The organism is Streptomyces sp. NPDC006643 (assembly GCF_042870175.1).
GTDB lineage: Bacteria > Actinomycetota > Actinomycetes > Streptomycetales > Streptomycetaceae > Streptomyces.
Map to the genome: position 1 here is coordinate 57672 of NZ_JBIAHA010000033.1, position 43471 is coordinate 101142.

A 43471-nucleotide genomic window follows, 5' to 3' on the forward strand; every position below is an offset into this window, starting at 1 on the left:
TGCTCGTCACACTGGGGATACCGCGATGAGATGGATCCGTACGATCTCCGCCGAGACCGGGGAAGGGGCCGACACGATCGGCGGCAAGGCGCGTGGCCTCGTCCTCCTGCACCGTCTCGGGCTACGGGTGCCGGCCGCCTTCGTCGTCACCACCGACGCGTGCCGCGCCTTCCTGAGCGAGGGACGCCTTCCCGACGGACTCCGGGCCGAGTTGGCGACCGCCGTCGCCGGCCTCGAACGCTCCACCGGGCGCGCTTTCGGCGGCTCACGGAAACCGCTGGCCGTGTCCGTACGCTCCGGGGCCAGGGTGTCGATGCCCGGCATGATGAACACGATCCTCAATCTCGGGCTCACGACGGGTGCCACCGCGGGCCTGGCTGTCGAGACGGGCGACGGGGCGTTCGCACGGAATTCGCGGCTGCGTTTCCTGTCGAGCTTCGCCGCAGCGGTCCCGGACGTCGACATGGACACGGACGTGGACGTGGACGTCGACATGGACACGGCCGCGTATGTGAACCCGGCCGTGGGTCTCGTACGGGAACACGGCGGCCGGCCCGTACCGGACGACGCGGCCCGCCAGTTGGAGTGGGCGGTCGAGGCGGTGTTCTCCTCCTGGGACACACCCCGCGCACGCACCTATCGCGCGCTCAACGACATCCCGCACGACCTCGGCACAGCGGTGATCGTCCAGGCGATGGTCTTCGGCAACCGGGACGGGCACAGCGGCACCGGAGTCGCCTTCAGCCGCGATCCGAACACCGGTGAGAAAGTCCCGTACGGCGAAGTCCTCTTCGGGCACCAGGGAGAGGACCTCGTCGCCGGCAGAACGACCTCCCGGCCGCTGCGCGAACTGGCCGAGCGGGAGCCCGCCGTGTGGAGGGAACTGTTCGACGCGCTGGGCCGGATCGAAGGACACCACCGTGACGCCTGCTACGTCGAGTTCACGTTCGACTCCGGCGTGCTGTGGCTCTTGCAGGTCAGGCCCGGCCGGTTCGTCGGCGGGGCCGCCGTCCGCGTAGCCACCGAACTCGTCGACGAACAGGTCATCGGACGTGACGAGGCACTGCTCAGGATCTCGCCGCAGCATCTGCCGCACGTCCGTACGCCGCGCATCGCCGCCTCCGGCGAGGTGGACATCCTCGCCCGGGGGATCGGTGCCTGTCCGGGCGCCGCGGTCGGCAGGGTGGCGACCACGCCGGACGGAGCTGTACGCATGGCCCGGGACTCCCCGGTCATCCTCGTACGCCCGGAGACCTCCCCCGACGACATGCACGGCCTTGCCGCCGCCGCCGGAATCGTCACCGCGCGCGGCGGGCCCGCCAGCCATGCCGCGGTCGTCGCGCGAGCCATGTCGAAGCCGGCGGTCGTGGGCGTCACCGGCCTCACCGTCGACACCGACACCGACACCGACACCGGCACCGGCACCGGCTCGGTGACGGTCGGCGGTCGTACGGTCGGCGAAGGCACCCTCGTCACCATCGACGGAACCAGCGGCGAAGTCGCCCTCGGCAGCCCCCGCGTCGTCACGGACGCGGCCGACGAGCATCTGCGCCGACTGCTCGGCTGGGCCGACGACATCTCGGGCGACCACTCCGAACGCGAGGAGTCCCGGCGGCTCGAAGCGGCCCGTGCCGCTCTGCTCCGCCGCTGATCGACCACCAACCAGTCCCGCGAGGAGACCTCTGATGGCAACACGGCACGTGTACCTGGTACGGCACGGGGCCGCCGACCCGTTCGGCGAACTGACCGACGTCGGGCGGCGGCAGTCGGAACTGGTCGGGCGGCGGCTGGCCGGTCTTCCTGTCGACGTGGTGTGGCACTCGCCGCTCCCGAGGGCGGTGCGGTGCGCGCGCATCGTCGGCGAGCACCTGCCGAAGGCCGCTGTACGGGAGGCGCCCGAGCTGATCGATCACGTACCGCACGTACCGGACGAAGCGCCGCCGGGCTGGGCGCCGTTCTTCGACGGGTACGGCGCCGAGGAGGCCGCCGAGGCGCGACACCGGTCCGACGCGCTGACCGCCAGGTTCGCGCGCCCCGCCGGGACCGAGACCCATGAGGTACTGATCACCCACGCCTATCCGGTGGCCTGGCTGGTCCGCCACGCCCTCGACGCGCCACCGGCGCGCTGGCTGGGTCTCAACTGCGGCAACACGGCGCTCACGGCGATCGAATACCGCGACGGCACGGCGCCGACGGTGCTGCTGTACAACGACATGGGTCACCTGCCGGCCGAACTGCGCTGGACAGGCTTCGCGGCGGGCACCAGACCATGAGATGGCGCCGTCCTGATGTCGACCGTTGATCAGGCGTCAAACCCGCTGCTCTGCCGGGCAGTTGAGGCACCGAACCCTCGTGCGCCGTTTTCCGGACTCCGAGTTCGACACCCGGTTCATGCGGGTAATCTCCTTCATTCATCGCCCATCGGCCACAGAAAACGCCGGGCAGTCCTTGAGGAAATTCCAGCTGAATAAGGATGGCTATGGAGCAAATCTACGATTACGTCATCGTCGGCGGCGGAACGGCCGGCGCGGTGCTGGCGGCCCGGCTGTCGGAGAACTCTGAAGCCCGCGTGGTCCTTCTGGAGGCGGGAGCCGGAGAGGGCCCCGCGATCATGTCGGATGCGAACCCCGAGGCATCGGTCGGCCTCTGGGGATCATCCGTGGACTGGAATTACACGACAACACCTCAGTCAGGCACCGAGAACGCTGTTCATACCTGGCCCAGAGGGCGGGTACTGGGCGGCTCCAGCAGTATCAACGGCATGACTCATCTGCGCGGCCACGCGTCAAGCTTCGACGCCTGGGAGAAGCAGGGTGCCATTGGCTGGAACTATGCGGAATTACTGCCGTTCCTCATGCGCAGCGAGCAGGCCGGAGGCAGGGATCCGCGCTTTCGGGGACAAGCGGGTCCCATGATCATCGAGGAGCCGCCCGCCGCCACTCCTCTCGCGCAGGACCTTCATGACGCGGCGGTCGACGCGGGATTTCCCCGCTGCGAGGACGGCAGTGCCCCCGAGGCGGAAGGGGTGTTCTGGGCCGAGAGGAACGTCGCCGGAGGCCGCAGGCAGAGCGCCGCGGACGCCTATCTGCTTCCGGTGCTCTCACGGCCCAATCTCACCGTCGTCACCGACGCACAGGTGCGGCGCCTCCTCATCGACAACGGCCGGTGCCGGGGTGCCGAGTACGTCCGCAACGGCGAGCCGGGCACCGTCCACGTCGAGCGGGAGGTCGTGCTGAGCGCGGGAAGCATCGGATCCCCGCAGATCCTGATGCTCTCCGGCATCGGCCCCGCCGACCATCTGCGCCGGCTGGGCATCCCGGTTCACACCGCTCTCCCCGGTGTCGGTGCCAACCTGCACGACCATCCCCTCGCCTGGATCACCTACGGAGTGAAGAAGTCCCCCGTACTCGGCCCCTCGCGGCAGGCGATGCTCTTCGCGCGCACCGGTCAGGGCGGGGACCCCGACATCCTGATGAGCTTCACACCCGTGGCGCTGGAACCACGGTGGGCCGGTGCCCAGGAGGGCTTCTCGATCCTCTTCGGCCTCGCGACACCCACCAGTCGGGGCAGTCTGCGCCTGCGCAGCGCGGACCCCGCCGCCTTCCCTCTCATCGACCCGGCCTATCTGACCGAGAGCGAAGACCTGGCCCGTATGGTCGCCGGCCTGCGCATGGCACGGCGGATCGCGCGGGCCGACGCCCTCTCGGCCTGGCGTGACGAGGAGATCCTGCCCGGCCGGGACGTGGTCACCGACGAGGAGTGCGGTGCGTTCGTCCGCCGTACCGCCGGCACCTACTTCCACCCGGTGGGCACCTGCCGTATCGGCACGGACGACGAGGCTGTGGTCGACACAGCCCTGCGCGTCCACGGTGTCGACGGACTGCGGGTCGCCGACGCCTCCGTGATGCCCTCGATCGTCTCGGGCAACACCAACGCGGCTGTGCTGGGCATCGCCGAGCGCGCGGCGCACCTGATCGCAGCCCCCGCCGGCGAATAGTCGGGGCGGCGCGACCGGGCGGGTTCCAGGGGTCATCACCACACACAGATCCCCGGAGCCCGCCCGGCCCCGGCGTCATCGCAGATCGCGACGGAGTTCGTGGGGGAGGGCGAAGGTGATGGTCTCGTCGGCGGTGGTCACCGTGTCGATGTCGTCGTAGCCGCGCTCGGCCAGCCATCGCAGTACGCCGTCGACCAGGACGTCGGGGGCCGAGGCGCCGGAGGTCAGACCCACCGTGGTGACGCCTTCGAGCCAGGCGTCGTCGATCTCGTGGGCGAAGTCGACCAGATGGGCGGCGGGCGCGCCGGCGTCGAGGGCGACCTCGACCATGCGGACGGAGTTGGAGGAGTTCCGCGACCCGACGACGATGACGAGTTCGGCCTCCTCGGCGAGTTTCTTCACCGCGGTCTGGCGGTTCTGCGTGGCGTAGCAGATGTCGTCGCTGGGTGGGGAAGTCAGGCCCGGGAAGCGTGTCTTGAGGGCGTTGACGGTCTCCATGGTCTCGTCGACGGAGAGGGTGGTCTGGGAGAGCCAGACGACTTTGGACTCGTCGCGTACCGAGAGGTTCTCGACGTCGTCGGGGCCGTCGACCACGGTGATGTGGTCGGGGGCCTCCCCGGTGGTGCCGATGACCTCCTCGTGTCCTTCGTGGCCGATCAGGAGGATGTCGTACTCCTCCCGTGCGTACCGGACGGCTTCCTTGTGGACCTTGGTGACCAGCGGGCACGTCGCGTCGATGGTCGCGAGATTGCGCGCGGCGGCTTCGGCGTGGACGGTCGGGGCGACGCCGTGGGCGGACAGGAGGACGATGGCGCCCTCGGGTACCTCGTCGGTGCGCTCGACGAAGACGGCGCCCTTCTCCTGGAGGGTCTGCACGACATGCTTGTTGTGCACGATCTCGTGGCGTACGTAGATGGGTGGCCCGTACTTCTCCAGGGCCTTCTCGACGGCGAGCACGGCGCGGTCCACGCCCGCGCACCAGCCGCGGGGAGAGGCGAGCAGGACGCGGCGGGGGCGCGCGGGCGGTTCGGATGTCGCGGGCGAATTCGTCATGTGGTCCTCGACGTTGGGGTGAAGGACAGGGAGCGCGGTACGGCCCTGAGGCGGACGGGAAGGACGGCGGTGTACGTCACCGATGCGGTCGCGCGGGGTGCGGAGTGGGGCGGGGTCGTCACCTGGGTGCGCTCATGCCTGGCTCTCCTCCGTGGCTTCCGGAGCCAGTTGTTCGCCCAGCCGCATCGCTTCCTCCACGAGGGCGTCGACGATCTTCGACTCCGGGACGGTCTTGACGACCTCGCCCTTGACGAAGATCTGGCCCTTGCCGTTGCCGGAGGCGACACCGAGGTCGGCCTCGCGTGCCTCGCCGGGCCCGTTGACCACGCAGCCCATGACGGCGACGCGCAGCGGGTAGGGGAAACCGTCCAGGGCGGCGGTCACGCGTTCGGTCAGGGCGTAGACGTCGACCTGGGCCCGGCCGCAGGAGGGGCAGGAGACGATCTCCAGCTGGCGGGCGCGCAGTCCCAGCGACTGGAGGATCTGTAGGCCCGTCTTGACCTCTTCGACGGGGGGAGCGGTGAGGGAGACTCGGATCGTGTCGCCGATGCCCTCGTTGAGGAGGATCGCGAAGGCCGTCGCCGACTTGATCGTGCCCTGAGGTGGCGGACCGGCTTCGGTGACCCCGAGGTGCAGCGGATAGTCGCAGGCCGCGGCCAGGTGGCGGTAGGCGGCGACCATGGTCATCGGGTCGTGATGTTTGACCGAGATCTTCAGGTCGGTGAAGCCGTGCTCCTCGAACAGGGAGCACTCCCACAGTGCGGACTCCGTCAGCGCCTCGGGGGTGGCTTTGCCGTACTTGGCCAGAAGCCGCCGGTCGAGACTGCCGGCGTTGACGCCGATACGGATCGGCACCCCGGCCGCGGTGGCGGCCTTCGCGATGTCCGCGACCCTGTCGTCGAAGGCCTTGATGTTGCCGGGGTTGACCCGCACCGCGGCGCAGCCGGCGTCCAGGGCGGCGAAGACGTAGCGGGGCTGGAAATGGATGTCGGCGATGACGGGGATCTTCGACTTCGCGGCGATCGCGGGCAGGGCGTCCGCGTCGTCCTGGGAGGGCACCGCGACGCGCACGATCTCACAGCCGGCCGCGGTCAGTTCGGCGATCTGCTGGAGCGTCGCGTCCACATTCGCGGTGGGGGTGGTGGTCATGGACTGGACGGAGACCGGTGCGCCGCCGCCCACGGGGACGTCGGCGACATGGATCTGCCGACTGTGGCGGCGTGTTGGCGCGGGGGGAACGGTGGGCAGCGTCGGATGGGGCAGGTCGACGGCGGTCATGGGGGTGGGCTCCCGTCAGTGGTGACAGTGTGCCTGAGAGGTAGTCGGACGCGGGGCGCGCGGGATCGCGTACGGGCCCAAGTGGGCGTTGTGGCAGGACAGTTGAGGTGGCTGAAACGGGGTGAGGCGTCTTCAGGCGCCCTCGTTCGGGATGCGTCAGCACCGCATCCGCGGGCGCACCGCGTGCGATCGAGCCAGGTCCGCGCGTCCTTCGCGTGCCGTGTGCCACACCGGCCGGGATCCCGGTGCGGGCATCGCACACCAAGGGCCGCGGCCGAAGCGGCACCAGTCACGGTAGCGGACGGTCCGTACGAGTGAACAGGCGCCGATCGCAACCCTCGTCAAATACCGGATATGCGGCTTCGACGATGCGTCAGCAGTTACGGACGGCATCGGATCCGAGGCCCTGATCAGGCATGTCAAGAACCCTATATCTCGCCACTTTATAGGAGCAATCAGCTACGTCTGACCTAATGGCGACCAAGGGTGACTGTGGGCCGGGAATGTCCGAGCCACCGGGCCATGGTCACGATGCAACTTCTCGTTCACCGGGCCGAGTTGGCGCCGGCGTGACGATGTCCCGGGCCCGTACGGCATGGCTTGTCAAGGGGCCCGAAACGGGCGTCAATCGGTCTTGGAAATGGCGGAAATGGGCGGCGTCCCGCCCGTTCCCGGCGTGCTGGAGTATGCCAACCTATTCAATGCCGCAGCTCCGGCCGCTCTTTTCTGATCACGATCGGCAGAGGGAACGCCCGTTTGTGGGTGGCGATACGGGCCGTCACTCGGCCGCAGAGGCGCATAAGACGCCCTTGTGCCGCGCCGGGGCGTGTCCTAAGGTTTTTTTACCGACGCCTTCGCCCATCCCTTTACCGAGTTGCCCGGAAAATAGGGAAGTGATTCTTTTGGCTGGTGTTGTACATTCTGCGGCCAGGCTCCTCCACGAAGGGGATCGCGAAGAAATGACCGAAATGATAGGCAGGTCGCTATCTCCGGTCGAGGCGCTCCGCTCGACGCCGGACGACGAGGACAGGGTCGCCGACTTCAGAGCCAAGGTGCGGGCCGCGGGGCAGGAGTGGACCGGTGACGAGCCGCACGAGCTGGTCGAGCTGCTGACCAAGGCGGCGGCGGGGGATCCGAGACTGGCCGCCATCGCGCGCGCCGGGGGTCACCTGCTCCAGGACTTCCTCGACGGATACCAGGAGAAAGCCACCGCGGATGTCTCACGTGATCTGGCGAGCGATCTCGCCGACGGTCATCCGCTGCCCCCCGACGTGCTCGAAGGGCTCACTCCTCGATATCTGATCGCCGTGGTGAGGTTCGCCGAGGCCGGCCGCCAGGTGGAAGCCTTACGCGCCGTGGCGGGAGAGGACACGCTGCTCACGCACCGGGACGGGAACATCGTTCTCTTCATCCCGGCAGGCGGTCTCGGCGACGGCGAACCCTCGGTGACGAGACTGACCCAGTGCCTCGGCGGCAGGGGCTGGCTCGCGACGGCGGAACGGGACAGGGGTCGCCTCGTCGACGGGTTCAACGAGGCGTCCTACGTGCTGAGGCTGGTGGTGGCGGGACTGCGCCCGAGCGGTGCCTACACCATCTCGGACGTGCTGGTCGAGTACGCGGTCACGCTGCACGAGAAGGTGCGGACCGACCTGGCGGCGGTGGTCAGACCGCTTCGGGCGCACAAGGTCCTGTGGGAGACGCTGACCGTATTCGTCGACTCCGACTACAGCAGGAACAAGGCGGCCCGCAGCCTGTTCATCCACCGCAGCACACTGGACTACCGGCTGCGGCGGATCGGGGACGTCACCGGCTGCGACCCGACCAGTGGCAGGGGCGCGCAGACGCTCACGGCGGCGATGATCGCCGACGCTCTGCACGGATGACCGGAATCGGCCAACCGATTCGGTCGCGCACCAGCTCTCTCCGTAGCGGAATTCGCATGGAAAGAGCCGACCCGTCCCGTCGACTTCGAGGAGCCGGACGGGTCCGCCGCCCGGTGGCCGGTTTTCATGAGTCCTCGGAGGGTTCTCCGCGAATTGCGGAAAATCGGGGCCGAGCCACGGTGAACCCTGCGCGGGCACCTAGCATTCGTTCTCCCGCACGGAGCAACTCAAGGGCTGAATGGACTGGTTCGAGTGAGTGGATCTAACAGATGGGTTGTGCTCATCGGCTCGTTCGTGGCCTACATGTTCGACGCGCTGGAAATCCTGCTGCTGTCGTACACGTTGCCCGTGATCCGCGCCGATCTTGGACTCACGACGACCGAGGGCGGCCTGCTCGCCACGGCGACGCTGCTCGGGATCGGGGTGAGCAGCGTAACGGTCGGCTGGCTCGCCGATAACTACGGCCGCAAACGGGCGTTGATGGCTTCGCTCGCGGTGTTCGGCGTCTTCACCGCGGCGATCCTGGTGGTCGACAGTTTCACGGTATTCCTGGTGCTGCGTTTCCTGGCGGGTCTGGGACTCGGCGGAGTCTGGGGAGCGGTGTCGACCTATGTGATCGAGACATGGCCGGCGGCGCAACGGGGCCGCGCGGTCGCGTTCGTACTCAGCGCGTTCCCCATCGGCGGAGTGATCGCCGCGTCGCTGTCGGGCGCGTTGCTGCCGGACTGGCGCCTGTTGTTCTTCATCGGCGGAGTCGGCGTGGTGATCCCGCTGGTCATCGTCGGACTGTTCTTCCGCGAGTCGGCCGAGTGGGTGGCGCAGAAGACCACACCGGTGAAGGTCACGGAGATCTTCGCTCCGAAACTGCGCAGGAACACTCTGCTCGCCGCGATCGTGGCAACGCTCGCGATGTTCGGGGCGTGGGGCGCGTCCACCTGGCTGCCGACCTACTTGCAGAGCGACAAGGACATCCCGGCCGCGACGGTCGCGTTGTTCATGACGGTGCTCAACCTCGGTATGTTCATCGGCTACAACGTCTTCGGGCTGATCGCCGACCGGATCGGGCGCAAGAACGCGCTGGTGCTGTCACTGGCCGGTGTGGCGCTGACCCTGCCGCTGTACGTGGTCGCCGCCGACCGTACGACATTGCTGTGGCTGGGGCCGATGTTCGCCTTCTTCGCCGCCTACGCGGGCGTCTTCGGTGTGTACATGGGCGAGTTGTTCCCGACCAGGGTGCGGATGACGGGCGCCGGATTCTGCTACAACATCGGGCGTGGCGTATCGGCGTTCGCTCCGCTCACCCTGGGTGTGCTGGCCGTCAACGCCGGATTCGGCGCCGGACTGCTGGTGTGCGCGGGCTTCATGGCCTGCGCGGCGATCGTCATGACCTTCCTGCCCGACCTGCGCGGCGCGACCCAACTGCCCGCCCCGGCCCCGGCCCCGGCGGCACGCGGCTGACAGCCGGGCCGTCGGCCAGGCCGGAAACCGGTGACGAAGCCGGCGTTCGTCGATCCGTCGAACGCCGGCTTCGCCGTGCGACTCACTTCCGGTCCACCGGATCGTGCTCACCGGTCCGCCACAGATAGCTGCGCATCGAGAGCGACGCGGCGCGCATGGCCGCGCGGATGTCGTCGAGTTCTTCGTCTGCCAGTTCGCCACGCGCCGAGGTGAGCGTGGGCAGCATCAGTCTGGCCGCCTCCAGCAGGCACAGCATCGCGTCCAGCTGTGCGCTGGCCGGCAGTCTGCTCAGGTCGTCGTACAGGATCTCGATCAGGGCGTCCGGTTCCGCCGGCGCCGCGGTACCGGTATCGCGCGCGAGGTTCGCTACGGCCGTTCCTCGGAACTGCTCCACTGCGGACACAAGGCTGAGTCTCCTCCCCGGGTCGGACACGCCGGAACCCGGCGATCTTCATGTCGTGGCTCGTCGGCCCACGCTATTCCCCGGCGCACACCGATACGAACAGGACCGCCAAGATTCCGCATAATTTGGAGGGAATTCCTGGGTGGGCGGAAACTGCCGGACCGGGACGGTGCGACAGTGACAAGTATTGCGGGGTCCACCTAGGATCGCATTCAAGTGCTTCTCGCTCTGTATTTCTCCGGTAACGGTCCCGGTCTGGCCGGCTGTACGGAATGGATGGGTGCCATGGGCATTGATCAGCATGGCTGCGAAGAGTCCCGGTCGGGCGGCGGTCTGGTCCTCAGCTCGGTCCAGGTCAGGATCCTGGAGGGGGTCGCGGCCGGCTCCTCCAGCGGGCGGCTTTCGAGAGAGTTGCACCTCAGCTCGAAGACCATCGACTATCACGTCCGTGTCATGTCCGACAAGCTCCAGGCGCCGAATCGCGTCTCATTAGTTTCGAGGGCGTTCGTCCTTCAGATCCTGCGAACGGATTCATGGCCCCCGCGTATTTCCGATGAGACATTGGATTAATTTTTCACGTCGTCCTCTTTGGGGTTTCTCCTAAAGTCGAGGCGTGCTCCCGCCGTTTCGTTGACACGGTCAGGGTTGTCCTCCAGGATGAAATCCAGTAGCTGCCGCTCAATTTCATGGCGACTCAAGATCCCGGGTCATGAGGGCGACTCTGTATTTCGGACGAGGCGCTGCCAGGCCATTCACCAATGTCGTCGGCATCCGAGCTCTGGAGGAGTGACCGTGTCAAACCTGGATGAACTTTCAAGTTCACCTCAAGCAGCGCTGGAGTCTCAGGATGAGGTAAGAATAGTCGGCCAGTACTACGACGACAAAACGGCTCGGCTTGTCCGCAAATACGGGCCCGGACCCCGGATTCACTATCACGTGGGTCACTACCCTTCCTCCGTGGCGCCGGCGAACACCCACGAGGCGACGCCGGATGCCATTCGGGGCAGCATACGGCTGCATCAGGAGGGTCTGCTGCGGTACGGGGCCAAGATCTGGGGCGCCGAACACCGGCTGTCGGGGAGAATCCTGGACGTCGGCTGCGGTCTCGGCGGCGGCTCGCTCTTCTGGGCACAGGAGTACGGCGCCGACGTCACGGCGGTCACCAACGCGCCGGAACACGCGCCGGTCGTCGAGGGTTTCGCGCGCGAAGGCGGCGTGGGCGGGAAGATCCGGACTCTGGTCTGTGACGCGATGCATCTCCCCGCGGACGGCGGCCCCTACGACGCGGCCGTGGCAATCGAGAGCAGCGGATACTTCAACCGTCCGCAGTGGTTCGAGCGCCTGGCACGCGTACTGCGTCCGGGCGGCAGCGTGTGCATCGAAGAGGTATTCATCACCCGCCCTCACGGGGCCGATGTGTGGGCCGAGTACTTCTACACAAAGCCGGCGACGGTGCTCGACTACGCGAATGCCGCGAAGTCCGCGGGCTTCGAACTGGTCGACGACGTCGACGCCACGGCGGAGACCGCGCCGTTCTGGGAGGAGAGTGCCGCCTGGACGAAGGCGGTACTGGACAGTGACAGCAGCCTCTCACCGGTTGAGCGCAGGCAGCTGAGGATATCCCTGATGGCGAACCAAGCGGTCGGTAACGAATGGAAAGCAGGGGGCCTGCGACTGGGCTTCCTGCGCTTCGAGCTGAAGTGAGCGACGGGCACCGTGGCGGATTCCCGGGGTCCTCGCGACATCTGACGGCTCGTCCGGCCGCCGGTGATCGCCGGTAGACCACGCAGGCGCTCGGCTGGGGTTGCCCAGCCGGGCGCAGCGGGTTTCCGGGCCGCCGCGACGCCCCGTACGGCCGAACCGCCGCCGACTTCCCGCCGACTTCCCGCCACTTTCACAACGACATGGAGTCCCTCATGACGCTCAAGCAGTTTCCCGCTCCCAGCGACGTCGCCGGCATGTACGACGGGATCGGTCAGATCTACGGCTCCGCCTGGGGCCTCAACAAGCACTACGGGTACTGGGAGAACGACGCCGACGAAAGCTCCATCGAGGAAGCCACCGACCGCCTGACCGACATGATGATCTCAGGTATCGCCCCGCAGGCCGGCCAGCGGGTCCTGGACATCGGCTGCGGCATCGGCCATCCCGCGCTGCGGCTCGTCCGCGCCAGTGACGTGGACGTTCTCGGTATCTCCGTCAGCCATGTCCAGGTGGCCGGGGCCAACGAGCTCGCGGAGGCGGCCGGGCTCGCCGACCGGGCCACGTTCCAGTTCACGGACGCGATGGACATGCCCTTCGCCGACGGCTCGTTCGACGCGGCCTGGGCGTTCGAGTCGATGTGGCACATGCCCGACCGGGGCCAGGTGCTCTCCGAGACCGCCCGCGTCCTGCGCCCCGGCGGCCGGCTCGCCATCGCCGATGTCATCGAGCGCGGCCCGGTCAGCCCTGAGGGGCGCGTGGTCCTGGACCACATCTGCGAGAACTACGCGGTGCGCTCCCTGGGCACGGTGGACGAGTACCGGACGGCGCTGGCCGCCAACGGTTTCGTCGACGTGGATATCCAGGACATCAGCGACAACGTCTCCCGTACCCTCTCGGTCATGGCCGACGCCGTGGAGACCGTCTACGACAAACTGGCCGGCCTGGTCGGCGAGGAACAGGCCACCTCGCTCATCGACTTCATGCGGCTGTCCGCGGTCACGCCGGAGAGCGGCTACCTTTTCGCGACCGCGGTGCGCGGCTGACCGAGGGCGTAGTCCCCGGTTCTCGGCCCGGCCCGTCACCGGTCCGGAAACCGGGAACGGCCCGTCAGTCGGACTGACGGGCCGTTCCCGGTTCTCCGGACTGATGGGTCAGTTGAGTTCCGCGGGGGTCAACGTGTCGTCCAGATCCCCCGGCGACCGCCCGGCTCCCGGCCGCCGCACCCGCAGTTCGGTCAACGCCCGGAGCGGGAACACCGGCCGGTGATGCGGCTGCTGCCCCGGTGCCAGCGTCAGATCCGGCATCCTGGTGGCGATGGCCTGTACCGCGATCTCCAGTTCCGCGCGGGCGAATCCGGCTCCGAGGCAGAAGTGGATGCCGTGCCCGAACGCGAGATGGGTGGCGGACCGGTCGCCCGGACTGAACGCGGCCGGACACGCGTGAGCGCGGCTGTCCCGGCCGGCCGCTCCGTACAGCAGAAGCAGCCTGCTCCCGGTGGCCAGGTGGACGTCGCCGACCACCACGTCGCGGACCGCCGTCCGGTACATGCCGGCCAGCGGACTGTCGAACCGCAGCCCCTCCTCGACGAGTTCGCGGGTGCCGATCGTCCCGTCGACGACCTCGGCCCAGCCGCCGGGTGACCGAAGCTGCTGGAAGAGAAGCGTGCCCAGCGCCTCTGCGCAGGTCATGTGCCCCGCGAAGATCAGTGTGGGGACCTGGCCGGACACATCCTCGGCGGTGAGCGTCTGGCCCGCCTTGCCGTCGTGGAGCAGCTCGCTGATCAGGTCGTCCCGCGGTGACGCGAGCCGCTCCTGTACGAGTGAACGGGCGAACGCTCCGAAGTCCATCAGCCCGCGGGCGCATTCACGCAGCCGGTCGGGGTCGGCGTCGCGCTGGAGCATCATCAGTTCGATGCGCTGCTCGGACCAGGTGCGACAGCGGTCGAGGTACTCGTCCGGGACCCCGAGGCGCCGGCAGATCACCTCCAGGGAGTACGGCACGGCGAACGCCGAGATGAAGTCGAACTCCTCGGTGTCCGCGACCCGTTCGACGAGGTCGGCGGCGATCGCGCGGATGGTGGGCTCGAACTCCCTGACCCTGGCCGGCGTGAACCCGATGTTGAGCACTTCCCTGATCCTGGCGTGCTCGGGAGGGTCGAGTGAGCCGACGCCCAGCGTGTCGGCGCCGCGCCAGGTGCGGAACATCCGGCTCACGTCGTCGGGCAGCGCGACCGCGGGACGGGGGTTGTGGTCGCGCGCCGAGAAACTCCGGTCGTCCCGCAGCACGGAGACCATGTCCTCGCGCCGGGTGACGCACCACGCGTCGAGCAAAGGGGCGTAGAACACCGGACCCGTCCCCCCGGTGTCGGCGAGAAATGAATACGGGTCGTCGCGGTGTGCGCCGTACGGGTCGAACGACCTGCCTTCATGCAATTGCCCGGAATCAACTGACATAGCCATTCCGCCTCTCAAGCTCGGGAAGCCTGGTCCGCCGATGGGTGCCCGGCTTTATGGCCGGACTCGAATACGGCCTCGGTGGAGCCCGGCGGCTATCATTCCGCAGGGTAGTCCAATCCAGTCCCCACGCCGTCTTCTTTGGGGTTTTTCCTAAAGTCGACGGATGCCCACCTCCTGTCGTTGACACGACAGGAGAAGGTCGTTCAGGATGGCGATCAGAACGGTCATGGAAATTCTGGTGCGGCGGCCGGGAAGAAATCTACGCGGCACAGTCGGCACAATCATTATCAGTGGTGCAATTCGCGAACCCCATGCGCGTAGGTGCTGACCAGGAATTGGGAAGGCTTGCGACCGGAGGAGAATCTCGATGAGCGCACTCGACACCTCGTCGACCGGGCTCCAAGCATTCCTGTCCCCGAAGTCGGCGCAGTCCACCGCGCAGTCCACGGTATTGCCCGTCATGCGGCAGCAGGTTTCCGCGCTGGAGCCGACCCTGGCCCGGATCTGCTCCTACCACCTCGGTTTCGTCGACGAACACGGTGAACCCGGCGCGGGAGGCGGCAAGCTGACCCGCGCCGCCCTCATGACGGCGGCGGCCGAGGGAGTCGGCCTGCGGCCGGAGGACGTCCGGTACCAGGCGGCGGCACTGGAGTTGCTGCACAACTCCACTCTGATCCACGACGACATCATCGACGCGGACGAGCTGCGCCGCGGCCGTCCCGCCGCGTGGAAGGTGTTCGGCGCCAGTCTGGCCATCCTGGCCGGGGACGCGTTGCAGGCCCTCGCGCTACAGCTGGTCGTCGACGACCCCGGCCCCGGCCGGGCGGAGATCTCCAGCGCGTTCGCCGAAGCCCTCCGGCTGGTTCTCGCGGGCCAGTCCCGCGAGTTCACCGTCCGGCTGGGCGCGGGCGCCGGCCTCGCGGAGTACGACCGCATCGTGGCGGAGAAGACGTCCGCGCTGCTGGAGTGCGCACTGGTGACGCCCGCGCTGCGGGCGGGCAGACCGGAGTCCGTCCTGGCCGACCTGCGCGGCGCGGGCAGACATCTGGGCCTCGCCTTCCAGATCCTCAACGACGTCGAGGACATCTGGGGCGATCCCGCGGTGACCGGCAAACCCGTCCGGGGCGACATCAAGCGCCGCAACCCCTCTCTTCCGGTGCTGGCGGCACTGTCCGTCGAGGGCCCGGCCGGTGAGCGACTGCTCGAGCTGTGGCACGCCGACGGCGTCACGGCGACGCACTTGCAGGAGCTGGCCGACCTCACCGAGGAGGCCGGCGGCCGGCACACCGCCGAGCAGCTGTCCCGCGGCCATCTCGAATCGGCCCTGGAGCACCTCGGACGGGCCGAGTTGTCCCCGGCCGCGTCCGCCGAACTGACCGCCTTGTTCGACCGCATCGTCAATCGCACGGCACCGAACCTCGATTCCGGCGGAGGCCGTCAGTGAGTACCCCAGCTCAACTGCCTTTCGAGCAGACGAATGTGCTGCGACTCGCGCCAGGGCTGCGCGCGCTCCAGTCCGAGGGCGCGATCCACCGGGTCCGTACCGCCGAGGGCGACGAGGCGTGGCTGGTCACCGGTCACGCCTGGGTGAGGCAATTGCTCGACGACGACCGGCTCGGCCGCTCCCATCCCGATCCGGAGGCCGCCGCGAAGGACAGCGGGTCGGCGCTTCTCGCCGGGCTGCTGGGCAGCTTCGCCACCGACCACGCCCGGTTGCGCGCGCTGCTGGAGCCGCACTTCTCACCCGAGCGGATGCTGGCGCTGCGCCCCTACGTCGAGAAGGTGACCGGGCAGCTCCTGGACGGACTGGCCGGGCAGCGGCCACCCGTGGACCTGCGCGAGGCGTTGGCGCTGTCGCTGCCGATCCAGGTGATGTGCGAGTGGTTGGGCGTGCCCCAGGAGGACAAGGACCGCTTCGGCGGCTGGACCCAGGACGCCGCCAACGTCGGGGATCCGGTCAGGTCCAAGCAGGGGCTGGGCGAGTTGTTCGGCTATTGCAGACAACTCGTCGCCGACAAACGGCAGAACCCGGGCGACGACGTGATCTCCAGGATCTGCGCGACCGAGGGGATCACCGACAACGAGGTCATCGGGCTGACGGCGTTGCTGCTGTTCGGTGGTTACGAGACCACGGTGGCCCGCATCGGCACCTGTGTGCTGCTGTTGCTGGCCAACCCCGAGCAGTGGCAGGCGTTGCGGCGCGACCCGAGCCTCGTCCCCGGCGCGGTCGAGGAAACCCTGCGGATGTCGATGCCGAACCCGCACAACGGCGGCATGCCCCGCTACGCGCTCACGGACTTCGAGATCGACGGGGTCACCGTCCGGACCGGCGACTTCGTGCTGCTGAACATCATCGCGGCCAACCACGACGAGACGACCTTCGCCGACGCCGGCCGGGTCGACATCACGCGCGACACCACCGGCAGTCTCATGTTCGGGCACGGCGCGTACTACTGCGTCGGCGCGATGCTCGCCCGGACGCAGTTGCAGGTGGTGCTCACCCAGCTCGTCGCACGATTCCCGTCCCTGCGACTGGCCGTCGGTGTGGAGGAGCTGGGACTGCGCCACCACACGCTCGTCGGCGGGTTGATCCAACTTCCGGTGACCTGGTGATTGGATCCTGATGCTGTACAAGATATCCACAGACGTCGTCACGAAGAGCCCGGACTCGGTCCGCGCCTACCTCCTGTTGATGCGACTGGACAGGCCCACGGGGTACGTGCTCTACCTGCTTCCGGGGCTGTGGGCCGTCGTCCTCGCCTCCGGACAACGACCGGACCTGTTGGCGGTGGTCGTCGTCGCCGTCGCCGCGGTGCTGGTGCGCGGCGCGGCCTGCGCCGTCAACGACGTGGTCGACAAGGACATCGACGCCCGGGTCGCCCGCACCGTGTCGCGCCCTGTCGCGGCGGGCACGATCAGCGTCAGGAACGCCCTGCTGTTCGCCGCGGCCCAGGGCGCGGTCGCACTGCTGGTCCTGGCGGTGGCGAACGTGGAGACGGCGCTGGTCGCCGCCGCCTCGTACCCGCTGATCGTCGCGTACCCGTACATGAAGCGCGTCTTCTTCTGGCCCTCGGCGTTCCTGGCGCTGGTCATGAGCGTCTATGTGCCGATCGGCTGGACGGCGGCGACCGGGAGCGTCGACTACCCGCTCGCGGTGTACGGGCTGTACGCGGGCGGGGCCTTCTGGACCCTGATTCACGACGCGATCTACTCCCATCAGGACAAGGAGTACGACCGGAAGATCGGCGTCAAGTCCTCCGCCCTGCTGTTCGGCAAGGCCACCAAGGCGTGGCTTGCGGTCTTCATCCTGCTCAGCGTCGGCGGTGTGCTGTGGGCCGGTTCCCAGATGTCGATGGGGTGGGCGTTCTACCCGGTCGTCGTCCTCGCGGGAGCCTTCCTCTCCACCCTGCTCGTACGTGTGGACCTGGACGATCCGAAAGCGTGCTGGGACGCCTTCGTCGCCAACCCCTACTTCGGCTGGATCACTCTCGCGGCCGTGGTCGCCGGGAAGTTCACATGAGGGATGAGCTACGCGTGACAGATTCGATGTGGCAGGGGAGCGGCGTCGACCTGGACGCCTATCTGACCCGGGTGGGCCACCAGGGCGACGTGGCGCCGGACCTCGCCACGCTGCGGAGCCTGCACACCGCCCACGTCGACGCGATCGCCTTCGACAACCTCGACGCGCTGCTCGGCCGCACGTCGGTGCCGCTGGACCTGGACAGCGTCCAGGAGAAGATCGTGCGGCAGGGCCGCGGCGGCTGGTGCCTGGAGCAGGTCGTACTGATGGCGGCCGTGCTGGACCGCATCGGGTTCACGTTCACGGCGTTCGCCGGCCGGACACGGATCCGCACCGGGAACAAGTTCGGACCGGCCCTGCACGTGGCCCTGTGCGTGGAACTCGACGGCCAACGCTGGCTCCACGACGTGAGTTTCGGTGCCTACGGGCTGCACGAGCCGATACGACTCGCGGAGAACGCGCGCCTCGACGGCGACTGGCCGTTCGATCTCGTGCGGGAGCCGACCGGCGAACACGTACTGCGGTTCCTGCGGCCGGAGGGACCGGCGGAGCTGTACGGCTTCACCACGGACGTGCGCCTTCCCTCGGACTTCGAGCTCCTCAACCACTTCTGCCTCACGCATCCGCGCTCGCCGTTCAACCACCGGATCGTCCTCCAGCGCACACAGCCCGACGTGAGGCACATCCTCGTCGGCTCCACGCTCACGGAGATACGGCCCGCGGAGCCGCCGACCGTCCGGGAACTCGATGTGGACGAAGTGCTCTCCGCCTCCCGGCAGATCTTCGGGATCACCTTGGAACCGGGCGACGTCCAGGCGCTCCGGAAAACCCTGGACGGTCCATGATGCGTACCTTGCTGCTGGACAACTACGACTCGTACACCTTCAACCTGTACCAGTTGATCGCCGGCATCAACGGCCGGCAGCCCGTCGTCATGGTCAACGACGATCCGACGCTGTCCGGCCTGCGGCTGGAGGACTTCGACAACATCGTGGTCTCACCCGGCCCCGGCCGGCCGCAGAACCCCCGCGACGTCGGCCTCCTCGGCGACCTGCTGCGCCGCACCACACTGCCCGTGCTGGGCGTCTGCTTCGGCCATCAGATGATCGCGCACCTGGCCGGGGCGTCGGTGGTGGCCGCGCCCGAGCCGAAACACGGGCACCTCGCCAAGGTCTCCCACGACGGCGATCCGCTGTTCGCCGGAGTTCCACGCGAGTTCGTCGCGGTTCGCTACCACTCGCTGTGCGTACGGGAGCCCCTGCCCGAGCAACTCGTCGGCACCGCGTGGGCGGACGACGGTGTGCTCATGGCGCTGCGTCACCGCGAACTGCCGCAGTGGGGCGTGCAGTTCCACCCCGAGTCGGTCGCTTCCCAGTACGGGCACGAGATCCTGCGGAACTTCGCCGAACTGACCCAGCCGGCGCGGCACCGGCAACGGCCCTCCGTCACCCTCACCCCGTCGTCCGACACCACGCCGGACCCGGTCGAGGAACTGGGGGTCATCAGCACGGTCGTGCCGACCGCCGCCGACTCCGAGGCCATCTTCCTCGAACTCTTCGACAACGTCCCGTACTGCTTCTGGCTGGACAGCAGCCGGGTGGAGGAAGGACTGTCCCGGTTCTCCTTCCTCGGCGACACATCAGGTCCGCTGAGCGAGATCCTGACCTACCGCACCGGCGGCGGGACGGTCGAGGTGCGCGACGCCAACGGGGTCCACACCGTCACCGGCAGCGTGCTCGACGTACTCGACCAGCGGCTGCGCGAACGGCGCGTCCCCGACTCGGACCTGCCCTTCGATCTGACCGGCGGCTACGTCGGCTACTTCGGCTACGAACTCAAGGCCGAATGCGGCGCCACGGCCAACCACACCGCCGAAACACCGGACGCCGTCTGGATGTTCGCCGATCGCGTCATCGCGGTCGACCACCAGGAAGGACGGATTCACCTGGTGGCCGTCCACGACGGCAAGACCCGGCGCGACGCGCGCGAGTGGGTGGAACGGACGTCCGCACTCCTGAAGGGACTGAGCCCCGCCGAGGCCGAGCCGACGCGCGAAGCCGCCGGTCCGCCCCCGAACGCCGAGGAGTTCCTCGGCCGCGGCCGGAGCCAGTATCTGGCGGACATCGAGGAGTGCGGACGGCAGCTGAACCAGGGCGAGAGCTACGAGATCTGTCTGACCAACAACCTGCACATGCCGTTCCACGACGACGACACGTCCTTCTACCTCAGGCTGCGCCGGGCGAACCCGGCACCGTACGCCGCGCTCCTGCGCCTCGGCGACGTCACGGTCTTCAGCTCATCGCCGGAGCGGTTCCTGCGTATCGAGAGAGACCGGGGCGTCACCAGCAAGCCGATCAAGGGCACGGCCCCTCGCGACGCCGACCCGGTACGCGACGCCGAACTGGCCGCCACCCTCGCATCGAGCGCCAAGACCCAGGCCGAGAACCTGATGATCGTCGACCTGCTGCGCAACGACCTGGGCCGGGTGTGCGAGGTGGGCAGCATCGACGTCGACCCGTACCTGGCCGTCGAGAGCTACGAGACCGTGCACCAACTGGTCTCCACCGTCCATGGGCGCCTCGGCGACGGGGTCAGCGCGGTGGACTGCGTCCGCCAGTGCTTCCCGGGCGGGTCGATGACCGGGGCGCCGAAGCTGCGCACCATGGAGATCATCGACCGCCTGGAGACGGAGGCCCGGGGTGTCTACTCCGGCACCCTCGGCTACTTCGGCCTGTCCGGCGGCACGGACCTCAACATCGTGATCCGCACCGCGGTCCGTGTCGGCGACCGGTTGACCATCGGAGCCGGCGGGGCGATCGTGCTCGACTCCGACCCGCAGGAGGAGTACGAGGAGATGCTGCTCAAGGCGGCGGCGTCGCTCCGCGCCTGGCGTGCGCCGGCGGTGTCGGACCTGGGCGGCTCCCGACAATGGAGGTTTCCCGATGACCGCGGCACGTGAAGTGCCCGAGTACGAGCGCGACTTGCTGGTGCAGTTGACGCTCCGCTGGGGAAAACGAGTGGCCGTCAAGAAGGACGAGCTGGACCTCGACGGTCACTTCGACGCGGGCCTGCCGGACTTCCCCGAACACCTCGTCCCGGTGCTGGGCCTGCCGGGTGCCGACCGGCTCGACCGGGACGCCCGCGAGCGCGTCCTGTCCGCGTCGTGGATCGCGTACAACGCCAAGACCGCGGCCATCGAGGACGAGATCATCCTGCCGGCCTGCCGGTTGATGCTCCAGGACCGGATCCCCGTCCGCCGCGACGACGTCGCCGTCGACGCGCTGCACCAGACGATCATCGACGAGCACTATCACATCCTGATGTGCCACAACGCCGTCGGTGTCACCCGCAGGCGGCGCGATCTGGCGGACCTGCGGTTCGCGCCGGACGTCTGGTCGGTCGTCCGGGGACGGGACGCGGTACGCGCCGGGCTGTCCGGGTTCGACCGCGACATCGTCGACATCGCGTTCTCCCTGGCGGCCGAGACCACGATCAGCGGATTCCTCTCCGCACTCGCCACCGCCCAGGAGATCCAGCCGATGAACCGGATCACCACCGATCTGCACCGGCGGGACGAGAGCGGACACGCGGTGGTGTTCCGTGAGTTGTGCGGCTCGCTCTACCGGAATCTGGACGGCGCACAGCAGTCGGCGTTCCGCGAGGCACTCGTCACCGGGCTGACCGCGTTCCGCTCCGCGGACCTGGACTCCTGGGTGACCGTGGCGGCCCAGGGCGGCTTCGAGATCGACACCGGTCAGCTGAGCGAGTGGGCCGCGTCCCGTCCCGTGCCCGCACGGGACACCGGACCGCTGCAACTGCTGCTCGACGATCTGGGCATCAGACACGACCTGGTCGAGATGGTCCGTCGCTGATGGCCACGCGCGGTTGAGCCATGAGAAGCGGACGGAGATCATGTTGAGCCTCACCGGCGAAGCCGCCGCGCGCTGGCGGACGCTCGTCGCCCACCAGCGGCCGGAGTGGCCGAGCCCGGCCGGGCTGGGCGACGTGGTGGATCAGCTGACGGCCCTGCCTCCGTTGGTCACGCCGCAGGAGTGCGACACGCTCACCGCACGGATCGCCGAGGCGGCACAGGGCGAGGCGTTCCTGTTGCAGGGCGGCGACTGCGCCGAGCGTTTCGACCGTCTCTCGACACCGGCGATTCACGGCAAACTCCGCCTGCTGCGGCAGATGGCCGTGATCCTCGGCCACGCGTCGGCGGTGCCGGTGGTCACGGTGGGCCGGATGGCCGGGCAGTACGCGAAGCCCCGGTCCCGGCCGACCGAGACCGTCGACGGGCGCACGCTCCCGGTCTACCGGGGCGACGCGGTGAACGGCATGGGCTTCAGCCAGGCCGAACGACGGCCGGACCCGGCGCGGCTGCTCCGGATGTACGACGCTTCGCGCTACACCCTGGACGTCATGCGCGCCAGCGCCCGTGGCGGCACCGACCCGCGCCAACTGCACAAGGAGAACCAGGACTTCGTCTCCCGCTCGCCCGCCGGCGCACGCTACGGCGAACTCGCCGGTCGGATCGGCCGGGCACTGTCGAACCAGGACGCGCGCGGCGGCGATCCGTCACGCACCGCGGAGTTGTTCGCCGGCCACGAGGGGCTGCTGCTCGACTACGAGGCCGCGCTGACCCGCCGCGACCCGCGTTCCGGCCGCGGGTACGCGGGCAGCGGCCATCTGCTGTGGATCGGCGACCGCACCAGACAGCTCGACGGCGCCCATGTCGCCTATTTCGCGACCATCGACAACCCGATCGCGGTGAAGCTGGGCCCCGCCACCACGCCCGAGCAGGCGCTGGCCCTGATCGACCGCCTCGACCCCGACCGGCGGCCGGGCCGGCTGACGTTCATCGTGCGCATGGGGGCGCGACTCGTACGGCACCTGCTGCCGGAGCTGGTGGAGAAGGTCACCGCTTCCGGCGCACCGGTGGTGTGGGTGTGCGATCCCATGCACGGCAACACCTTCGAGGCGCCCGGCGGGCACAAGACCAGACGGTTCGACGACATCCTCGCCGAGGTCGCCGGGTTCTTCGAGGTGCACCGGGCGCTCGGCACCCATGCCGGCGGACTGCATGTGGAGCTGACCGGCGAGGACGTGACCGAGTGCGTCGGCGGCGGCGCCGAACTGGGCTTCGACGACCTGCACCGCAGATACGAGTCGGCGTGCGACCCGCGCCTCAACGGAGGCCAGGCGCTCGACCTGGCCTTCCTGGTCGCCGAGATGTTCCACCCAGGAGACCCAGGAGCCCCAGGAGACCCCGGCGATCCCGGAGACCCAGAAGTTTCAGCAGAGGCCGGCGTCGTGGCGCCGGACACAGCGGTGAACGCCGCCGCCCCGGGCGCCGGCCACGGCAACTCTCCCGCCTCGTCCGGCGCGTGAACCGACAACATTTCGAGGATGTGCCCATGCACCAGGACTCCACCCCGCTGGAACTCGACGACGCGTTCGTGCAGGACCCCTACTCGGTGTACGCGAAGCTCAGCGCCGAGGGCTCGGTGCACCGGGTGAGGATGCCTCCCGGAGTCCCCGTGTGCGGCGGACTGCCGGTCTGGCTCATCATCGGATACGACGCGGTGCGCTCCGCCCTGGCGGATCCCCGGCTGAGCACCGACCTGAACAGGATGGACGGGCTGTTCGCGCAGAACGAGCCGGACAGCAACCGGCGTGCCGGTTTCTCCGCGGCCATATCCAGCCACATGCTCAACGCCGACCCGCCGGACCACACCAGGATGCGCAAGCTCGTGAGCAAGGCGTTCACCAGCCGCGCCGTCGAAGTGCTGCGGCCGGAGATCGTGCGGATCACCGGCGGGCTGATCGACGGCCTCTCGGACGACGACACCGTGGACCTGCTGGACGCCTTCGCGTTTCCGCTGCCGATCCGGGTGATCTGTCTGCTGCTCGGTGTGCCGATCGAGGAGCAGGAGAACTTCAAGTCCTGGTCCAAGGCCCTTGTCTCCGGCGACTCACCCGAAGCAGCCGCCACCGCCACGACCGAGGTGGTCGAATACCTCGGCGAACTCATCGAGCGCAAACGCCGCGTGCCCACCGACGACGTGCTCTCCGCCCTGGTCTCGGCACACGACGTCGACCACCAGCTGACCGGGATCGAACTGGTCTCGACGGCCTATCTGCTGTTCATCGCCGGTTTCGAGACCACGCTCAACGCCCTGGGCAACGGCACGCTCCATCTGCTGCGGAATCCGGACCAGTGGGAGGCGCTGCGCGACGACCGTTCCCTCCTCCCCGGCGCGGTCGAGGAGTTCCTGCGGCTGGAGAGTCCGCTGAAGCACGCCTCCTTCCGGTGCGCGACGGAGTCCCTGACCGTGGACGGGGTCGAGATTCCGGCCGGCGACTTCGTGCTGCTGTCGATCGCCTCCGCCAATCGCGATCCGAAGCGCTTCGACGACCCCCATGCGCTGGACGTCCGCAGGCCCGCCGAAGGCGGCCATCTGGCCTTCGGACACGGCATCCACCACTGCCTCGGGGCGCCGCTGGCCAGGGTGGAGTTGCCGGTGGCGTTCGGCGCGCTGCTCGACGCGTTCCCCACCATGAGGCTCGCGGCCGACCCGGAGGACCTTCGGTGGCGTACCAGCACGATCATCCGCGGGCTCCACTCACTGCCGGTACGGCTGAATCACTCCTATGGGGTGTCTGACGTCTCCTGACCGCCTGCGCATGACACGTGCTCGATTCCAGGCCGCCACGCGGCCAGAAAGGTGTGGCTGACCACATGCTCATATGCGGGATCAAGGCATCGCACGACGGCGGGGTCGCCGTCATCGAAGACGGCCGTCTCCTCTTCAGCTACGAGATCGAGAAGCTGAACAACGGCGAACGCTACAGCTCCCTCGGAGACCTGGAACGCGTGACCGAGATCCTCGCCGCCGAGGGTCTGTCACCCGCCGACATCGACCAGTTCGTGGTCGACGGCTGGTACACGAAGGACACCGCGGGCGAGCCCGCCGTCAAGGTGAACGCCGGCGGCCTGCCGGTCCAGTTCCGGGTCGCTCCCTATCTGGAGAGCCCCGGCGACGAGGGGCCACTGCAACGCCGTACCTTCAGCGGCCACGGTTTCGACGACTACGCCAGCTACACCCACGTCGCGAACCATCTCATCGGCACATACTGCTCAAGCCCGTTCGCCGCCAGGGGCGAGGACGCGTTCGTCGTCGTCTGGGACGGACTCATCACGCCGCGCCTCTACCAGGTGCGCGCCGCGACCCGTGAAGTGACCTTCGTCGAGGCCCTGTTGCCCGTCCTCGGTGGCAGCTTCGCGGCCTTCTGCTCGCGGTTCGAGCCGTACCTGCTCAAGACCGACGACGTCACGTCGGACGTGTACATCCGCCAGCACCTCTCCGTTGCGGGGAAGGCCATGGCGTACGCGGCCAAAGGCCGGGTCGACACCGGTGCCTTCGCCGTCTTCGACGACCTCATGGCCGAGTTCCGCGACATTCCCGTCGACAAGGTGGGCGTGCTGGGCGACAAGGTCGCGGCGAACAGGGACGAGTTGATGCCGGGGCTGTCCAACGCGGACCTCATCGCCACCTATCAGGCCTATATCGGCCACCATCTGCTGGAGCGGCTCACCACGGCGGTGCGGAGCCGCTTCCCGGACGGCGGACACAACCTGGTGCTCGGCGGCGGCTGCGCGCTCAACATCAAGTGGAACACCGCGATTCGGGCCAGCGGGGTCTTCGAGGAGGTCTTCGTCCCGCCCTTCCCCAACGACGCGGGGGCCGCGATCGGAACAGCGGCCTGCGAGATGTTCCGGCGCGGCCGGACGGCGCTGGAGTGGGACGTCTACAGCGGACCGCGGATCTCCACGGGCACCCTTCCCGACGGGTGGCGGGCGGAGCCCTGCGACGAGAGGCAGTTGGCCGCTCTCCTGCACACCGAGGGCGAACCGGTGGTCGTCCTCTCCGGCCGGGCCGAGCTGGGTCCGCGCGCCCTGGGCAACCGGAGCATCCTGGCGCCGGCGACCGACACCCGGATGAAGGACCGGCTCAACGACATGAAGAACCGGGCCCCGTACCGGCCCGTCGCGCCGATCTGTCTGGAGGACCGCGCGCCGGAGGTCTTCACCCCCGGCACGCCCGACCCCTACATGATCTTCGAACACCGTATGCGTCCCGGCTGGGCCGAACGCGTCCCGGCGGTCGTGCATCTGGACGGCACCGCTCGGCTCCAGACCATCGCGTCGACCCAGGACACCGACACCGCTCGTATCCTCGCCGCCTACGCGGAGATCAGCGGAGTGCCCGTGCTGTGCAACACGAGCGCGAATCTGGGCGGACGGGGTTTCTTCCCCGACGTCGAGTCGGCGGCCCGCTGGGGGGAGACTCGTTACATCTGGTCCGAGGGGACGCTTTACACGAACCCCCGTGTGGGGTGATGTTCCTCTCCGGACAAGTCCGCCAACTATGAGACGCGGAGATCACCGTGCGGCTCGCGCAAGTAATGGCACAGGCCTTTGAGCGCTATCAGGACCGGCCCGCCGTCGGTGAGCGCGCCAGGGAGTTCGTGCGGGACGCCCGGACCGGGCGCGTGTCGGCCCGTCTGCTGCCGCGCTACGAGATGACCACGTACGGGGAGCTGTGGGGCCGTATCCGCGCGGTGGCGAGCGAATGGCACCATCACCCGCGGCGGCCTGTCGTCGCGGGCGACCGTGTCGCGCTCCTCGGCTTCACGAGCCGGGACTACGCGACACTGGCTCTGGCGTGCGGTCATCTCGGTGTCGTCAACGTTCCGTTGCAGATCAGCGCGGCGACCGGGAATCTGGCGTCCATCACGGCGGAGACCGAGCCGGTGCTCGTCGCCGCGAGCGTCGAGCGACTGGGCACCGCGACCGAGCTGTGCCTGCGTACGCCCTCGGTCGAGCGGCTGGTCGTGTTCGACTTCTCCCCGCGCGCCGATGACCAGGTGGAGCGGTTCGCCGCCGCCCGCGACAGCCTGGCCGCGGCCGGCCGGGACGTGGAGGTCGTCGCCCTGCCGGACGTTCTCGACCGCGGCACCGGCCTGCCCGACGCGCCGCTGTACATACCCGGCGACGACGAGGACCCCCTCTCGATGCTCGTCTACACCTCGGGGAGTACGGGAACGCCGAAGGGCGCGATATACACCGAGCGGCTCGCCCGGGTGATGTGGGAGGACCGGGCGAAGCGGACCGGCTCGGACGTCGTCGCCATCAACTACATGCCGCTGAGCCACGCGGCCGGCCACTTCCTGCTGGTGAACGCGCTGGCCCGCGGCGGCTCCAGCTGTTTCACCGCCGGCAGCGACCTGTCGACGTTCTTCGAGGACCTCGCGCTCGTACGGCCCACCGAGCTGTTCCTCGTGCCCCGTGTGTGCGAGATGCTCCACCAGCTCTACCGCGGCGAGCTGGACCGGCGGACCACCGCCGGCGCCGCCCCGGAGCAGGTCGCGACGGAGGTGCTTAAGCAGCTCCGCGAGGAGGTCCTCGGCGGGCGCGTCGGCGCGGCCGGCACCGGCTCCGCGCCACTGTCCGCCGCGCTGACCGAGTTCACCGAGGCCGTCCTCGGCGTTCCCCTGCACAACGGGTACGGCTCCACGGAGGTCATGGGCATCGCCGCCGACGGCATGCTCCAGAGCCCGCCGGTGATCGACTACAAGCTCGTGGACGTGCCCGAACTCGGCTACTTCCGCACCGACGCGCCGCACCCGCGCGGCGAACTCCTGCTGAAGGCCGACGGCATCCCCGGCTACTACAAGCGGCCCGAGCTGACGGCGGAACTCTTCGACGAGGACGGCTACTACCGCACCGGTGACATCGTCGCGGAGCTGGGTCCGCGCCGTATCGCCGTGGTGGACCGGCGCAAGAGCGTCCTGAAGCTGTCCCAGGGCGAGTTCGTGTCGATCGCCCGGCTGGAATCGGTGTTCGCCGCCTGCCCGTTGGTACGGCAGATCTTCCTCTACGGCAACAGCGAGCGCTCCTATCTGCTCGCTGTCGTCGTGCCCACCCCGGACGCCCTGCGGCGGTACGGGGACGACCGGGTACGTCTCGAACAACTGCTGAGCGAATCGCTCCGGCGCATCGCCAAGGACACCGGGCTGGGCTCGTACGAGATCCCCCGGGGTCTGCTCGTTGAGACCGAGCCGTTCAGCCAGGCGGGCGGCCTGCTGTCGGACCAGGGAAAGCTGTTGTGGCCCCAGCTCGTGGAGCGTTACGGCGAGCGGCTGGAGCGTCTGTACGCCGAGATATCGGCCCACGAGACCCAGGAGTTGCTCGACCTGCGCCGCACGGGTGGCGACCGGCCGGTGCTGGAGACCGTCCAACTGGCCGCGCGGGCACTGCTGGTGGGCTCCACGGCGGAGGTGAGCCCCACCGCGCACTTCCGGGACCTCGGCGGCGACTCGCTGTCCGCGGTGTCACTGTCGAACCTGCTGTATGACACCTTCGGTGTCCGGGTGCCGGTCGATGTCGTCATCAGCCCCGCGCACGACCTGCGGCGACTGGCCGCGTACGTCGAGTCCAAGCGCACGGCCACCACGACGCGACCCACCTTCGCGTCGGTGCACGGCGAGGACCCCACCGAGACACACGCCAAGGACCTCGTCCTGGGCCGGTTCATCGACGCGGCGACCCTCGACGGCGCCCGCCACCTCCCGCGCCCCGCCGGGGAGCCCCGTCATGTTCTGCTGACCGGTGCGAGCGGATACCTGGGGCGCTTCCTGACCCTTGAGTGGCTTCGCCGGCTGGCCCCGGCCGACGGCAGGCTGACAGTCGTGGTCCGCGGCGAGGACCCGGACGCCGCCCGACGGCGACTGGCCGACGCCTTCGGCGACGACGACCCCGAACTGACCCGCACCTACCAGGAGTTGGCGGCAGGACGCCTGGAAGTACTGGCGGGAGACATCGCCGAGCCGAGGCTGGGCCTGGACGAGGCGACCTGGGAACGGCTGGCCGGTGAGGTGGACCTGATCGTCCACGCGGGCGCCCTGGTGAACCATGTGCTGCCCTACCGCCATCTGTTCGACGCCAACGTCCTCGGGACCGCGGAGCTGATCCGGCTGTCCCTGACCGGACGGCTCAAGCCGTTCACGTACATCTCCAGCGTGGCCGTGTCCAGGTCCCGGAGCGGACAGCCGCTCGACGAGGACACCGACGTGCGCGCCGCGCTGCCGGTCCAGCCCGTCGACGACGGGTACGCCGGCGGGTACACGACGAGCAAGTGGGCGGGGGAGGTGCTGCTGCGGGAGGCGCACGACCTGTGCGGTCTGCCGGTGACGGTGTTCCGCTCCAACATGATCCTCGCGCACAGCCGGTACAGCGGGCAGCTGAACGTCCACGACATGTTCAGCCGACTGCTGTTCAGTCTCCTCGCGACGGGCGTGGCCCCGGACTCCTTCTACCGGACCGGCAGCGGCGAGGGGCCGCGGGCCCATTACGACGGCCTGCCCGTCGACTTCACCACGGCATCGGTCGTCACGCTGGGAGGGAGCGCCTCCGGGTACCGGACCTTCAACCTGGTGAACCCGCACGACGACGGCATCTCACTCGACACGTTCGTGGAGTGGCTCATCGAGGACGGCCACGGGATCGAGCGGATCGCGGGCTACGGCGACTGGCTCGTCCGCGTCGAAGCCGCCCTGCGCGGCCTGCCCGAGGCGCAGCGCCAGTACTCCGTCCTTCCCCTGCTGCGAGGCCTCCGGGAGCCGGGAGAGGCGGTGCCCGGTTCGGACGTACCGTCGGCCCGCTTCCGCGCGGCCGTCCAGGAGGCCGGCATCGGACCGGACCGGGATGTGCCGCACCTCTCCCCGGCCCTCATCCGTAAATACGTGACCGACCTGCGGCGCCTGATGACCGACTGACCCCGAGCCCGGCGCGCCGGGCTCAGGCGTGGAAGCCGTTGCAGACGATCGTGCTGAACTTCGTGGGTCCTCCCTTGACGTGGTAGAGCACCACGGTCCAGTCGCCCGGGTCCTCGTTCACCGGGATGGCGTCGACGGTTCCTTCCTCGAAGTGGGCCCGGAAGTCGTCGGGATACTGGAGCTTGACGGTCCCTCCCGAGGACCACCGGGAGTAGAGGTCGACGGGCTTGCTGGTGAAGCCGATGCCCTTGCTCTGCTCCTTGAGGGGGCGCCCGGTGGCGCGGTCGGTCTCGTGCGGAGGGCGAATCCCGACGGAGATGTAGTACGGCGCGGGACGCTTTCCGCTCCCGGCGTCCTGGGGACGGACGGACACCGAGGCGGTGCCCGAACCGGTGGTGTGCGAGACGGAGGACCGGAGGCCCGACGGCGGCGAGTCGCCGCCGATGCCGGCCAGGTCGTCGCAGTCGCCGATGCCCTGGCCGGCCTGTTCCGGATCCTCCGACAGGGTCCAACGGTCCTGGGACTCACGGTTGTTGAGAATGTGGTCCGGTGGGCCGTCGGGCTGATCGTCCTCGGCGGCCGGACGGTCCGTGCCGGTGCCCGAGGTCGCCTCCGAGGTGGTCTCGTCGGTGGGCGCGGCGTCGGCGCCTCCCTTGTCGTCGTCGGCCCGTTCGACGAGCTGCCAGAGCGTCAGTGAGACGACGAGAGCCATCGCGCCTGCCACGAGCTTGCCCTTGCGCCGTCCGCGCGGGCCGGCGGGCGACGGCCGGCGCTCCGGATCCGGCTCCGGCACGGCGTACGAGGTGGTCCCGGGGTCTCCCCAGCGCCAGGGCTCGGCGGGCCGCGCGGCGCTCACCGCGTCCGGCTCGTCCTCGCCCGCCGCCCCGGAGGACGCCGGAGCGTCCTTCGCGTATCCGGGGACGGCTTCGGTGTCGCGGGCCACCGACCGGTAGTGCGCGTCCGAGGTCAGCGCCGAGTCCACCGCGCATCCGGCGATCACCGCGCCCAACTCGGGCCGTTCCCCCGGGTCCTTGGCGACACAACGCCGGATCAGCGCGGCCAGGTCGTCCCGTACGCCCGTCAGGTCGATGTCCTCGTGCACGGTCCGGAAGCTCACCGCCGAGGCGTCCCCGTCGCCGTACGGGGGCCGTCCCGTCGCCGTGTACGCGATCGTCGCTCCCAGGGCGAAGATGTCCGCCGCGGGGCTGACCTCGTTACGGAGGAGCACCTCGGGGGCGGCGTAGCCGGGTGTGCCGGGCGCCGTTCCGATCTGGGTGAGGGCCGTCCAGTCCAGCCCTCGCGCGATGCCGAAGTCGATCAGCTGCGGTCCCTGCGGCGCGAGGATGACGTTCTGCGGCTTCAGATCCCGGTGCGTGACCCCGTGCCGGTGGACCGTCTCCAGGCCTTCGGCGAGCGCGGCGAACAGCCGCAGCGCGCTCTCGGCCGGGAACGGGCCGCTCGCGCGTACGGCCTCGCGCAGTGTGGGTCCCGGCACGTACTCGGTGGCCAGCCAGTAGGGGGACGCGTCGAGCGACGCCTCGATCAACTGGGCGGTGTAGGGGCTGCGTACGGTCTCCATCGTCGCGGCTTCCCGCCGGAACCTGGCCATCGACTCCGGATGGTCGCTGATCTCGTCCCGGATCACCTTCACGGCCACCAGCCGGCCGCCGGGGGAGCGGCCGAGGAACACCTGTCCCATGCCGCCGGCGCCGAGCCGGGCGAGAATCTGCCATACGCCTATTCGCGCGGGGTCCTGGGGTCGCAGCTCATCCACCCGGAGGACTTTGCCACAGCCGGGCATCCGGCGGGGCGCGAGGGACGCACCGGGGTTGGGCGGACATCGACACGGCGGCCGGCGCAGCCGCACCCGCGGCCGTCCCCGTGGCGGCTCCCGATCGCGTCGCGGAGCCAACTCCTGCCCTCCGCTTGCGAGTTCGGTTTCCAGCCGCCCGCGCTGGTCGTGGCCGGAGGCGGTTGGGCCCGGAAAGCTCCCACTTTGCGAAAGTGATCAATCGATTCCGGACAGTAGGCGGGATCTGGGTCCCGGCCGTCTCGGTGATCCTCCCCGCCGAGTGGCGGCGGACCCCCTTCGGCGGCGTGGGGCGGCGGGCCGGAAGGTGGCTGTGGCCTCGGCGTTCATGTGGTTGGGCTCGATTAAACGTACGGCCCGGTGAATTATCCGAGACGCGCCTGCACCGTTCCGCTTTTTAGTTCAGAACTCAAAAACTTCGCTTTGCTAGAAGGGCTGAATTTCTCACTGAGGCTGGCCGGATTCGGGTCCCTATATGATTGTGACGCACACCACATTATCGATCGATCGAATGTGTCTCAAGTGGGGCATCGGGGACAGTGATTGGGCGGAATGAATCATTCAGCTGGCTAGATTTCGATGCCCTCGCATTGCCTCGCTATTACCCCTACTTGACCGTCATCTGTCGATTTTCATAGCCTCCGGGTCGTGCTCCTGCCGCTTACCGCGGTGCGTCAGTTCCTTCAAACCAAATTTGATGGGGGATCGTATGTACGACGTCATCGTTGTGGGTGGACGCTGCGCCGGGTCGCCGGTTGCGATGCTGCTGGCGAAGGAGGGGCACCGGGTTCTCGTGGTCGACCGCGCCTCGTTCCCCAGCGACGCGGTGTCCACCCACTACATCCACCAGGCGGGACTGCTGCGGCTCCAGGAGTGGGGTCTGCTCGACGAGATCATCGGGGCCAAGACCCCGGCGCTGCGTCACATGAACTACTCCTACCGGGGCATAGAACTCAACGGGTTCGCCGACCCGGTGGACGGCGTCGACGCCGTCTACTGCCCCCGCCGCACCGTGCTGGACGAGATCCTCGTCAACGCCGCCCGCCGCGCCGGCGCCGAGGTGATCGAAGGGTTCACCGTCTCCGACCTCGTCTTCACCGACGGCCGCGTGACGGGCATCCGGGGCCGCGAAGGGGACGGGCCGGAGCGGGAGTTCCGCGCCACCGTCGTCATCGGCGCCGACGGCTTCCACTCCACCGTCGCCAAGAAGGTCGGCGCGGAGCTGTACAACGTGCGCCCCGCGGCCGGTTTCATCTACTACTCGTACTACACCGGTCTCGACTGGGGCCTGCACCACAAGACCGGCTTCAACGAGAAGTGGTTCGGCACCTGGCCGACGAACGACGACGTGAGCATGCTCGCCGTCATCTGCACCAAGCGCCACCTCAAGGAGTTCCGCCAGGACGTCGAGACCAACTTCCAGGCCGTGTTCGACGACGTCGCGCCGGAGATGGGCGTGCAACTGCGCGAGCAGGGCAGGCGTGAGGAGCCCTTCAAGCCCATGCGCTACCCGGACAACTACTACCGCCGCGCCCACGGCCCCGGTTGGGCCCTGGTCGGCGACGCCGGGTATCACAAGGACCCGTACACCGGATGGGGCATCACCGACGCCTTCACGCACGGTGAACTCCTCGCCGAGCGCATCCACCAGGGCCTGGCCGGCGAGCGGCCGATGGAAGAGGCGCTGGCCGAGTACAACAAGGTGCGCGACGAGGAGAGCGCGGGCGTCTACGACTTCACGACGACCCTCGGCGAACTCACCGAACTCCCGCCGTTCTTCGAGGCGACGATGTCCGCGATGAGCGCGACCCAGGAGTGGACCGACAAGATGCTCGGCCTGATCGGCGGAGTCGTCCCGGACTACGAGGTCTACGCGCCGGACGCCCTTGAGCGTCTCTACGACGCCGCGGGCACGCCCGAGGAGAAGCGGATCTACGACCCGGCCGGATGACGGCCGGCGGTCCGCCGCACCCGGCGCGGGAATCCGCGGCGCGTATGCCGACGGCCCGCCCGGGGCCGCCCGTCGTACGCCACACCCGCCTCACCAGGGGCACATCGAGCCACGCGCCGTAATCCGAGCGTGTCGTCGTCACCGGCTCCCGCGCACATCTCCCACCGAGAGACGTGCGCGGGCCGGTGGATCCCCGACCCTTCGACCCTTCGCCTTAGACCGTCGGCGACCTTAGCTACGCGCGTCGCCCGGCCCAAGTCCGGTGGCACTTCCCCGTAGTCGTTCGGCACGCAGCCCCACCATCGCCGGGGTCCGGCGCGGCCTTCCCGCGTACCGGCCCCCACGGTGTTCCCGCACCGCATCCCATGCGCTTGACCCTCTGAGGGAGACCAGCAGATGACGCGCGCGTCCAGCATGTTCGATCTCATCAGTGACCAGGGCGAGGACAGGCCGTACTTCGAGACGGGCGGTATCGGCAGGTCACACGGCTTCTACACCGGCGAGGAGCAGTACCGCCGGGAGATGTCCCGAATCTACGGCCGACGCTGGCTCCCGGTGGACCATGTGTCCCGGCTGAAGGACAAGGGCGCCTATACCACCCTGAACATCGGCACCGGATCCGTACTGATCATCCACGGGGACGACGGGATCCAGGCGTACCACAACTACTGCCGGCACCGGGGCTACAAGCTCGTGGAGGAGGCCACCGGCAAGCGGCAGAGCCTCGTCTGCCTCTACCACTGCTGGGTGTACGACAAGAACGGCAAGCTCAAGAGCCTCAACGGGACCTACTTCGACAACTTCTTCGAGAAGGAGAAGAACGGTCTGCTGCCGGTACGGACCGAGATCCGGTTCGGTGTCGTCTTCATCGCCCTGTCCGACGACGCCCCCGATCTCGACGCCTCACTCGGCGAGTTCGGCGAGTTCGCGCGCGTCTACGAACTGGCCGACCTGGAGTGCGCCGAGGCGAAGGACTACCCGGTCGCCTCGAACTGGAAGCTCGTCGCGCACAACGTCAACGAGAGCCTGCACTTCCCGACGGCCCACAAGGACCTGCACCGCATCACCGACTTCGACGACGCCGGCACCTACGACCTCAAGGGCGACATCGTCGGGGCGTGGCAGGGAATCCGGAACGCCTACAACTCCGTCTCCATGACGGGACGCAGCGGCCGGACGCCGATGGAGCTGGTCCCCGAGGCGGACCGGCAGAAGATCAACTGGATCACGATCCTGCCCAATCTGCTGTTCGGGTTCACGGCCGACTACGTGATGATGCAGTGGGTCTGGCCCGAGAGTCCCGGCACCTGTTTCGTCCGGCACTTCTGGCTCTTCCACCCCTCCGAGACCGCCAAGAGCGACTTCTCCCACGAAGCGGTGTTCGCGCTGTGGGACAAGGCGAACTACGAGGACTGGGAGATGTGCGAGCGGACGCACCGCGGCCTGTCGAACCCGCTCTGGACGCCCGGTCAGCTCTCGCTCGACGAGGAGGTCGTCTCGCAGATCGACGCCTGGGTCGCCGCCGAGACGGCCGAGACGGCCGAGCCGGCGGACGTCGAGGGCTCCGGCATCCCCGCGAGCACCGCCGCCGCCACGACCGGTGCGAACGGCGCGAGCGGCGCGAACGGCGCGAGCGGCGCGAATGGCGCGAACGGCGCGACCCGTGCGAACGGCGTGCACAGCGCCGCCGTCTCCGAGTCAGGAAAGGCCGCGGAGTGAGCATGCCGACGAACTGCTTCATCATCGGCGGCACCCGGGTCCTCACCCAGTGCGCCGCACAACTCCTCGACGCGGGCGTACGGATCGAGGGAGTCTTCAGCGACGACCCCGCCGTCACGGCCTGGGCGGAAACGAACGCCGTCCCCGTGCTCGACCCGCGCGGCGATCTCACGGCCACGCTCTCGGCCCAGCCGTTCGACTACCTGTTCAGCATGGTCAACTTCCGGATCCTGCCCGCCGAGATCCTCGACCTGCCGACAACGGCCGCCATCAACTTCCACGACGGGCCGCTGCCCCGCTACTCCGGCAGCCACGTGCCCGCCTGGGCGCTGTACGAAGGCGCCCGCCGGCACGCCGCGACCTGGCACCGGATGACGGAGGCCGTTGACGCCGGCGGTGTACTGCTGGAGCGCTGGTTCCCGATACGGGACCACTCCACCGCCCTGTCGCTGACGTACGAGACGGCCGAGGTGGGCATCGACCTCTTCGCCGATCTCGTACCGCACGTGGTGGCGCGCACCCTGCCCGAGCCGGTCGACACGAGCGACCGCGAGCGACGGTTCTACCGCCGGTCCGCCCGGATGGCCTCCGGCGGTGTCATCCACGCCGGCACCTCCGCCGGCGAGGCCGTCCGCCTCTCCAAGGCCCTGGACTACGGCTCCTTCCCGAACCCGCTCGGGGTGCCGACCCTCGTCACCGAGCGGGGCGCGGTCTTCACCCGGCAGGTCAGACTCATCCCCCGCGAGGACCCCCGCACCGAGACCACGGTGCTGTCGGTGACCACGTCGGCCATCACCCTGTCCGCCCCGGACGCCGACCTCGTACTGAGCGACTGCACCGCCGTCGACGGGAGCGCGCTGAGCGGCCAGGCCGCCGCGCAGCGGCTCGGCATCGCCGCGGGCTCGCCGCTGCCGGCCGTCTCGGCCCGGCGGCTGGCGGACATCGCCGCCGCCCAGAAGCCGCTCCGGGCACATGAACCCTGGTGGCGCGCACGGCTGGAGTCGCTGCGCCCCGCCCCGCTCACCGTCGACGACTTCTCCGCCGCCGGGGCCCACTACGGCCGCTACGAACTGGCCTTCACCCCCCGCTCGCGGGAGGACGCCGTCGCGGTCGTCCGCGCCTTCCTCGCGGTGGTGGCCGAGCGCACCGGCGAGCAGACCTTCGACTTCGCCTGGTCACCGGCCGCCGCGCGGGTCCTCGCGGAGCAGACCCACGGCATCGCCGCCGCGCGGTTCCCCGTACGGTTCGACGGCGACAACTCCCGGTCCCTGGGGGACAAGCTGGCGGAGGCGACCGCCCACGAGGGCTACGCCGCCGACCTCGAACTCCGGCTCGGTCTGGCCGGTCGCCCGCTCGGCTCCGACGAGCCGAGCTTCACCCGTGTGATGGTCCTGGACCGGGTCGCGGGGGAGGAGGCGTCCGCCGAACCGCACACCGAGATCGCGCTGCTGTGCCTGGAGGACGGTCCGCCCACCGTCTTCGTACGCGAGACGGCGATGGGGGAGGACGAGGCGCTGGACTTCACCGAGCGGGTCGAGGACCTGGTCCTGACGGCCCTGCTCCACGGCGAGGAGCCCCGGCCCGTTGCCGATTCACAGGCCGTTGCCGCCGATCCGCGGCCCGTCGCCGACTCGGGGGCCGAGACAGAGGTCGAGATCCACGCCCCGGAGCCGATCGCGGCGCAGCCAACGGGGGCCGGGGCCGGCACCGTACTGGACCTGTTCGCGGCCACGGTGGCCGACCGGCCGAGTGCCACCGCCGTCCGCAGCGGCACCCGCACCCTGGACTACGCCGGCCTGGACGCCTGGGCCGACGCCGTCGCCGCCGACCTGCACGACCAGGGCATCGAGTCCGGTTCGGTCGTCGGCGTACTGATGGAGCGGGACCTCCCGCTGCTCCCGGCCATGCTCGGAATCCTGCGGTCCGGAGCCGCCTTCCTGCCCCTGGACCCTGGCTACCCCGTGGAGCGGCTGCGGCGGTACGTGGAGGTCTCGGGCTGCGACCTGATCCTCACCGACAGCCGTACGCACGACCTCGGCATGTCGCTCGGTGACGCGCGTAGCGTGCCCGCGTCCAACGGCTCGGCGCAGGCGGTACCGCCCCAGGTCACCCCCTCCGACCTGGCGTATCTCCTCTTCACCAGCGGATCGACCGGTGATCCGAAGGGCGTGGAGGTCGAGCACGGGGCGCTGGCCAACTTCCTCGCCGGGATCGGGGACCGCCTCGGCGTCTCGCCCGACGACACCCTGCTCGCGCACACCACCGTGGCCTTCGACATCTCCCTGCTGGAGCTGTTCCTCGGGCTGACGGCCGGCGCGACGGTCGTCCTGGCGTCCCGTGAGACCGCGGGCGATCCGACCCGACTCGCCGAACTCACCGGCGATGTGACGGTGGCTCAGGCGACACCGAGTCTGTGGCGCCTGCTGCTGGGCACCGGCTGGACTCCGCACCCGGAGCTGACCGTGCTCTCCGGCGGCGAGGCCCTGCCGCCGGCCACGGCGGAGCGTCTGCACGAACCGGCCCGTGCCCTGTGGAACCTGTACGGCCCGACCGAGGCGACGATCTGGGCCTCGGCCCACGAGGTCACCTCGGTGGGCTCCTTCCTGCCGCTGGGCGAACCCCTGCCGAACATGGAACTCCACGTCCTGGACGGCGAGTTGGAGCCGTGCGAGGCCGGAGCCACCGGTGCGCTGTACCTCTCCGGCGCCGGACTCGCGCGCGGCTACGCCGGCCGGCCGGATCTGACGGACGAGGTCTTCGTCGTCCATCCGGTGACCGGTGTGCGTCTCTACCGGACCGGTGACGAGGTACGGCTGCACGCGGACGGCTCGATCGAGTGGCTCGGGCGCGCCGACGCGCAGGTGAAGGTGCGCGGCAACCGCATCGAACCCGCCGAGATCGAGCGGGTACTGGAGAGATTCGACGGCGTCACCGCCGCCGTGGTCGTCGCGGCCCGGTTCGAGGGACGCGGCGAACCGAGGCTCACCGCCTATCTGGTGGGCGACGGTACGCCGGCCAAGTCCCGGCTCGACGCGTTCGTCGGCGACGCCCTGCCCCGGTACATGGTGCCCGACGCCTATGTCGCCCTCGACGCACTGCCGTTGACCGACAACGGCAAGGTCGCGCGCGCCAAGCTGCCGCTGCCGACGCGGGACAACGTCATCCGCTCGTCCTCGGCGCCCGCCGGGACGCCCGAGCGGTCCGGGGCGCTCGCGGCGTCGGCGGCGAGCATGACGCCGGAGGCGCTTGCCGAGTCGATCGCGGCGGTGTTCGCGGCCACGCTGGACCACCCCGGCTTCGACGTCGACGCCAACTTCTTCGACCTGGGCGGCGATTCGGCCAACGTCACGTTCGCGGCCGTACAACTCGGCCGTGAACTGGGCGCGACCGTCACCCCTCCGTCGATCTTCGCCACCGGCACGCCGGTGAAGCTGGCCCGGCTGCTGGGCGCGGAGGGCGTCGTACGGCTGCTCGAACCGGAGACCGAGGAAGCCGTCACCGTAAGCGAGTCGGCCGGTCCCGAGCCCGTGGCGACCGCCGACGTCCCCGTACCGACACCCGCCCAGGCCGCCCCCGTAACGGCCCCCGCCCCCGCCGAGACCGCCCCCGTCGCGACGGTCGCGACCGTCGCGACCGTCGCGACCGTCGCCGAGGCCGCGCCCGCCGTGCCCGCCGCGCCCGTTCGGCCGGCCGACGACGGCGCCCTCGCCGTCATCGGCATGGCGTGCAGATTCCCCGGCGCCACCACACCGGACGAGTTCTGGCAGAACCTGGTCGGCGGGGTGTCCAGCGTCCGGCCCGCCCCGGACGGCAGACGCGGCTGGGCCCACCTGTGGTCCGACGCGGACGCAGGCGAGGCACCCATGGCCTGGGTGGACGGAGTCGAGTACTTCGACGCCGCCCGCTTCGGACTGACCGACCGCGAGGCACGCCGCATGGACCCCCTCCAGCGGACCCTGCTCAGCGTCACGGCCGAGGCCCTGGAGAGCTGCGGCCACGACCACACGTCGCTCGGCACCGCCACCGGTGTTTTCGTGGGCGCCATCGCGAGCGACTTCCCCGAGATCGTGGCGGGAAGCGTCGGATACCACGACCCGCACGTGGCGACCGGCACGGCCGCCTCCATGATCGCCAACCGGCTGTCGCACGTCTTCGACTGGTCGGGGCCGAGCCTCACCGTCGACACGGCCTGCTCGTCCTCCCTCGTCGCCCTGCACGAAGCGGCCATGCATCTGCGGGCGGGCGACGTCGACGCGGCCGTGGTCGGCGCCGCGAACCTGGTCCTCACACCGACCAAGTCACGCTCCTTCGCCCGTAACGGAATGCTGTCCCCGCAAGGCATGTGCCGCACCTTCGACGACGCCGCCGACGGCTATGTACGGGGTGAGGGCACCGGCGCCGTCATCCTCAAACGGCTCGCCGACGCCGAACGCGACGGCGACCCCGTGCTCGCCGTGATCCGGGGCACCGCCGTCAACCACACCGGGGGCAGCGCCGGTTTCCTCACCGCACCCAGCCGACCGGCCCAGGAAGCGGTACTGCGCAAAGCGCTGGCCCGCTCCGGGCACACAGCTGCCGACATCGGCTACATCGAGGCCCACGGCACCGGAACCCAGCTGGGCGACCTCATCGAACTCGAAGCCCTCCAGGCGGTCCTGGGCGAACCGGCCGGCCGGCAGCCGGTCGCGGTCGGCTCGGTGAAGACCAACATCGGCCATCTGGAGCCCGCCGCGGGCATCGCCGGACTGATCAAGACGATCCTGGCGCTCCAGGCCGGCCACATCCCGCCGTCCTTGAACTTCCGCACCCCCAACACCTCCTTCGACTTCGACAACTCGCCCCTGTTCGTGGCCGACCGGCCCCGGCCGTGGGGCGACGGCCCGCGCGTCGCGGGCATCAGCAGCTTCGGCTTCGGCGGCGCGAACGCGCACGCGGTGGTCGAGGCGGGACCCGTCGGCGCACCGGACGGAACGGAGCCCGGTCCACGGCTGCTGGTCCTCTCCGCCGGATCGGACGACGCGCTGCGCACCCTGGCGCACCGACTCGTGCTGATGCTGCGCTCCGCGTACTGCCCTTCCCTGGACGACCTGAGCGAGGCGAGCCGGCGACGGCCCGCCGCCGCGCACCGGCTGGCCTGTGTGGCGGACAGCGTCGAGCAACTGGAGGACAAACTGCGGCTGTTCCTGGCCGGGGTCGCGGACATCCGCTCCCTCCACGTGGGGGTGGTGACCGGGACCGTCGCCACGGAGCCGGCCGGTCCCGGAGCGAGCCGGGAGTCCCTCGCCGAGGCCGCCCGCGCGTTCGCCGCCGGCGCGACCCTGCCCGCCGGGCGGCGGCGCCGGGCGGGTGTACGGTTCCCGACCGCGCCGCACGAGGAGAAGTACCTGTGGCTGGAGCCCGCCGAGCGGCCGGACACGGCCGTACATGACGGTGCGTCAGCTCGTACGGAGAGCACGAAGAACACCTGGACGGAGCACCCGGACGCCGCCGAACACCTGGTGCTCGGCAGGCCCACGCTGCCCGGCGCCGGGTATCCCGGCAAGGTGGCCGAGCTGACCGGCCGGGAGCGGTTCGGTCTGCGGGACCTCACCTTCCGGGCGGCCGTCGAGGCGCCCACGACCCTCACGGCCGAACAAGACAACACCACTGTCGCCTTCCGCGACGGCGCCGGCGCCCTCGTCTGCACCGCGGAGCTGACCGCTCCCGAGCCGGCCACACTCGCCCCCGCGGACTCGACGGACGGCTTCACCACCGTCGCCCTCGACGCGATGTACGACGCCTTCGAACGCGCCGGACTCAGCTACGGCTCAGGCTTCCGGACCGTGTCCGAGCTGTCCGTGGCGCCCGGCCGGGCGACGGGTGTGCTGCGCGGCGAAGCGCCGCCCGCCGGCGCGGTGGACGCCCGGCTGCTCGACGGCGCCTTCCAGATCGCGCTCGCCGCGTGCGGCGCACAGGGGCTGTATGTGCCCTTCACCGTGGAGCGGCTCACCGTCCTCGGCCGGCTCCCCGCCACCGCCCGGGTGTACGCCCGGCGGGACCGGGACACCGGGCCGGACTCCGGTCTGCTGACGGCGAGTCTGGTGGTCCTGGACGGCGACGATGCCGTACTGGAAGCCCGCGGGATCACCTGGAAGCGGCTCTCCCAGGCGCCGCCCTCCGAGGTCGCGGGAGGCGACACCGGGAAGGGGCACCGCGCCACGCCGTCCTCGTCGCGGACCCCGGCACCCCCACGGGTGCCGACACCGGCGCCCCCCGTCTCCAACGGAGCCCGTCCCGGGCCTGCCGCCGGCCGCGCGTCGGGCGGGGATCTCGACGCGGCCGTCGCCGAATGGGTGGCGGGCGCGCTGGAGTTGGACGTCGACGAGCTGGAGACGGACCGGCCGCTCCAGGAGCAGGGGCTCGATTCGATGCTCGCCGTCTCGCTGGCCCAGGACATCCGGGCCAAGCTGGACGTGGACATACCGGTGACGCTGGTCCTGGAGGTCGGCACGGTCGACCGCCTGGCCGCCGAACTGAGGGACGAGTACGGGGCCACGGCCCCGGCCGCCGACGCACCGCCGCCCGCAGCCGTAACAGCCGCAGCCGTAACGGCCGCCGACGCACCGCCCGCCGTCGCACCGCCCGTAGCGGAACCGCTCGCCGTGGCGCCACCGGCCGTATCCGAGGCGCGGCCCGAGCCGGTACCGGTATCGGCACCAGCACCGGCCCAGGTGCGGACGGTCGAGCCGTCCGACCCCCCGGGGCGCGGTGACGCGGACCTGCACGACATCGCCATCATCGGCTTCGACGGGGTGTTCCCGAACGCGGCGAACACCGACGAGCTGTGGCGCGTACTGCTGGAGGGCGTGGACTGCCTCAGCGAGGTGCCCGCCTCCCGCTGGGACATCGACTCGTACTACGGCACCGAAGGCAAGCCCGGCACCGTCTACCTCAGACGGGCCGGCTTCGTCGAAGGGCTGACCGACTTCGACGCCGGGTTCTTCCGGCTCTCGCCCGCCGAGGCGGAGTGGATCGACCCCCAGCAGCGCCATCTCGTCCAGTCCGCCTGGCGGGCCATGGAGGACGCCGGTCTGGCCGGCGACACCCAGCGGTCCACCGGTGTGTTCGTGGGCGCCAGCTACCAGCACTACCGCGACATGGTCGTCGGAGATGTCGTACAGACCGCGGCGGGCCTGGGCAACCACAACGCGATCCTGGCCAACCGCGTGAGTTACTTCCTGGATCTGCACGGTCCGAGCATGACGATCGACACGCTGTGTTCGTCGTCGCTGGTGGCGTTGCACACGGCGGTGCGGAGCATCCGTGACGGCGAGTGCGAGCAGGCCGTCGTCGCCGGTGTGCATCTGGCGATGTCACCGCAGTACTTTCAACTGGGCGCGCGGCTGCGGTCGTTCTCTCCCTCCAACGCCCTGCGGCCGTTCGACTCCGGTGCGGACGGGTTCGTGCCGGGGGAGGGTGTGGTGACGGTGGTGGTGAAGCCGCTGCGTGCCGCGCTGCGTGACGGTGACCGGATCCGGGGTGTGATCCGGGGAAGCGCGGTCAACCACGGTGGCCGTACGAGTGGGCTGACGGTGCCGAGCAGCGCCGCGCAACAGGAGGTCGTGCTCTCCGCGTTGGGGGATGCGGGGGTGTCGGTGGAGTCGATCGGGTTGGTGGAGGCTCATGGGACGGGGACGAGTCTGGGTGATCCGATCGAGGTGGAGGGTCTGACGCGTGCCTGGCGTGGGGTGACGGACAGGTCGCAGTTCTGTGCGATCGGTTCGCTGAAGGGGAATGTGGGTCATCTGGAGCCGGCGGCGGGGTTGGCCGGGTTGGTGAAGGTGTTGTTGGCGATGGAGCATGAGGTGGTTCCGCCGTCGTTGCACGTGGTGCGGCCGAATGATCACATCCGGTTCGAGGAGACACCGTTCTATCTCGCTGACCGCGCGGTGGAGTGGCGTCGGAACGGGTCGCCGAGGCGGGCCGCGGTGAGCGCGTTCGGCATGGGTGGCGTGAACGCCCATGTGATCGTGGAAGAGCCGCCGGTGGCGGAAGTGCGTGAGGCACCGGCGCAGGACTCGTATGTGGTGCGGGTCAGTGCCGCCGACGAGACGGCGCTCCGCACACTCGCCGACGCCTATGCCGAGACTCTGATCGACACGTCGGAGGAGGATCTCGGGGACTTCGTGTTCACGGCCAACACCGGCCGCGCCGGCCATCGTTACGGCGTCGCCGTCCAGGGCGCCGACACCCGCGAACTCGCCGCCGGACTCAAGGAAGTGGTGACCGGTCGCGGCGCCCTGTCCCGTAAGGGCGGCAAGGCACAGCCCACCGCTTTCATGTTTACGGGGCAGGGTTCGCAGTATGTGGGTATGGGGCGTGGGTTGTATGGGGTGGAGCCGGTGTTTCGGGCGGCGTTGGA

27 protein-coding genes (1 of these 27 running past the window's edge) are annotated in these 43471 nt (G+C 69.5%); 22 read left to right on the plus strand and 5 right to left on the minus strand.

All coding sequences use genetic code 11. The annotated features are described in order from the left end of the window. The 4 genes from ACFYNU_RS34515 to ACFYNU_RS34530 form a co-directional block, all read left to right on the plus strand. A protein-coding gene (locus ACFYNU_RS34515; RefSeq protein WP_356596203.1) for a transcriptional regulator crosses the window boundary here: on the plus strand, positions 1–29 show its 3' portion. Its footprint begins 598 nt before the window's first position; only the last 29 of its 627 coding nucleotides appear in the window; its start codon lies off the left edge, out of view; its stop codon occupies positions 27–29. Further along, the gene (locus ACFYNU_RS34520) at positions 26–1651 is read left to right on the plus strand and encodes a pyruvate, phosphate dikinase (protein WP_356596205.1); all 1626 of its coding nucleotides are present in this window, start codon (positions 26–28) and stop codon (positions 1649–1651) included. Before ACFYNU_RS34515 ends, ACFYNU_RS34520 begins: the two co-directional genes overlap by 4 nt. 34 nt (positions 1652–1685) lie before the next feature. Then, positions 1686–2273 (plus strand): histidine phosphatase family protein, encoded by a 588-nt coding sequence (locus ACFYNU_RS34525; RefSeq protein WP_356596207.1) that lies wholly within the window; start codon positions 1686–1688, stop codon positions 2271–2273. Positions 2274–2479: 206 nt separating this feature from the next. Continuing rightward, a complete protein-coding gene (locus ACFYNU_RS34530) occupies positions 2480–3997 on the plus strand; it encodes a GMC family oxidoreductase N-terminal domain-containing protein (protein WP_356596209.1) in 1518 nt (505 codons plus the stop codon). A gap of 75 nt (positions 3998–4072) precedes the next feature. Here ACFYNU_RS34530 and ACFYNU_RS34535 read toward each other — a convergent pair whose 3' ends face one another. Both ACFYNU_RS34535 and ispG read right to left on the minus strand, forming a co-directional pair. Continuing rightward, complete coding sequence (locus ACFYNU_RS34535; protein ID WP_356596211.1) at positions 4073–5050, minus strand: 4-hydroxy-3-methylbut-2-enyl diphosphate reductase; 978 nt, start codon at positions 5048–5050, stop codon at positions 4073–4075. Between the two features lie 132 nt (positions 5051–5182). Continuing rightward, complete coding sequence (gene ispG, locus ACFYNU_RS34540; protein WP_356596213.1) at positions 5183–6328, minus strand: flavodoxin-dependent (E)-4-hydroxy-3-methylbut-2-enyl-diphosphate synthase; 1146 nt, start codon at positions 6326–6328, stop codon at positions 5183–5185. Positions 6329–7287: 959 nt separating this feature from the next. Here ispG and ACFYNU_RS34545 point away from each other — a divergent pair. Continuing rightward, complete coding sequence (locus tag ACFYNU_RS34545; protein WP_356596215.1) at positions 7288–8211, plus strand: helix-turn-helix domain-containing protein; 924 nt, start codon at positions 7288–7290, stop codon at positions 8209–8211. Positions 8212–8463: 252 nt separating this feature from the next. Next, positions 8464–9669 (plus strand): MFS transporter, encoded by a 1206-nt coding sequence (locus ACFYNU_RS34550; RefSeq protein WP_388768357.1) that lies wholly within the window; start codon positions 8464–8466, stop codon positions 9667–9669. Positions 9670–9751: 82 nt separating this feature from the next. Here the strand turns inward: ACFYNU_RS34550 and ACFYNU_RS34555 are convergent, their stop codons facing one another. Further along, the gene (locus ACFYNU_RS34555) at positions 9752–10072 is read right to left on the minus strand and encodes a hypothetical protein (protein WP_356596219.1); all 321 of its coding nucleotides are present in this window, start codon (positions 10070–10072) and stop codon (positions 9752–9754) included. A 285-nt stretch (positions 10073–10357) separates the two neighbouring features. On the opposite strand from ACFYNU_RS34555, the gene ACFYNU_RS34560 reads away from it, so the two are divergent. The 3 genes from ACFYNU_RS34560 to ACFYNU_RS34570 all read left to right on the plus strand — a co-directional run bounded on the left by ACFYNU_RS34560 (position 10358) and on the right by ACFYNU_RS34570 (position 12819). Next, positions 10358–10642, plus strand: a complete 285-nt coding sequence (locus ACFYNU_RS34560) for a LuxR C-terminal-related transcriptional regulator (protein WP_356596255.1) — start codon at positions 10358–10360, stop codon at positions 10640–10642. Positions 10643–10864: 222 nt separating this feature from the next. Then, complete coding sequence (locus ACFYNU_RS34565) at positions 10865–11776, plus strand: methyltransferase domain-containing protein (RefSeq protein ID WP_356596221.1); 912 nt, start codon at positions 10865–10867, stop codon at positions 11774–11776. A gap of 212 nt (positions 11777–11988) precedes the next feature. Then, entirely contained in the window at positions 11989–12819 is an 831-nt protein-coding gene (locus ACFYNU_RS34570) for a methyltransferase domain-containing protein (protein WP_356596223.1), read from the plus strand. 108 nt (positions 12820–12927) lie between these two features. Here the strand turns inward: ACFYNU_RS34570 and ACFYNU_RS34575 are convergent, their stop codons facing one another. Then, positions 12928–14229 (minus strand): cytochrome P450, encoded by a 1302-nt coding sequence (locus ACFYNU_RS34575; protein ID WP_388768360.1) that lies wholly within the window; start codon positions 14227–14229, stop codon positions 12928–12930. Between the two features lie 370 nt (positions 14230–14599). Between ACFYNU_RS34575 and ACFYNU_RS34580 the strand changes: the two genes are divergently transcribed. The 10 genes from ACFYNU_RS34580 to car all read left to right on the plus strand — a co-directional run bounded on the left by ACFYNU_RS34580 (position 14600) and on the right by car (position 29590). Next, positions 14600–15676: a polyprenyl synthetase family protein gene (locus tag ACFYNU_RS34580; RefSeq protein ID WP_356596227.1), complete on the plus strand. Its 1077-nt coding sequence runs from the start codon at positions 14600–14602 to the stop codon at positions 15674–15676. After that, positions 15673–16845, plus strand: a complete 1173-nt coding sequence (locus ACFYNU_RS34585; protein WP_356596229.1) for a cytochrome P450 — start codon at positions 15673–15675, stop codon at positions 16843–16845. Before ACFYNU_RS34580 ends, ACFYNU_RS34585 begins: the two co-directional genes overlap by 4 nt. Before the next feature lie 10 nt (positions 16846–16855). After that, complete coding sequence (locus tag ACFYNU_RS34590; protein WP_356596231.1) at positions 16856–17752, plus strand: 4-hydroxybenzoate octaprenyltransferase; 897 nt, start codon at positions 16856–16858, stop codon at positions 17750–17752. Between the two features lie 14 nt (positions 17753–17766). Further along, positions 17767–18597: an arylamine N-acetyltransferase gene (locus tag ACFYNU_RS34595; RefSeq protein ID WP_356596233.1), complete on the plus strand. Its 831-nt coding sequence runs from the start codon at positions 17767–17769 to the stop codon at positions 18595–18597. Continuing rightward, complete coding sequence (gene pabB, locus ACFYNU_RS34600; RefSeq protein WP_356596257.1) at positions 18597–20711, plus strand: aminodeoxychorismate synthase component I; 2115 nt, start codon at positions 18597–18599, stop codon at positions 20709–20711. Before ACFYNU_RS34595 ends, pabB begins: the two co-directional genes overlap by 1 nt. Beyond that, positions 20695–21624 carry a diiron oxygenase gene (locus ACFYNU_RS34605; protein WP_356596235.1) on the plus strand — a complete coding sequence of 310 codons (930 nt, stop codon included), beginning with the start codon at positions 20695–20697 and terminating at the stop codon, positions 21622–21624. Before pabB ends, ACFYNU_RS34605 begins: the two co-directional genes overlap by 17 nt. 40 nt (positions 21625–21664) lie before the next feature. Further along, the gene (locus ACFYNU_RS34610; protein ID WP_356596237.1) at positions 21665–23140 is read left to right on the plus strand and encodes a 3-deoxy-7-phosphoheptulonate synthase class II; all 1476 of its coding nucleotides are present in this window, start codon (positions 21665–21667) and stop codon (positions 23138–23140) included. 26 nt (positions 23141–23166) lie between these two features. Next, positions 23167–24426 (plus strand): cytochrome P450, encoded by a 1260-nt coding sequence (locus ACFYNU_RS34615; protein WP_356596239.1) that lies wholly within the window; start codon positions 23167–23169, stop codon positions 24424–24426. A gap of 65 nt (positions 24427–24491) precedes the next feature. Further along, on the plus strand, positions 24492–26153 hold the full coding sequence (locus tag ACFYNU_RS34620; RefSeq protein WP_356596241.1) for a carbamoyltransferase N-terminal domain-containing protein: 1662 nt from the start codon (positions 24492–24494) through the stop codon (positions 26151–26153). A 47-nt stretch (positions 26154–26200) separates the two neighbouring features. Then, positions 26201–29590, plus strand: a complete 3390-nt coding sequence (car, locus tag ACFYNU_RS34625) for a carboxylic acid reductase (RefSeq protein ID WP_356596243.1) — start codon at positions 26201–26203, stop codon at positions 29588–29590. A gap of 22 nt (positions 29591–29612) precedes the next feature. Here the strand turns inward: car and ACFYNU_RS34630 are convergent, their stop codons facing one another. Beyond that, positions 29613–31364, minus strand: a complete 1752-nt coding sequence (locus tag ACFYNU_RS34630) for a serine/threonine-protein kinase (RefSeq protein ID WP_356596245.1) — start codon at positions 31362–31364, stop codon at positions 29613–29615. Positions 31365–32109: 745 nt separating this feature from the next. On the opposite strand from ACFYNU_RS34630, the gene ACFYNU_RS34635 reads away from it, so the two are divergent. The 3 genes from ACFYNU_RS34635 to ACFYNU_RS34645 all read left to right on the plus strand — a co-directional run. Further along, positions 32110–33351, plus strand: coding sequence for an NAD(P)/FAD-dependent oxidoreductase (locus ACFYNU_RS34635; protein WP_356596247.1), 1242 nt, complete (start codon positions 32110–32112; stop codon positions 33349–33351). Positions 33352–33747: 396 nt separating this feature from the next. Further along, entirely contained in the window at positions 33748–35070 is a 1323-nt protein-coding gene (locus ACFYNU_RS34640) for an aromatic ring-hydroxylating dioxygenase subunit alpha (RefSeq protein WP_356596249.1), read from the plus strand. A gap of 2 nt (positions 35071–35072) precedes the next feature. Beyond that, the coding region (locus tag ACFYNU_RS34645; RefSeq protein WP_388768367.1) for an amino acid adenylation domain-containing protein at positions 35073–43471 on the plus strand (8399 nt) is incomplete at its 3' end.

What these genes read in the sequence shown, in the direction of transcription:
- ACFYNU_RS34520 (WP_356596205.1), top strand. Translation starts at nt 26, where the DNA reads ATGAGATGGATCCGTACGATCTCCGCCGAGACCGGGGAAGGGGCCGAC.
- ACFYNU_RS34535 (WP_356596211.1), bottom strand. Translation starts at nt 5,050, where the DNA reads ATGACGAATTCGCCCGCGACATCCGAACCGCCCGCGCGCCCCCGCCGC.
- ACFYNU_RS34605 (WP_356596235.1), top strand. Translation starts at nt 20,695, where the DNA reads ATGACCGCGGCACGTGAAGTGCCCGAGTACGAGCGCGACTTGCTGGTG.
- ACFYNU_RS34635 (WP_356596247.1), top strand. Translation starts at nt 32,110, where the DNA reads ATGTACGACGTCATCGTTGTGGGTGGACGCTGCGCCGGGTCGCCGGTT.
- ACFYNU_RS34560 (WP_356596255.1), top strand. Translation starts at nt 10,358, where the DNA reads ATGGGCATTGATCAGCATGGCTGCGAAGAGTCCCGGTCGGGCGGCGGT.
- ACFYNU_RS34580 (WP_356596227.1), top strand. Translation starts at nt 14,600, where the DNA reads ATGAGCGCACTCGACACCTCGTCGACCGGGCTCCAAGCATTCCTGTCC.
- ACFYNU_RS34570 (WP_356596223.1), top strand. Translation starts at nt 11,989, where the DNA reads ATGACGCTCAAGCAGTTTCCCGCTCCCAGCGACGTCGCCGGCATGTAC.
- ACFYNU_RS34640 (WP_356596249.1), top strand. Translation starts at nt 33,748, where the DNA reads ATGACGCGCGCGTCCAGCATGTTCGATCTCATCAGTGACCAGGGCGAG.
- ACFYNU_RS34545 (WP_356596215.1), top strand. Translation starts at nt 7,288, where the DNA reads ATGACCGAAATGATAGGCAGGTCGCTATCTCCGGTCGAGGCGCTCCGC.
- ACFYNU_RS34530 (WP_356596209.1), top strand. Translation starts at nt 2,480, where the DNA reads ATGGAGCAAATCTACGATTACGTCATCGTCGGCGGCGGAACGGCCGGC.
- ACFYNU_RS34615 (WP_356596239.1), top strand. Translation starts at nt 23,167, where the DNA reads ATGCACCAGGACTCCACCCCGCTGGAACTCGACGACGCGTTCGTGCAG.
- ACFYNU_RS34575 (WP_388768360.1), bottom strand. Translation starts at nt 14,229, where the DNA reads ATGTCAGTTGATTCCGGGCAATTGCATGAAGGCAGGTCGTTCGACCCG.
- ACFYNU_RS34620 (WP_356596241.1), top strand. Translation starts at nt 24,492, where the DNA reads ATGCTCATATGCGGGATCAAGGCATCGCACGACGGCGGGGTCGCCGTC.
- ACFYNU_RS34590 (WP_356596231.1), top strand. Translation starts at nt 16,856, where the DNA reads ATGCTGTACAAGATATCCACAGACGTCGTCACGAAGAGCCCGGACTCG.
- ispG (WP_356596213.1), bottom strand. Translation starts at nt 6,328, where the DNA reads ATGACCGCCGTCGACCTGCCCCATCCGACGCTGCCCACCGTTCCCCCC.
- ACFYNU_RS34525 (WP_356596207.1), top strand. Translation starts at nt 1,686, where the DNA reads ATGGCAACACGGCACGTGTACCTGGTACGGCACGGGGCCGCCGACCCG.
- ACFYNU_RS34610 (WP_356596237.1), top strand. Translation starts at nt 21,665, where the DNA reads ATGTTGAGCCTCACCGGCGAAGCCGCCGCGCGCTGGCGGACGCTCGTC.
- pabB (WP_356596257.1), top strand. Translation starts at nt 18,597, where the DNA reads ATGCGTACCTTGCTGCTGGACAACTACGACTCGTACACCTTCAACCTG.